Source organism: Bacteroidota bacterium (assembly GCA_016213405.1).
Classification (GTDB): Bacteria; Bacteroidota; Bacteroidia; order Palsa-948; family Palsa-948; genus Palsa-948.
The window spans coordinates 1-57,671 of the sequence record JACRAM010000036.1; the positions used below are offsets into that span (position 1 = coordinate 1).

The 57,671-nt window shown below is 40.6% G+C and carries 61 protein-coding genes (1 of these 61 running past the window's edge); 13 read left to right on the forward strand and 48 right to left on the reverse strand.

Going from position 1 to position 57,671, the window contains the following annotated elements:
- Window positions 1-206: 206 nt before the first annotated feature.
- The 5 genes from HY841_03755 to HY841_03775 form a co-directional block, all read right to left on the reverse strand.
- A complete protein-coding gene (locus HY841_03755) occupies window positions 207-2,459 on the reverse strand; it encodes a tail fiber domain-containing protein (GenBank protein ID MBI4929852.1) in 2,253 nt (750 codons plus the stop codon).
- A 12-nt stretch (window positions 2,460-2,471) separates the two neighbouring features.
- Window positions 2,472-3,368: a T9SS type A sorting domain-containing protein gene (locus tag HY841_03760; protein ID MBI4929853.1), complete on the reverse strand. Its 897-nt coding sequence runs from the start codon at window positions 3,366-3,368 to the stop codon at window positions 2,472-2,474.
- A gap of 76 nt (window positions 3,369-3,444) precedes the next feature.
- On the reverse strand, window positions 3,445-4,347 hold the full coding sequence (locus HY841_03765; protein MBI4929854.1) for a T9SS type A sorting domain-containing protein: 903 nt from the start codon (window positions 4,345-4,347) through the stop codon (window positions 3,445-3,447).
- A 500-nt stretch (window positions 4,348-4,847) separates the two neighbouring features.
- Window positions 4,848-5,693: an acetyl-CoA carboxylase carboxyltransferase subunit beta gene (locus HY841_03770; GenBank protein MBI4929855.1), complete on the reverse strand. Its 846-nt coding sequence runs from the start codon at window positions 5,691-5,693 to the stop codon at window positions 4,848-4,850.
- 226 nt (window positions 5,694-5,919) lie between these two features.
- Window positions 5,920-6,990: a class I fructose-bisphosphate aldolase gene (locus tag HY841_03775; protein ID MBI4929856.1), complete on the reverse strand. Its 1,071-nt coding sequence runs from the start codon at window positions 6,988-6,990 to the stop codon at window positions 5,920-5,922.
- 126 nt (window positions 6,991-7,116) lie between these two features.
- On the opposite strand from HY841_03775, the gene HY841_03780 reads away from it, so the two are divergent.
- Window positions 7,117-7,632 carry a C40 family peptidase gene (locus tag HY841_03780; GenBank protein ID MBI4929857.1) on the forward strand — a complete coding sequence of 172 codons (516 nt, stop codon included), beginning with the start codon at window positions 7,117-7,119 and terminating at the stop codon, window positions 7,630-7,632.
- Between the two features lie 223 nt (window positions 7,633-7,855).
- On the opposite strand, the gene HY841_03785 is transcribed toward HY841_03780, so the two are convergent.
- The 4 genes from HY841_03785 to HY841_03800 form a co-directional block, all read right to left on the reverse strand.
- The gene (locus HY841_03785) at window positions 7,856-9,073 is read right to left on the reverse strand and encodes a T9SS type A sorting domain-containing protein (protein ID MBI4929858.1); all 1,218 of its coding nucleotides are present in this window, start codon (window positions 9,071-9,073) and stop codon (window positions 7,856-7,858) included.
- A 182-nt stretch (window positions 9,074-9,255) separates the two neighbouring features.
- Entirely contained in the window at window positions 9,256-10,335 is a 1,080-nt protein-coding gene (locus tag HY841_03790) for a T9SS type A sorting domain-containing protein (GenBank protein MBI4929859.1), read from the reverse strand.
- A gap of 57 nt (window positions 10,336-10,392) precedes the next feature.
- Window positions 10,393-12,717, reverse strand: a complete 2,325-nt coding sequence (locus tag HY841_03795; protein ID MBI4929860.1) for a choice-of-anchor L domain-containing protein — start codon at window positions 12,715-12,717, stop codon at window positions 10,393-10,395.
- A 333-nt stretch (window positions 12,718-13,050) separates the two neighbouring features.
- A complete protein-coding gene (locus tag HY841_03800; protein ID MBI4929861.1) occupies window positions 13,051-15,699 on the reverse strand; it encodes a gliding motility-associated C-terminal domain-containing protein in 2,649 nt (882 codons plus the stop codon).
- A gap of 459 nt (window positions 15,700-16,158) precedes the next feature.
- Between HY841_03800 and HY841_03805 the strand changes: the two genes are divergently transcribed.
- From HY841_03805 to HY841_03815, 3 genes are read left to right on the forward strand one after another with little or no spacing between them, the layout of a single operon-like run.
- Window positions 16,159-18,306, forward strand: coding sequence for a S9 family peptidase (locus HY841_03805; GenBank protein ID MBI4929862.1), 2,148 nt, complete (start codon window positions 16,159-16,161; stop codon window positions 18,304-18,306).
- A gap of 33 nt (window positions 18,307-18,339) precedes the next feature.
- The gene (locus tag HY841_03810; GenBank protein MBI4929863.1) at window positions 18,340-18,756 is read left to right on the forward strand and encodes a four helix bundle protein; all 417 of its coding nucleotides are present in this window, start codon (window positions 18,340-18,342) and stop codon (window positions 18,754-18,756) included.
- 43 nt (window positions 18,757-18,799) lie between these two features.
- On the forward strand, window positions 18,800-20,347 hold the full coding sequence (locus HY841_03815) for an O-antigen ligase family protein (protein MBI4929864.1): 1,548 nt from the start codon (window positions 18,800-18,802) through the stop codon (window positions 20,345-20,347).
- Here the strand turns inward: HY841_03815 and HY841_03820 are convergent.
- The 9 genes from HY841_03820 to HY841_03860 all read right to left on the reverse strand — a co-directional run bounded on the left by HY841_03820 (window position 20,337) and on the right by HY841_03860 (window position 28,504).
- On the reverse strand, window positions 20,337-21,782 hold the full coding sequence (locus HY841_03820; protein MBI4929865.1) for a T9SS type A sorting domain-containing protein: 1,446 nt from the start codon (window positions 21,780-21,782) through the stop codon (window positions 20,337-20,339). The two genes, HY841_03815 and HY841_03820, sit on opposite strands and share 11 nt — an antisense overlap.
- A gap of 454 nt (window positions 21,783-22,236) precedes the next feature.
- Window positions 22,237-22,962 carry a hypothetical protein gene (locus HY841_03825; protein ID MBI4929866.1) on the reverse strand — a complete coding sequence of 242 codons (726 nt, stop codon included), beginning with the start codon at window positions 22,960-22,962 and terminating at the stop codon, window positions 22,237-22,239.
- 106 nt (window positions 22,963-23,068) lie between these two features.
- Entirely contained in the window at window positions 23,069-23,848 is a 780-nt protein-coding gene (locus HY841_03830) for a Fic family protein (GenBank protein MBI4929867.1), read from the reverse strand.
- A 351-nt stretch (window positions 23,849-24,199) separates the two neighbouring features.
- A complete protein-coding gene (locus HY841_03835) occupies window positions 24,200-25,261 on the reverse strand; it encodes a nucleotidyl transferase AbiEii/AbiGii toxin family protein (protein ID MBI4929868.1) in 1,062 nt (353 codons plus the stop codon).
- Window positions 25,262-25,279: 18 nt separating this feature from the next.
- Window positions 25,280-26,023, reverse strand: coding sequence for a type IV toxin-antitoxin system AbiEi family antitoxin domain-containing protein (locus tag HY841_03840; GenBank protein ID MBI4929869.1), 744 nt, complete (start codon window positions 26,021-26,023; stop codon window positions 25,280-25,282).
- Between the two features lie 358 nt (window positions 26,024-26,381).
- Entirely contained in the window at window positions 26,382-26,885 is a 504-nt protein-coding gene (locus HY841_03845; protein MBI4929870.1) for a hypothetical protein, read from the reverse strand.
- Between the two features lie 24 nt (window positions 26,886-26,909).
- The gene (locus HY841_03850; protein ID MBI4929871.1) at window positions 26,910-27,968 is read right to left on the reverse strand and encodes a DUF1186 domain-containing protein; all 1,059 of its coding nucleotides are present in this window, start codon (window positions 27,966-27,968) and stop codon (window positions 26,910-26,912) included.
- 14 nt (window positions 27,969-27,982) lie between these two features.
- Entirely contained in the window at window positions 27,983-28,288 is a 306-nt protein-coding gene (locus HY841_03855) for a hypothetical protein (GenBank protein ID MBI4929872.1), read from the reverse strand.
- A 27-nt stretch (window positions 28,289-28,315) separates the two neighbouring features.
- Window positions 28,316-28,504 carry a hypothetical protein gene (locus HY841_03860; protein MBI4929873.1) on the reverse strand — a complete coding sequence of 63 codons (189 nt, stop codon included), beginning with the start codon at window positions 28,502-28,504 and terminating at the stop codon, window positions 28,316-28,318.
- Between the two features lie 341 nt (window positions 28,505-28,845).
- Between HY841_03860 and HY841_03865 the strand changes: the two genes are divergently transcribed.
- Window positions 28,846-29,793, forward strand: a complete 948-nt coding sequence (locus HY841_03865; protein MBI4929874.1) for an IS21 family transposase — start codon at window positions 28,846-28,848, stop codon at window positions 29,791-29,793.
- Here the strand turns inward: HY841_03865 and tnpA are convergent.
- The gene (gene tnpA / locus HY841_03870) at window positions 29,780-30,220 is read right to left on the reverse strand and encodes an IS200/IS605 family transposase (GenBank protein MBI4929875.1); all 441 of its coding nucleotides are present in this window, start codon (window positions 30,218-30,220) and stop codon (window positions 29,780-29,782) included. The two genes, HY841_03865 and tnpA, sit on opposite strands and share 14 nt — an antisense overlap.
- Window positions 30,221-30,311: 91 nt before the next feature.
- Here tnpA and HY841_03875 point away from each other — a divergent pair, with 91 nt between their 5' ends.
- Both HY841_03875 and HY841_03880 read left to right on the forward strand, forming a co-directional pair.
- Window positions 30,312-30,965 carry a hypothetical protein gene (locus HY841_03875; GenBank protein MBI4929876.1) on the forward strand — a complete coding sequence of 218 codons (654 nt, stop codon included), beginning with the start codon at window positions 30,312-30,314 and terminating at the stop codon, window positions 30,963-30,965.
- A 31-nt stretch (window positions 30,966-30,996) separates the two neighbouring features.
- Entirely contained in the window at window positions 30,997-31,743 is a 747-nt protein-coding gene (locus HY841_03880) for an ATP-binding protein (protein MBI4929877.1), read from the forward strand.
- 59 nt (window positions 31,744-31,802) lie between these two features.
- Here HY841_03880 and HY841_03885 read toward each other — a convergent pair whose 3' ends face one another.
- From HY841_03885 to HY841_04025, 29 genes are all read right to left on the reverse strand, one after another.
- On the reverse strand, window positions 31,803-32,027 hold the full coding sequence (locus HY841_03885) for a SprB repeat-containing protein (protein MBI4929878.1): 225 nt from the start codon (window positions 32,025-32,027) through the stop codon (window positions 31,803-31,805).
- 50 nt (window positions 32,028-32,077) lie between these two features.
- Window positions 32,078-33,616 carry a T9SS type A sorting domain-containing protein gene (locus HY841_03890; GenBank protein ID MBI4929879.1) on the reverse strand — a complete coding sequence of 513 codons (1,539 nt, stop codon included), beginning with the start codon at window positions 33,614-33,616 and terminating at the stop codon, window positions 32,078-32,080.
- A gap of 169 nt (window positions 33,617-33,785) precedes the next feature.
- The gene (locus HY841_03895) at window positions 33,786-35,012 is read right to left on the reverse strand and encodes a gliding motility-associated C-terminal domain-containing protein (GenBank protein MBI4929880.1); all 1,227 of its coding nucleotides are present in this window, start codon (window positions 35,010-35,012) and stop codon (window positions 33,786-33,788) included.
- Window positions 35,013-35,077: 65 nt separating this feature from the next.
- Window positions 35,078-37,831: a DNA adenine methylase gene (locus HY841_03900; protein ID MBI4929881.1), complete on the reverse strand. Its 2,754-nt coding sequence runs from the start codon at window positions 37,829-37,831 to the stop codon at window positions 35,078-35,080.
- A 39-nt stretch (window positions 37,832-37,870) separates the two neighbouring features.
- Window positions 37,871-39,478 (reverse strand): hypothetical protein, encoded by a 1,608-nt coding sequence (locus HY841_03905; GenBank protein ID MBI4929882.1) that lies wholly within the window; start codon window positions 39,476-39,478, stop codon window positions 37,871-37,873.
- Entirely contained in the window at window positions 39,438-39,641 is a 204-nt protein-coding gene (locus HY841_03910) for a hypothetical protein (protein MBI4929883.1), read from the reverse strand. The genes HY841_03905 and HY841_03910 overlap by 41 nt, the downstream gene beginning before the upstream one ends.
- Window positions 39,642-39,644: 3 nt before the next feature.
- The gene (locus HY841_03915) at window positions 39,645-40,295 is read right to left on the reverse strand and encodes a hypothetical protein (GenBank protein MBI4929884.1); all 651 of its coding nucleotides are present in this window, start codon (window positions 40,293-40,295) and stop codon (window positions 39,645-39,647) included.
- Window positions 40,292-40,564, reverse strand: a complete 273-nt coding sequence (locus tag HY841_03920; GenBank protein ID MBI4929885.1) for a hypothetical protein — start codon at window positions 40,562-40,564, stop codon at window positions 40,292-40,294. Before HY841_03920 ends, HY841_03915 begins: the two co-directional genes overlap by 4 nt.
- A gap of 15 nt (window positions 40,565-40,579) precedes the next feature.
- Window positions 40,580-40,780 (reverse strand): hypothetical protein, encoded by a 201-nt coding sequence (locus tag HY841_03925; GenBank protein MBI4929886.1) that lies wholly within the window; start codon window positions 40,778-40,780, stop codon window positions 40,580-40,582.
- A gap of 24 nt (window positions 40,781-40,804) precedes the next feature.
- Window positions 40,805-41,467, reverse strand: a complete 663-nt coding sequence (locus HY841_03930; GenBank protein ID MBI4929887.1) for a hypothetical protein — start codon at window positions 41,465-41,467, stop codon at window positions 40,805-40,807.
- Entirely contained in the window at window positions 41,467-41,940 is a 474-nt protein-coding gene (locus tag HY841_03935) for an N-acetylmuramoyl-L-alanine amidase (GenBank protein ID MBI4929888.1), read from the reverse strand. Before HY841_03935 ends, HY841_03930 begins: the two co-directional genes overlap by 1 nt.
- Complete coding sequence (locus HY841_03940; protein MBI4929889.1) at window positions 41,937-42,830, reverse strand: hypothetical protein; 894 nt, start codon at window positions 42,828-42,830, stop codon at window positions 41,937-41,939. Before HY841_03940 ends, HY841_03935 begins: the two co-directional genes overlap by 4 nt.
- A 2-nt stretch (window positions 42,831-42,832) precedes the next feature.
- Window positions 42,833-43,552 (reverse strand): hypothetical protein, encoded by a 720-nt coding sequence (locus HY841_03945; protein MBI4929890.1) that lies wholly within the window; start codon window positions 43,550-43,552, stop codon window positions 42,833-42,835.
- 65 nt (window positions 43,553-43,617) lie between these two features.
- Window positions 43,618-43,797 carry a hypothetical protein gene (locus HY841_03950; GenBank protein MBI4929891.1) on the reverse strand — a complete coding sequence of 60 codons (180 nt, stop codon included), beginning with the start codon at window positions 43,795-43,797 and terminating at the stop codon, window positions 43,618-43,620.
- 37 nt (window positions 43,798-43,834) lie between these two features.
- On the reverse strand, window positions 43,835-44,140 hold the full coding sequence (locus HY841_03955; GenBank protein ID MBI4929892.1) for a hypothetical protein: 306 nt from the start codon (window positions 44,138-44,140) through the stop codon (window positions 43,835-43,837).
- Window positions 44,141-44,142: 2 nt separating this feature from the next.
- A complete protein-coding gene (locus HY841_03960) occupies window positions 44,143-44,955 on the reverse strand; it encodes a hypothetical protein (protein MBI4929893.1) in 813 nt (270 codons plus the stop codon).
- Window positions 44,956-44,964: 9 nt separating this feature from the next.
- Window positions 44,965-45,282: a hypothetical protein gene (locus HY841_03965; GenBank protein ID MBI4929894.1), complete on the reverse strand. Its 318-nt coding sequence runs from the start codon at window positions 45,280-45,282 to the stop codon at window positions 44,965-44,967.
- Between the two features lie 48 nt (window positions 45,283-45,330).
- Window positions 45,331-45,900 carry a hypothetical protein gene (locus tag HY841_03970; GenBank protein ID MBI4929895.1) on the reverse strand — a complete coding sequence of 190 codons (570 nt, stop codon included), beginning with the start codon at window positions 45,898-45,900 and terminating at the stop codon, window positions 45,331-45,333.
- A gap of 11 nt (window positions 45,901-45,911) precedes the next feature.
- Window positions 45,912-46,295, reverse strand: coding sequence for a hypothetical protein (locus tag HY841_03975; GenBank protein MBI4929896.1), 384 nt, complete (start codon window positions 46,293-46,295; stop codon window positions 45,912-45,914).
- A 107-nt stretch (window positions 46,296-46,402) separates the two neighbouring features.
- Window positions 46,403-47,134: a hypothetical protein gene (locus tag HY841_03980; GenBank protein MBI4929897.1), complete on the reverse strand. Its 732-nt coding sequence runs from the start codon at window positions 47,132-47,134 to the stop codon at window positions 46,403-46,405.
- A gap of 136 nt (window positions 47,135-47,270) precedes the next feature.
- Window positions 47,271-47,930 carry a hypothetical protein gene (locus HY841_03985; protein MBI4929898.1) on the reverse strand — a complete coding sequence of 220 codons (660 nt, stop codon included), beginning with the start codon at window positions 47,928-47,930 and terminating at the stop codon, window positions 47,271-47,273.
- 82 nt (window positions 47,931-48,012) lie between these two features.
- On the reverse strand, window positions 48,013-49,620 hold the full coding sequence (locus HY841_03990) for a hypothetical protein (protein MBI4929899.1): 1,608 nt from the start codon (window positions 49,618-49,620) through the stop codon (window positions 48,013-48,015).
- Window positions 49,610-50,155, reverse strand: coding sequence for a hypothetical protein (locus HY841_03995; protein ID MBI4929900.1), 546 nt, complete (start codon window positions 50,153-50,155; stop codon window positions 49,610-49,612). The genes HY841_03990 and HY841_03995 overlap by 11 nt, the downstream gene beginning before the upstream one ends.
- 76 nt (window positions 50,156-50,231) lie before the next feature.
- Window positions 50,232-50,492, reverse strand: a complete 261-nt coding sequence (locus HY841_04000) for a hypothetical protein (GenBank protein MBI4929901.1) — start codon at window positions 50,490-50,492, stop codon at window positions 50,232-50,234.
- A 70-nt stretch (window positions 50,493-50,562) separates the two neighbouring features.
- Entirely contained in the window at window positions 50,563-50,793 is a 231-nt protein-coding gene (locus HY841_04005; GenBank protein ID MBI4929902.1) for a hypothetical protein, read from the reverse strand.
- 2 nt (window positions 50,794-50,795) lie between these two features.
- Window positions 50,796-51,353 carry a hypothetical protein gene (locus HY841_04010; GenBank protein MBI4929903.1) on the reverse strand — a complete coding sequence of 186 codons (558 nt, stop codon included), beginning with the start codon at window positions 51,351-51,353 and terminating at the stop codon, window positions 50,796-50,798.
- 293 nt (window positions 51,354-51,646) lie between these two features.
- Complete coding sequence (locus tag HY841_04015) at window positions 51,647-52,039, reverse strand: hypothetical protein (protein MBI4929904.1); 393 nt, start codon at window positions 52,037-52,039, stop codon at window positions 51,647-51,649.
- Window positions 52,036-52,275, reverse strand: coding sequence for a hypothetical protein (locus tag HY841_04020; GenBank protein ID MBI4929905.1), 240 nt, complete (start codon window positions 52,273-52,275; stop codon window positions 52,036-52,038). The genes HY841_04015 and HY841_04020 overlap by 4 nt, the downstream gene beginning before the upstream one ends.
- Before the next feature lie 35 nt (window positions 52,276-52,310).
- A complete protein-coding gene (locus tag HY841_04025) occupies window positions 52,311-53,387 on the reverse strand; it encodes an XRE family transcriptional regulator (protein ID MBI4929906.1) in 1,077 nt (358 codons plus the stop codon).
- A gap of 207 nt (window positions 53,388-53,594) precedes the next feature.
- On the opposite strand from HY841_04025, the gene HY841_04030 reads away from it, so the two are divergent.
- The 6 genes from HY841_04030 to HY841_04055 form a co-directional block, all read left to right on the forward strand.
- Window positions 53,595-54,134: a hypothetical protein gene (locus tag HY841_04030; GenBank protein MBI4929907.1), complete on the forward strand. Its 540-nt coding sequence runs from the start codon at window positions 53,595-53,597 to the stop codon at window positions 54,132-54,134.
- A gap of 10 nt (window positions 54,135-54,144) precedes the next feature.
- Complete coding sequence (locus HY841_04035; GenBank protein MBI4929908.1) at window positions 54,145-54,570, forward strand: helix-turn-helix domain-containing protein; 426 nt, start codon at window positions 54,145-54,147, stop codon at window positions 54,568-54,570.
- A complete protein-coding gene (locus HY841_04040; protein MBI4929909.1) occupies window positions 54,539-55,000 on the forward strand; it encodes a hypothetical protein in 462 nt (153 codons plus the stop codon). The genes HY841_04035 and HY841_04040 overlap by 32 nt, the downstream gene beginning before the upstream one ends.
- Window positions 55,001-55,031: 31 nt before the next feature.
- A complete protein-coding gene (locus HY841_04045; protein ID MBI4929910.1) occupies window positions 55,032-55,709 on the forward strand; it encodes a VWA domain-containing protein in 678 nt (225 codons plus the stop codon).
- Window positions 55,710-55,770: 61 nt separating this feature from the next.
- Complete coding sequence (locus HY841_04050) at window positions 55,771-56,997, forward strand: protein phosphatase 2C domain-containing protein (GenBank protein ID MBI4929911.1); 1,227 nt, start codon at window positions 55,771-55,773, stop codon at window positions 56,995-56,997.
- Window position 56,998: 1 nt separating this feature from the next.
- On the forward strand, window positions 56,999-57,671 hold the 5' portion of the coding sequence (locus HY841_04055; protein MBI4929912.1) for a hypothetical protein. It continues 281 nt past the right edge of the window; the window shows 673 of its 954 coding nt (coding positions 1-673); its start codon is at window positions 56,999-57,001; the stop codon falls past the right edge of the window.

The window sequence follows — 57,671 nt, forward strand, 5'->3', positions numbered from 1 at the left end:
CTGACTTTAAAGAGTTTTAAAAAGAGTGAGGATTCTCTGTCTACGAACATACCTCAAGGGTTGTTTTGTAACGCATATTGCTCTCACTCTTTTTTTCTTTTAGTTGCACTAGTTTATTTAATTTCGCAAACATACGAGTAAACAATAAAATTAAAAAGGCGTTCTGGATTTTCGGAATGCCTTTTTGTTTTGATGTCCGCTTGCCTTTATTTTGTTTTTATCATTGTTTTTGTGTCGAGAGTTTTTCCGTTCAGAATCATAGAATAGGTATATGTTCCGCTTGGTAAATCTTGAGTGTCAATGCCAATTATTCCATAGCCGGTTTGAAGAATTTTTTCCTGCATGGTTCTGCCGAGCATGTCTATGAAAATAATTTTTGCAGCGCTGACATTTTCAGGAAGGTAGTATGGAATCTCGGCATAGCCGGAGTTGGGATTTGGGCGGGCATCGCCTAAAACCGGAGCATCGGGAAGGGTGAGTTTTATTTTTTCGATTTCTGTTTGAGCGTTTTCGTTGGTTTTTGTGTTTGTGCTGCAGCAATTATTTAGGGTTGACTGCATAGAAGCTAATTGCTGTTTCAAAGAATCATTGCTTGCAGATAATTGTTTGATGGCATTGATTGTTACATATAATAATGGACCGGAACTAAAACTATAAAGCTGTGTTTCTGTTAGGTCAGAAGTATCAAGCTTAGCCATAAAAGTATCTACTGTATAAGGAGCAAACGGTTGTATTTGCTGTGCAATTATTCCAATATGTTTTCTTCCTGTTTCAGTGTTGGCTTTCCCGTTATATTCATAGAAAACCGGATGAACATTTTTAATAACATTCAATCCATCAATAAATGCACTTGTGTCTTTTTTTAATCGTATATCTGAAAATTGCTGCCACGAACCGCTTATATTGTATGTTGTGCCATCATTTCCAACTTCTACCAAATCTGTACCAATGCTGTTATCAATGCGAAATGCAGTGGTTGAACTTGTTGAACCAGCTCCTTTCACATATAGTTTAGCACCGGTTGATCCCGCGCCTATTCCTACTCCCCCGCCTGTACCCTGGCATAAAACAACATTGGTCCATTCATCTGTAGCAATTGCAGCCAGACCTGACGAATTTATTGCATATAAAAGGGGTGTACTTGTATTGGTTCCTGCGCCTTTTATCAGCAGCTTTGCAAAGGGAGCAGTAGTGCCTATTCCCACATTTCCTGTGCCTGAAAAAGTCATATTAAAACCGCTGGCAAGGGCAACATCTGTATTTTGGACAAGTGTTCCTCCAAGTTGCACATTGCTTGCTGTGGGAGCAACTGTTAAACCGTTATTGGCAGTAACAATGCCGCCACCCGCACCACCGCCATCATTTACCAAGATTACATTGCCTGTTCCGTCAACGCTCAAATATTTAGTTGCAGTAGTAACCGGAGTAAAAGCAGATGTAAGTTGTGTAAACTTTAATCCGCTGGCATTCGCGCTGACGGCATTAATTTCAAGTGAAGCAGTTGGAGCAGTGGTGCCGATGCCCACTTTAGTATCGGCTGTTGCGCCATTTATTCCATTAATGCTGCCCAGCACTAAAGAGTTATCCTGCGTTACGTAGGCATTGGAACCTATGGCAGCGGCATTATTAATAACATAGGTGGAATTAGCATTTGCTCCAATAATAACATTATCGTTTCCGCGGGTGGTATAGGCGGCATTAAAGCCAATATAAATATTTCTATCATCCGGAGCGAATACACCGCTGTTATATCCTGCGCTGCCACCCCCGAGAATAACATTATCATTCCCGAATTTATTATTTACTCCGGCATTATAGCCACAAAAAGTGTTATACGTTCCTGTTGACGGAGGGACATTGTTTGCACCGGCACCGGGTCCGACAAAAATATTTGTAGGAATTCCGTAATTAGCAAGTACAATAGCGGTATCAATATGATAACCCGACACAGCGGGCAGGGCAACATTTTTTACATTCACCGAGCCGTTCACATCTAATTGAACTAATGGGTTGGCGGTGGCAATGCCTACATTGCCGTTGGCGAGTATAGTTGCCTGCTGGGTGTTGCTGGTGAAAAAATTCATATTGCCGTTTTGCACAACATTAAGCGATACATCATTTGTTGTGCCTACATTGCTGATACTAAATTTTTGTGTTCCTACTCCTGTGCCTGAAAACATACGCCATGCTTGCGTAGTGCTTGTTGGGGATTGTGTTCGAAAAACTTCACCTGTCTGAAAGCCGACTGGAAATAAATTAGTGTTGACGTGCAGAGCAGATAATGGTACATTTGGAAGTGTGAAATTTCCAATGCCAATTCCCCTTACAATACCAGTAAGTGCAGTACGACCATAAGTACCTCCTGTTCCTATTTCATAATTAAATTGAGCGGAAGAGAAATTGCTGTTGCATAGCATCACTATCGTGATGCCGATTGCTAGTTTGATTGTGTTTTTCATAGTTGTACGATTTTAATTTATAATGATTATCTTTTGAGTAAAAACTTTATCATCGATTTCAATCTTCAAAAAATAAACTCCTGCCAATAAATCTTCTCTATTTATTATTATTTTGCGACTTACGAATAAATATTTTTTTTCTTCATGCCCCCACATGTTAATAATACTTACAAAAGAATTATTCAACCCGCAATCGCAGTTAATTTCAATGTTTGAGGACTCATAAAATGGATTAGGATAAGTAAGAATACTGCCTTGTATATCTTGCTCTGCAATTCCGCCTGTAATAGAATCAGTGGATAAATATATATCGTCTATGTAATAATAAGCAGATCTGTCAGAAATAGTATCTTGCATTTGAATAATAGTGGTTTGAACATCGTCAAAAAATCTGCCAATGATGACATATTTATAAACAGAATCAGCAATAAAAGAACCCGAAATAGTTGTCCAATTCATTGTATCGGTAATCACATCAGTAGAATTAAGATGAGCAAAATTATTTATAGTAACCGGATTGGAAGGACCGTATTGAATGGTTGAAAATAACATCCCAATATTATTAGTGGCTTGATTGAAAGTATGATTTGTATCAAGTGCTAAATTTGTCTTAAAGGAAAAATAATATTTAGTGCCGATAGCAAGAGGAGAAAGTAATTGCGCACCAATATACTCTCCGAAATTTTGAGCAGGACTTTCATAAGTATAAATACCCGCATAAGCATTACCTGATGCTGCTTGCTGATACCCTCCCCAATTATATGGTACAGAAAACCAAGGTTGAGTAGAGCAAGAATTAAAATAATCTGGAGAACCAATATAATTGTAATTACTCCATCCTGTTGCAAAGTGTATTTGATTTTGGTCATAAGGGCAAGTATCAAACTGCTCAAAGGAGGGATTAGGCACAAGGTTTTGGGAAAAGCAAACGGCAGTAGGCAGTAAGCAAAAAGAAGAAAAAGAATATGTAAGAGAGTTTTTTCATTTAAAGTTTTATGAATTTATTATTCCATATACCATTGACATTAATAAAATAAATTCCTTTTTCAAGAAAAGGAATATCAATGAGTAAACTTTTGCCTTCACTTTTTCTTTCAATAATTTTTCTGCCGTAAAAATCATAGATAGTTACCTCTGTCATATTTTTATCAGAGTTAATTTCAATAAAATCAGTTGCAGGATTCGGAAATACAAGAAAATTGAACTCATCTTCAATTTCTTTTATTCCTACATTGTTACTACATGTTAATGAATCTGTGGACACACAAACATTGTCTATATAGTAATAACTATGGCAATCGGAAACACTAACACTATCTAAGTTTACAGTTGAAGTATCTGTATTTGCGTCATCAAAAAAGTTTCCTACCATAATATAGTTATAAGTAGAGTCGGCAATGAATGAGCCCGAAATCGTTACCCAATTAGCAGTATCCTTAATAATAGAATCTGCATAAACATGAGCGAAATTATTTATTAGTGCCGGATTAGGAGGGGAATACACATCAGGAACAATATATGAAAAGGTAGAAAATTTAGCACCTATTTTGTTGGCAGCAATACATACATCCGGATTTTTGTTTATAGTAAAACTGACTTGAAAAGAAACATAATATTTTTGCCCTATCATAAGAGGAGAAATTAATTGCGTTCCCATAAATTCTCTTACATTGGGAGGTATGCCAGAGTAAGTAATTAATCCTGCATAGGCAACTCCATTTGCTGGATATTGGTGCCCCGTAAAATTATCTGGAACAGACACCCAAAAAGTATCACAAGCATTGAAATAATCAGGGCTGTTACCACACGTGAACCATCCTTGGGCTCTTTGAATTTGAGCAACATCATCAGGACAAGTATCAAACTGCTCAAAGGAGGGATTAGGCACAAGGTTGATTTGTGCAAACAGCGAAAAGCGAAACAATACGAAAAATACGAAAAAGAAAAAAGAAGAAAGAAGTAAAGAAAAACGAGAGCGGAAATATTTAAGAGTAAAGTTATTCATTCATAAAAGAGCGGTTGAGCAGATGATACAACAAAGTAACGCAAATTACTTTACTTGCGCAAGTTATACGGTGAGTTTATTTTCATCAGAGTCCTCAGACAAAGTCAGAGAGAACTATGAAACACCAAAAATTAGTTTTTAAAGTAACGTGAGTTCGGGTTCAAAATCAAAATCATCCGAAGAAAAAAAGAATAATCAATGTTCAATGTTCAATATTCGACTTTCAATGAAAACAACAGCTTAGAGAATTGAACATTGATTATTGATTGTTGAATATTTGTATTGTTATTTGTTCCCGAACTCATGTTAAAGTACGTAAGCAGCTGCGAAAGTTTTGCAGCCCCCTCCTAAATCCTCCCTCATTTGGGGAGGACTTGCTATTTTCAATTCTTAAAGAAGGTAAGCAGCTGTGATAATTTTGTTTTTAATTCCTTTCTGTTCACAATCATATCCAGAAATCCGTGCTCGAGAAGAAATTCTGAAGTTTGAAATCCTTTGGGTAGGTCTTTCTTGATGGTTTCTTTTATCACGCGCGGACCTGCAAAACCGATGAGCGCACCGGGTTCTGCAATATGCAAATCGCCCAGCATGGCGAAAGAAGCGGTGATGCCGCCTGTGGTCGGGTCGGTGAGCAAAGAGATGTAAGGAAGTTTCGCATCAGATAGCAACGTGAGTTTGGCGGCTGTCTTTGCCAGTTGCATCAGGGAGAAAGCCGCTTCCATCATTCTTGCTCCTCCTGATTTTGAAATTATCACCAGTGGCACTTTATTCTCTATGCAAAAATCTATGGCGAGGGAAATTTTTTCTCCCACTACCGAGCCCATGCTGCCGCCAATGAACGTAAAATCCATGCAGCAAATCACGAGTTCATTTCCATCCACTTTTCCGGCAGCGGTGGCGAGCGCGTCTTTCAATCCTGTTTTCTCCTGCGAATCTGCCAAACGGTCGGTATATTTTTTTGTATCGGAAAAATTGAGCGGGTCTGCCGAAGTAAGTTCAGCGTTGAGTTCCAGATATTCGTTATTGTCAAAAATAATTTCAAAATATTCTTTGGAGCCGATGCGTTCGTGGTAGCCGCATTCCTGACACACATACAGGTTCTTGGAATGCTCATCAGCAGGCCGTATCTTTTTGCATTGAGAACATTTATGCCAGAGACCTTCTTTGGTTTCTTTCTTTTCCCTTGTGCGGGTGGTGATTCCTTTTGCTATTCGTTTGTACCAACTCATAATTCAATTTGAAAATTATTCAATTAGGACTTACGCAAAATGTACAATTCTTGTATTTCTCTGCGGTTCTCAGCGTCATTTTTCTCTGTGAACTCTGCGGTTAAAATTTTTACCGCAGAGAACGCTGAGATTTTCGCAGAGAGCCGCAGAGTTTGCGTAAGTCCTATCAATTTGAAAATTTGAAGATGGGTTCGGGATTTCATTTTCAAATTTTCAAATTACCAAATTAAGCAATCGTTATTTCTTTCGAAAGATATACATCCTGAATCGCATTCAGCAATTGAATTCCTTCTTTCATCGGCTTTTGAAATGCTTTGCGCCCTGAAATTAATCCGTGACCGCCTGCGCGCTTGTTAATCACAGCGGTGGTGACTGCTTCTGATAAATCACTTGCTCCTTTTGATTCTCCTCCTGAATTTATCAAACCGATTCTTCCCATATAACAATTCGCCACCTGATAGCGGCAAAGGTCAATCGGATTGTCGGATGTAAGTTCGGAATAAACTTTTGCGTGCGTCTTTCCGTAGTTGAGCGCGGTGTATCCGCCATTGTTTGTCGGGAGTTTTTGTTTGATGATGTCTGCCTGAATGGTTACTCCCAGATGATTTGCCTGCGCGGTTAAATCGGCTGAGTTGTGATAATCCACTCCGTCTTTTTTGAAAGCGGAATTTCTCAGGTAGCACCATAGCACCGTTGCCATTCCGAGTTCGTGGGCTTTTTCAAACGCCATTGCCACTTCGGTGATTTGACGTGATGATTCGGCAGAACCGAAATAAATGGTTGCTCCCACAGCCGCAGCGCCCATGTTGAATGCGCTTTCAACCGTTCCGAAGAGAATCTGGTCAAACTTATTCGGATAGGTGAGAAACTCGTTATGATTTATTTTTACGATGAAGGGGATTTTACTTGCGTACTTTTTTGAAATAATGCCCAGCACTCCAAACGTAGAAGCCACCGCATTGCAACCGCCTTCAACGGCTAACCTGACAATATTTTCCGGATCAAAGCAAGCGGGATTGGGAGCGAACGATGCGCCTGCAGAATGTTCAATTCCCTGATCAACGGGAAGAATGGAAAGGTAACCTGTGCCGGAAAGCCGGCCGTGATAATAAATCTTTTTCAGGTTGTCCATCACCTTCACGCTTCGGTTGCTGGAAGAAAAAATTCTGTTTACAAAATCTCCACCGGGAAGGTGCAACTGCTCTTTGGTGATTCCCTTGCAGGTGTGATTCAGAAGTTTATCGGCATTGGCGCCAAGGAGTTCGGTGAGTTTTGACGGGGCTACTGCGGTTGACATGGTTATATATTTTTTGTTAAAGGGAGGCAAATTTAAGAAATATTGGCAAGTGATTATCAACATTCTTCGCTTGAAAACAGAAAACACTTTGCTTTTTTTGAAAATCAGTTGAAGTTACTTTTACCTATGAGGTTTTCCAGAAATTATTCTTTGCTGATTCTTGCGCTGATTTTTTGTTCCTGCGGAACGAGGAAAAGCACCACAAACGGTTCGTATAAAACCATTGAAGAAAAATACACTCAGCTTCTCGGAGTAAGCAAGGAAAACATTTCCAACAAAAAACTTTACTCGTTCATTGATGAATGGTATGGGGTGAAATATAAATACGGTGGCAAATCAAAAAGCGGTGTGGATTGCTCCGGGTTCGCCACCATTCTTTTCAAAGAAATTTTCGGAAAAAATATAATGGGTTCATCGGCTTCCCTCTACCATCAATGCACCGCCATTTCAAAAAAGGATTTACAGGAAGGAGATTTGGTATTCTTCAGGATTGAATCGAAAGAAATCTCTCATGTCGGAATTTATCTTCAGAACAATAAATTTGTTCACGCCACTACCAAAGCGGGAGTGATGATTGATGATTTGAATGAAGAATATTACAAGAAATATTTTGAGGGAGGCGGAAGAATTAAGCAACCATAAATTACTGAATCACTGATGTTACGCAGAAAAGCAATTAACCCCGTAGGATAGTATTTCCTGATTTGTACCAAATTCCAGAATTGATTATCCAACGGGGTTAACCGCAGAGAACACAGAGAAAACAACACGCGGAGAGCCGCAGAGAAAATGCAATCTTGTATTCTCAGCGGTTCTCTGCGTAAAACCTCAGCGAACTCTGCGGTAAAAATGTATTTGCGTAACATCAGTGATTCAGCAATTTTCCCCGTGAAAGAATTTTTCCATCTGATTCAATAGAGTAAAAATAAAGTCCGTTTGAAAGATTACCACGCTCAATTAGTAATCGGTTGTCGGTAATCGGTAACCGGTAAATTTCTCTTCCATAAACATCATACATTATAAACGCTCCACCGATAACCGATGACTGATTGCCGATGACCTCAAGTGCAGTTGATTCTGAAAACGGATTGGGATAAACAATTATTGCAGACTCTTGTGATGATTCAGAAACTGATACGGTTGAAATGCAGGAAACGCAATTGGTATCCTGATAATACAATCCTGCAACCAGTAAATTATAGCAGTCGGATCCTAATCCATCGGCAGAAATAAAACTGGTGGTTTGTCCCGGCATTACAGCCGTATTAATGAAATCAAAATTCCAGAAGTCGTTAGAAAAATTAGTTGTTGTAACCCCATTCAGTGTAGAAGTATGAAATCCTCCGTTTATATTTGCCTGCATATCTGAAACAATTAAAAACGCATTGGCAAAAGAAGAACTGTCGCAAGCAATAAAATCAGCCAATGTATCACTCAGCGGGTTAAGATAGCCGTTGAATGATCCGCAGCCCATGTTGCCATCGTCAATCACTAACGTTCCGGAATACGCTGCGCTTGAATCTCGGTAAATAATTAACAGAGTGGCGCCATCAACTTCCCAGTTGGGGTTGGTAAACCCCGTTATGTCAAAACTATATAAGCCGTTGCCGGAAATAGTGGTTGTTACATCCGCCCGGTAAACCGCAGAACCGACTTCCGCCCAGCAAACATCTCCGCTGATACCCACCGGAGAAAGATTGTTGTAAATAGTGTTTCCGCCTGAAGGATTGGTTATGTTTACGGTGGTGACAGGAGCGGTTGCAGATTGATACGAAGCGCAATACCACAAAAAAGCTTTGTCAATACTAACTGATGAAACAGGAAGACCAGAAATCGTAATGGCAGAAGGCAGTCCGGTGCCGTTTGCATTAAAACCATATCCCTGCGTTCTTGTTTCAATCAAAACAGAACCCTGCACATAGTTCAAGCCGCAACCGAAATCGTTGTATGCTTTCCCGAGGAAATTATTTCCTCCAAGAGGCGACAGGCTGGTGGGGTTTTTATTTTCAGGAGAAGGAAGTCCGTTCTGGGAAAATCCAACAGTCACAAACAGGCAAGCCGACAGGAGAAAAACAATTTTCATTTTCTTTATTAGAGTTTATTCCGATTAAGGATTGTATAATGAAATGGGTACAGATAACGGATTGTTACAGATGTACAGAAATACAAATCCATACAGATTCGCATCAATTTGTATTTCTGTAAATCTGTATGGTTTCGTTATCTGTACCATAATTTTCTACTGTTTCTTATTCGGAATATTATCTATTCTATTATTAATTTCCCCGAAGAAATAATCTGCGTGTCATTTTCAAGTCTGTAAAAATAAATTCCTGCATGAAGCCCGTTGCGGTAAAAAGTAAATTCATCAGCGTTCATCTCAATAGTTGCTTTTCTTACTTCCCTGCCAAACATATCTACGAGAGAAAGTGAAAAAGGTTTGCTTTGTTCCTTCAGGTTGTTTATTGAAAAAACTGCCGATGCAGTAAACGGGTTGGGAGAAATATTCACTTGATGGAATTGTTCTGAAACAGCATTGACCGAATTGGGGATGCAGGCAAAAGAGTTCAAAGAAAAAAACACGCCTGAGTCATAAATCTGATCTCCGGCATCGGCAATGGCGTATTTATAGTGGTAGGATTGAGAAGGAATAACCGGAAGCGATTTGAAAATCAGTTGCGTGAAGCCATCGTATTCTACAGTGGAATTTGAATCTATGGTGCAGTTGTCAATGTAATAAGAGCAATTCGTGCAGGGACCAGATGTGGGGCACAGCGTTCCGTTATTCACATTGTTGATTGAAACGGGTGTGGTCGTTGATGGAATCATCGTCATATTATATCCACTGTATGCCGGACCGGAAGGATTAGGACCCGTTACAAAAATTCCATACGCATCATTAAAACCTGAACCCACAAATTCAGGATATTCATCTGAACCAAAAACAAATTTAATAAACATAGTATCGCAATCGGCTATAGCATCAAACTCAAGAATGCACACATCGTTGGTTGCCAGCGGCTCTATCGTCATTAAATCGGGGTCATTAAATGTAATGCCATTTGCTGTGGAGATACTGCTCTGAAGATTGGGACCCACCGCGTTGATTACACTTCCTGTTGTGAGTAAAACTCCTGAACCTATACCGATGTTTGAATTAGAACCGTTAAATGTTCCGCTGGCGCCAGCAGGACAATTAATAATTGCATTGGATACACTGATACCGTTGCCAGCTAATTTAGCAGCAAGAGTGTCTGCATTGCTTTCAACCATCACCTGCAACTGAGAAAATAAATTGCCGGCAAACAACAAAGAGGAAAACAGAAAGGTGAAAAAATGTTTCATTTGATTAAGATTAATCCCGCGAAGATAGTTTGTTACAGCGATGGAAGGAAAACAAATTTACTTTACCATGGTCACATTTCCGATATACTTATGTTGCCGGTCGTAAATATCAGTAATAGTTACTTTCCAGACATACACATCTTCCTGTACCAGAGTGCCCGATCGGTTTTTCACTTTGCCGTTCCATCCGGTGTTGATGTCATTGGATTCAAAAACTTTATTTCCCCATCGGTCAAAAATCATGATGTTGAATGTTTTAATGTTGGTGCCTTCTCCCTTAAACAGTTCATTGAAGGCATCATTATTCGGAGTAAAGGCGCTGGGAATATAAAAGGTGTAGGGCGCTTCCACTTTCAGGCATTTAACAAGCGTGTCTGCGCATATTCCGGTGGGGTCAGAAACAATCTGGGTGATGCAGTAAATGCCCGGGTCGGTATATATGTGCGATGGATTCTGTATCACAGAACTATTGTTCGCGCCTGAAGAGGTATCGCCAAAATTCCAATTCCAGAGGGCAGGGTTTCCGGTGGAGCCATCCAGAAACAATACAAACGGGTCGAGCGTTGAAATCACTTCAGAAGGAAAATAAAAACCTGCCACAGGAGGCAATCCTCCCGCAACCAGAACAGATTGCTGCTGGGTGCATCCGTTGGCATCTATTACAATAACATTGTAAGTTCCTCCACCCAGATTAATGGCGGTGGGCAATGTTTGAGCAGGAGATGTATTCCACATATAAGTGTATGGAAGCACTCCTCCAGAGGAGGTTACGGTAGCAGTGCCGTTCTGCACTCCGCAGTCGGACGGGGTTGAACTTGTTGTTACTGCCATTTGGGTAGGTTGTGTAATGGTTGCCGTCTGCGTAAGGGTGCATCCGTTGGCATCGGTAATCGTTACAATATAATTTCCGGCAGAAAGATTATTTGCTGTTGCGCCTGCCTGTGCGGGTGTTGTGTTCCATGAATAATTGATCGTTCCCGTTCCTCCGCTTCCGCTGGCGGTGGCTGAGCCATTGTTTCCCCCATTGCAGCTTACATTGGTGGTGGCGGTAACGCTTCCGGTAATGGCTGGCGGCTGAGTTACAGTAAGCGTGGCAGTTTGCACGCAGCCCGCTGCATCGGTAATCGTGCAGGTGTAATTGCCAGAAGGTATATTTGAAATAGCGGGAGTGGTTTGAACCGGATTGACGCTCCATGCATAGGTATAAGGCGCTGTGCCGCCTGTTGGATTAGTGATAGAAGCGCTGCCGTTATTATTTCCAAAGCAAGTAGCATTTACAGGAGTTGCTGTTACGCTGAAACTTACTCCGCCACCCAGTATAGTAACTGTTTGTGTTCCGGTCAAACATCCGTTAGCATCAATGGCTGTAACGGTGTATGTTCCGGGTGAAAGACCGGTTGCGGTTTGCGTGCTCTGTGCCGGAGTGGTGCTCCACACATAAGCATATGGCGCGGCTCCTCCTGTAACACTTGTCACCGTTCCGGTTCCGTTATTTCCCACACAGGTTGCATTTTGTGATGAGGCGGTTACTGTAAGAGAAGTGGCGCAGACCAACGATTGCATGGCAAAAAATACGCCTGTATCATAAATATGGTCCAGCGCATCGGCAACAGCAAGTTTGAAATGATAAGAACTACAAGGGACTACATTGAGCGTAACAGTAATGGGCGAAGTGAAGCCATCGTATTCAACCGTTGTTCCCGAACAGTTATCTATATAGTAAGCGCAATTGGTACAAGGTCCGGTGGGCGGACCGGGACAGGCATAATTTCCGTTATTCACATTATTGATTGAAACGGGTACCAAAGAAACAGGTATGCGCGCCATATTATATCCTGTGTAATTAGGACCGGAAGGATTGGTTCCGGTAACAAAAATTCCGAAAGCATCATTGAATGAGTTGACAAATTCAGGGTATTCATCCGAGCCAAATGCAAACGTAAATGCAAGAGTGCTGCAGGTGGGCACCGCATCAAACTCCACAATGCAAACATCATTTATTGCATTCGGATCAATAAGCATCAGATCCGGGTCGTTAAAGGTAAACTGATTATCTACACCTGAACTGCCACCAATATTAGGACCCACCGCATACATAATATCTCCGCTTGTAAGAAGTATTCCTCCCGGAATGCCTATGTTGCTGGATGTGCCGACAAATGTTCCGGTGGGATTATTAGCAGGACTGGCTAAACTCGGGCAATTCATTGTTGCGCCTGAAACTGTAACGCCTGCTCCCGCCAGTGTTTGAGCAAGCTGTGTTGGGTTATTATTGGCAGTAACCTGAAGCTGGGCAAAAAGCAGCCCCTGCCCTAAAGGGAAAAGAAAGGGCAAGAAGAGAAAAGAAACTATGAAAGCAGATATGGAAAATGGAGTTTTCATTTATTCTATAGTTTGTATGCGTGCCTTTTCTTTAACTTTTTTTATGTCATCGGGCATTTATGAGTGCTTGTTAGGTGTTTTTAGCCATGATATTTGAATTTTTGTGTTAATTTCATCACTTCTGGTACCGTAGGGACATCCCTTTGTATTGAAGGGAACACCCTTTGTATTGAAGGGAACACCCTTTGTATTGAAGGGAACACCCTTTGTATTGAAGGGACATCCCTTTGTATTGAAGGGACATCCCTTTGTATTGAAGGGAACACCCTACAGGTTGTATTTGCTTCCCTGCGGGTTGTATTTTTCACTATTCGGTTTATAGTCATTAGTTCTTTACTTTACCATACTCACATGCCCGATGTATTTATGCTGTTTTCCATTGGTATCAACAATTTCCACTTTCCATACATACACATCTTCCTCAACAATATCGCCTCTGCGTTTCACTTTTCCATCCCAATTGCAATTGGGTGCAAGCTGGGGCTCGCCATTGGTCTGGCATTTCCATATCAGGTTTCCCCATCGGTCAAAAATCCATATCTTATATTCTTTGATATAGGTTCCCATGCCGGTGAACATTTCGTTGATGCCGTCACTGTTTGGAGTGAATGCGTTGGGAATGTAAAAAGTAAACGGGGCTTCCACTTTTATGCAGTGAATGGTGGTGTCTCTGCAAACGCCTCCGGCATCGGCAATAATCAGGGTGATGCAGTAGATTCCGGTATCGGAATAGGTGTGAATGGGATTTTGCTGAATGCTGGTAGTGGGGTCGTTTGAATCTCCGAAATTCCAGAACCAGGTATAGGCATTTGTGGAAATATCAAGAAAGTAAATGGAAGCATCGAGCAAGCTAACCGTGTCGGGGTTGTTTAAGAAATTGGCAACAGGTGGTCCGGTGCTCGGAACGGTTACAGACATTTGCATGTTGCACCCGTTGGCATCGGTTACCACCGCATTGTAAGTTCCGGCAGGAACATTCGTTAATGTTTGAGAGGTTTGAGCCGGATTAACTCCAAGCCATAAATAAGTATAGGGCGCTGTTCCGCCTGCGGCAGTTGCGGTTGCGCTGCCATCTGAAATTCCGCAGGAAGCAATGGTAGTGGTATTTGATAGGGTGATGATTGCCGGCTGAGTAATGTTCACTGTTTGAGGATTGGTGCATCCGTTGGCATCGGTTACAATAACATTGTACGTTCCTGCAGAAAGTCCGGTTGCCGTTTGTGTGTTTTGCCCTGTTGGAGTCCAGCCGTAAGTATAGGGTGCAGTGCCTCCTGCGCCACCGGCAATTGCACTTCCATCAGTGCTATTAAAACACAAAGCGTTATTCACTACCGATGCAGTGGCTGTTAAAGCGGTGGGTTGAGTGATAGTGACAGAAGCGGTTTGTGTGCATCCATTGGAATCGGTGATGGTTACACTGTAGGTTTGAGCGATGAGATTGGAGATGGCAGAAGTAACGCTGCCGTTGCTCCATGCATACGTATAAGGCGCAGTGCCTCCTGATGGAGTTGCGCTGGCAGAGCCATTACTGCTGCCAAAGCACAGGTCATTTATTTGTGCCGGAGTTACAGAAACCGTGTTCATGGTAAGCGGCACCGTGGTGGTATAGGTGTTGCTGCAGCCCGATGCATCGCTCACGGCAACCGAGTAGGTGCCCGATGCCAAGCCGGTTACAGTGGTGGTGGTGTTGGCAGGAGTTATCCATGCATAGGTATAGGGCGCTGCTCCTCCCGAAGCCGTTAACGTGGCGCTTCCGTTGCTGGCAGTGCAAATGGATGGAGTAGTTGTAAAGCTTACGTTGGGTCCAACAGAAGTGGAAATGGAAAATGTTTGAACGGTGGAACATCCAACAGCATTGGTAACGGTGGCGGTATAACTTCCGGCAGCCAGATTGCTTATGGATGTGGTGGTGGCTCCTGTGCTCCACAAATAAGTGAAAGGCGGTGAAGTGCCCGATGCCACAGCCACAGCCGAGCCATTGGGATTTCCGCAAGTGGAATTGGTAGGAGTAACGGTTAGAGAAATGGCAGAAGGCGTGCAGGTGGTGCAGGTGGTGGTTTGGTAGTAAAGTCCTATCACGCCAAAAATATAACAATCAAAACCCAATCCGTCTTCCGTAAACTGCGCAGTGGTTTGCCCTGCAGTAACGGATGTATTGGTCTGATCAAAGCACCAGAAATTATTCGGGTAATTGGCAGTTGCTCCGTTCAAAGTAGCAGGATGCTGACCTCCGTTAATATTTCCCTGCATATCTGCCGCAATTGCAAATGCAGATGCGTTATTTGATGCGGCACACACATTAAAACCGCTCATGGTCTGGCTTTGAGGATTGGCATAGCCATTAAAAGAGCCGCAAGCCATGTCGCCATCATTTATAATAATCGAACCTTGATAGGTTGCACTGAGATCGCGGTAAATAATAAAAAGGGTAGCTCCATCAACTTCCCAGTTGGGATTTGAAAAGCCGGTAAGGTTAATTGTGTACACACCGTTTCCGGAAATATTGGTTGTAACATCTGCACGGTAAACGGCAGTGCCGGTTTCCGCCCAGCAAACATCTCCGCTCGTCCCTGCCGGTGTAACGTTATTATAAACATTGTTCCCGCCAATCGGATTGGTAATATTCACTGACGTGGTTGGTGCCGAGGCAGATTGATACGAGGCAAAATACCAAAGATATGCCTGCACAATAGTATTACAGGCAGGAAGACCTGTAATGGTAATAGTAGTTGGCAATCCCGTACCATTGGTATTGAATCCATATCCCTGTGTGCGTGTTTCAATCAATTGGTCTCCGTGAACATAATTTAATCCGCAGGCAGAGTTGTTGTAGATTTGACCAAGCGAACCATTTCCGTTCAGCGGATTGACAGACTTTTTGTTAAATGGATTTCCGCAAGCGCCAGGACCAGGCACATTACTTTGAGCAAACAAATTGGCACTGATGGATAAATAAAAAACCAGGAAAAAAAGTTGTCTCATAATGTTTAGTATATAAAAGATATTTTGTTTTGGTGTGATAAACAGAGCATCTTTTATTTATACAGGCAGGTCGTGTTTTAAAGACTCATTTACTTTAGATTCCTAACTTACACAAAAATATAAAATAATATTGGTTCACATAGCGCAATCAAACCCTATTTATTCACAAAAAATCAATAAAATTTATTCTCTACTCAGGAAAGACGCAGATAGGGTGAAAAGGTTGCTTCTAATCTGGTAAAAAGTTCCAAGTCCCAAGTCCCAAATTCAAAGTTTCAAGGAACAGTCAAAGAAAATGCAATGGCTGGTATCTTGGGACTTTGTGCTTGATACTTGGTTCTTGAGACTTCAGTCATTTTTCTAACTCAGCTCGCGCATGTATTAGGCAGACGAGCTTCCGAAGGAAAGGAATTTCTTTCTCCTATAATTTTATACATTTGCCACCCCAAAAAAATCCCGATGAAAAAGATTTTCTTCTGGCTTCTGGCTTCTGGCTTCTGGCTGTTTGTTGCCTGCACATCAACCATTAACCATCAGCCATCAACCATTGCTCATCTCCCCTATCCTCAGACAAAAAAAGTGGATACTACGGATGATTATTTCGGAACAAAGATTGCTGACCCGTATCGCTGGCTGGAGGATGATAATTCTGAAGAAACAAAAAAATGGGTGGAAGAAGAAAATAAAGTCACGGCTGATTACTTAGGAAAAATTCCGTTCCGCCAACAGATGAAAGACCGTCTCACACAAGTCTGGAACTTTGAAAAAATGACTGCACCTTTCAAGCGCGGAAAATATTATTTCTTCTATAAGAATGATGGCTTGCAAAATCAAAGTGTGCTGTATGTTCAGGAAGGTTTAAGCGGAACTCCAAAAATTTTGATTGATCCCAACACGCTTTCTGCCGATGGAACAACTGCTCTTGCGGGTGTGAGCGTTCGCCAGGATGGAAAATATATTGCATACAATCTTGCCAAGTCGGGATCTGACTGGAATGATATTGTAACGATGGAAATTGAAAGCGGAAAGGTGTTTTCCGATACGGTTCATTGGGTAAAGTTCTCTAATGCGGCATGGCAAGGAGAAGGGTTTTACTATAGTACATATCCTGCGCCAACTTCTCACACCTATTCGGAGAAGAATGAAAACAACAAAGCGTTCTTTCACAAACTCGGAACAAAACAAAGCGAAGACAAAATTGTTTACGAAGACAGCAAACGCCCGGATGTTGGCTGGTCAATGAATGTAACTGATGACGGAAAATATATGGGACTCTGGGGAGCGAAAGGCACGAGCGGAAATTGTTTTGCGGTGAAAGAAACCAATGCACCGAACTGGAACTGGGTAGATACCGCTTTCAAAAATGAATTCAATCTCATAGATAATATCGGGAATATGCTATTGGTTCTCACGAACTACGAAGCGTCTAACTGGAAAGTAGTTTTGGTTGATCCCAAAAATCCTCAGCCCGCAAACTGGAAAACAATTATTCCCGAAGGAAAAGATTTTCTGCAGGGAATTTCTCTCTGCAACGGAAAAATTGTTGCAACCTATCTTCACGATGTAGCCAGCAAACTTTTAGTTTTTGACATGGATGGAAAAATGGAAAAAGAAGTGGCGGTTCCTCCGCTCGGAGTGGTTGGTTTCAGCAGTGAGAATAAAGAGAGCGTTGCATTTTATTCTTTCACCAATTACATCACGCCTGCTTCCATTTACAAATACAATATCAGCTCAAATACTTCCGAAGAATTTTTCAAACCGAAAGTTGATTTCATTTCTTCCGATTATGAAAGCACGCAGGTATTTTATCCGAGTAAGGATGGAACAAAAATTCCCATGATCATCACGCACAAGAAAGGAATTCCGATGGATGGAAATAATCCTTGCTTCCTTTATGGATATGGCGGATTTAATATCAGCGTAACTCCATCGTTCGTAACTAACTCTGTTGCGTTTCTTGAAAATGGTGGTGTGTATGCAGTGGCAAACATGCGTGGTGGAAATGAATACGGTGAAGACTGGCACCAAGGAGGAATCATCTGCAACAAGCAAAATGTGTTTGATGATTTCATCGCAGGCGCGGAATATTTAATCAAAGAAAAATATACTTGCTCGCAAAAACTGGCGGTGCATGGTCGTTCCAATGGCGGATTGCTTGTTGGCGCAGTGATGACTCAGCGTCCTGATTTAATGAAGGTAGCTTTGCCCGGAGTTGGTGTGTTGGACATGCTTCGCTATCACAAATTCACCATCGGATATTACTGGGCGTCTGATTATGGAAGAAGCGATGACAAAACACAATTTGAGTGCCTCGTAAAATATTCTCCGCTTCACAATGTGAAAGAAGTAGAATATCCCGCTACGATGATCACCACTGCCGACCACGATGACAGAGTTGTTCCAGCACACTCATTCAAGTTTGGCGCAACCATTCAGGAAAAAAATAAAAGTTCAAATCCGATTCTGCTTCGCATTGATTCAAAAGCAGGACATGGTGCAGGCAAACCTACTTCAAAACAAATTGAAGAGTGGGCGGATATATGGAGCTTTGTGTTTTATAATCTGGGGATGGAATTAGGGAGCAGAAAAAATGGAATAGTGGAATAATGGAAGTTTGGAATGTTGGAAAATACAAATACAATGATTGCGGAAAGAAAAAACATCAATCGCGGTTATAAGAAACTGGAAGTTTGGCAGGATGCAATTGAACTTTACGTTGTTGTTTGCAAAATATTCAGCAAACTTCCTTATGATTTGATGAAAGTTAAATCAAACAGCATTGACGCTTCTCACAGCATTTCAAGAAACATCAGCGAAGGATATTGCCGAAAAGGACTAACTGAATATTTAAATTTCTTGAATTACTCTCTTGGTTCGTGTGGCGAATTACACACCTGTTATTACGCTTGTTATAAAGCAACTCAAATTTCAGAAATTGAATTTGAAGAATTAGATATGCTTCATTATAAAGTAGAAAATAAACTAATCAGATTAATAGAATCATTACAGAAAAAAAAGAAAGACGGAGATTGGGATGATAGTTTTGCAGGCAATTAGCCAGCATTCCATTATTCCAACATTCCAACATTCCGATTTCCTCATGACCGACCAATTAAAACTCCGATGGGTAATGATATTCAGCACGCTGTTTATCCTGCTGAATACTTTTTTCATTGCGAAAGAGATGTATTGGTTCATGATTCTTCCTGTTGTGCTTCTTGCCGTGCTCACTGCTTTTATCGCACTGGATATGCTGATGCTGGTAATTGTTTTTCTCACACCTCTCTCCGTCATCCTTCAGCAATCCGATTTTGGCGTGGCGATTTCTGTTCCAACAGAACCATTGCTTTTCGGGGTTATGGTAATCTACATTATCCGGTTATTTTACGAAGGACAAGTGGAAAAGAAAATTTTCTTTCATCCGGTTACCATCGCCATCCTTATCAACCTCACATGGATTTTTTTTACCTCGATTACCAGTTCATTGCCTTCCGTGTCGTGGAAGTTCGTTCTGTCTCGCTTGTGGCTTGTCGTACCTTTTTATTTTGTCGCGCTTCATTTGTTCAAGGAAAAGAAAAATATGCGAAGGCATATCTGGCTTTACTTGATTTCATTTGCCATCGTTATCATATACACGCTCATTAATCACGCTATGGATAATTTTTCAGAAGCTGCCGCACATATTGCCATGAATCCTTTTTATAACGATCATACTTCTTATGGCGCCATGCTTGCCATGTATTTGCCTCCGCTGATATTTTTTGTGTTTGAAGCCCCTTCCCTAAAGGGAGAAAGTGGGACGGGGAGAAAGCGAGAAAGTGAGAACTCTGACACTCGCACACTTTCACACTCTCACACTTTCACTTATTCTCCCTTTAGGGATTTAGGGCATGGCGGGGGGCGAGGTATCAGGTATTTTGCTTTCTTACTTCTCTTAGTTTTCATCACCGGTTTAATTTTTTCTTATACACGCGCGGCATGGCTGAGTCTGATTGGCGCTTCGGGTGTGCTGGTAATTTATCTTCTGAGAATCCGCCTGATTCCAATTCTTATAATGATAGGAGGATTAGTTGTACTGTTTTTTATTTACCAGCAGGAAATAATGATAAATCTTGAATCGGGCAAATATAAAAACACCCGTAACAGAGATATTGAACAGCGGCTTCAATCTATTGCTAACGTTACTACTGATGCTTCCAACACCGAGCGTTTCAACCGTTGGTCTTCGGCAATGCGGATGTTCCGTGAAAAACCATTTTTCGGCTGGGGACCCGGAACCTATCAGTTCCAGTATGCGCCTTTCCAAATTTCTTCTGAGAAAACACAAATCTCCACCAACTTCGGAGAGAAAGGAAACTCGCACAGTGAATACATTGGTCCGCTCGCTGAATCAGGTGTAATCGGAATGCTTTCTGTTCTTGGAATTATTATCACCGCTCTTCTCACTGCCGGAAAATTAATTTATCATTCACCGGATAAAAAGACGCGCGTCTTCGCCATGGCGATTGTTCTCGGACTGATAACTTACTTTATTCACGGCACGCTGAATAACTTTTTGGATACCGATAAAGCGGCCGCCCCGTTCTGGGGATTTATTGCCATGCTGGTGGCGATGGATGTTTCGGAAAAACCAATGGTTAATGACTAATGACTAATTTCTTTATTGCAACTCCTGCGTTTGTTTTTACCCCGTTGGATAAATATCCTACGGGGTGAAGTTGAAGAAAATAAATTCCATTCGGAACAGCAAGATTAAGGATTAAGGATTTAGGGTTAAGGATTTTTTCGGAATACATTTTCTCTCCCATTACATTGTAAACTTCAATGTTGTTCATCTGCACATTTTCAAATCCGCTCATCTGCACATTGAAAACTCCGTTGCTGGGATTAGGATAAATGAGAATATTACCATTTGCCGATGAGCTTTCATCAATCGCTGAGTACAAAGTATAATTGCTGTAGTCAATTCTCCAGTAATTTCTTACAGCCATCAGCCATTGCACCCAATCTTGTATTATATCCTGTGTAATATTATTATTGGCATCATAAGCAAAGATGTTTTTGTATTCATAGTCGGTAACCCATGCGCTGGTTTGCCATACTTCAGATAAGTAGTCAGTATTGTTTGCCTGCGCATCGTAGGTGTAGGTGTCGCGATAATCATTATCCCAGGAAGCGCCATTCCATATCTGTGCAGTATAACTTTGGATGAGTGAAGTGTTTAAATCGCCTGTCCATTGATACCAAACAATGTTTATGTATTGAGTGTCAATATCCCAAGTGGTGACATTCCATGAATAATCAATAGCAGAAATTATTACTCCGCTGCTGTAAGTTAAGTCCTCTTTCCATGAATTATCCCAACTGCTGGTGGTAGTATTCCAATTCTGACCGATATACTGTATCAACTGATTATTTACATTATACGTGTCGTTCTCTTTCCATGAATTATCCCAACTGCTGGTGGTAGTATTCCAATTCTGACCGATATATTGAATCGGATTGTTGTTTATATCGTAAGCAGAAAGTTGCTGGTAAAAATTATCCCAACTGCTGAGCGAGGTGTTCCAGTTTTGTATTGTTTCCTGAATCAGGTTATTGTTTGCATCGTAAGAATAATTAGTTCTCGACATATTATCCCAAGCGCTGCCATTCCAGTATTGCCCAAGTAGCTGAGTCAGTTTTGCATTTGCATTGTAAGTATAAATGGTTTGCCAGAAAAGTCCCGAAGAGGAATAGGTCTCTTCGAGTGTAACATCTCCGTTGATGTTGTAGGATGAAAGAACGCTGTCGTTAAACATCCATGAACTGCTGATGGTATCCCATCTTGATTCAATTCTTTTGCCCGGCTGCCAGATGGAGTTGGGAGTGGGAAGAGAAGTTGCCCCTGCCCTAAAGGGAGAAAGTGAACTGGTGAGAGAGTGGGAAAGTGAGAGAGTGCGCACCTGCACACTTTCTCCTTGTCTCACTTTCTCACTTTTGCTTTGAATTTTCTCAAAGAAAGGAGAATGTTTTTTTTGCTGTGCGAAAACTAATTGAGAGAATAAAAAAACTGCAAGCGGAAGAAGGAAGAATTTTTTCATGCTAGTTGAGTTAAGATGAAACAAAGGTAAAAAGTTTTAAGGTTCTTTACTTTTCCCTCTGATTATTTTTGTAATCTTTTCCGAAACATTTATTTGAAACCAATGCTCTGATCCTTCAATATCTTTTATTTTTATTTGTGGTCATTGCGGTTACAGCCAGATATAATTATAAATAAAACCGCACTCCATTTCCCCACTCCGCCCACTTTTTGAACAACATGAGAAACCAAAACCTAAAAACAAAAGCGCCAGTTTCTACTATGAAACTAGCGCCTTTATTTTACCTGTGGCATCTACTGGAGTTGAACCAGTGACACACGGATTTTCAGCCTGTCATTGGTCAGCAAATGCCGATTATTTTTAAATATCTCGCTGCAAATATACACATCCCACTCCATATACATGCATTTTCCCCACTCAATTCCCCACTCCGTTCCCCACTTCCTTTTGAGTTTTATTTTGGTCGGAATATTGGGCTTATTTGTTTCACTAAAAGACGACCTTCTCCCTCTATTGGCTTGGCAAATGTTTCTTTCAGGCATTCTATAATCTTATATTTCTGCAAACGCTTTAAAAGATTAATGTCTGCAAATTCGTACCAAGGTTCTGTAGTACTGTATTCTTCTCCGTTATGTTTCACCTTTACATTTCTGGGCTTAAAAAGCTTCTTTGGTGGCAAAACATCTTTGTTATCGCTGATCAGAAAAAGTTGAAGATGTAATTTTTCCTTTTCATCTTTGATAATACGGGACTTCAAAATAGATTGCTTAATATACTTATTTAAATCTGCACCTTTAATATTGAAATACGAAGCAAGTTCATGTTTTGAATACCAACTTTGCTCGTTTTTTGCAACTGACCCAGGTATTACTTTTGCGTTAATTGCTTTTTGGCAAGTCATACATTTTAATCCATATTTATCAAACCATGAATTCCCTTCTGGAGCAGAGCCGCCACATATTTGACAAGAATAACCTTTGCGATCAAAAGAGAAACCTTTGGGATTTTCCTTAAGTAATTCTTGTCTTCTCTGTTCTTCCATTCCTACCTCGACCATAATGTGCGCTAATCGCTCAATATCCCACATGGCATTTTTCGCTTCCTCCCACGTAAATTCCCGACCATGATCTTTTTCGAGAATATTTTTTATGTTTTTAATCTTTTCTTCTGAAAATTCCATACTAATTTATTTTATTGGAGTTAGAAAAAATAATGCGCCATTATATAAAATAAAGTATTCTCTTGTCAAAAAAATATGGATATTATGGTGTTCCATTCGGTTCATTCTATTTGCCAGCTAATAAACTTGCGATAAGTTGTATCATCAACTCTTTTTCATTTGGATTGCTTTGCGCCACGAGCAATGCTACTGCTACTAAAGCATTATCATTTATTTTTAACTCGCCATTGGATTTAAAACGATATTTGTTTTTTTCAAGGAACCAAATAAATAAAAATGCTCCGATTCGTTTATTTCCATCAGAGAATGGGTGGTTTTTAATAATGAAATATAAAAGGTGCGCTGCTTGTTCTTCGATAGAGCGATATAAATATTCTCCGTTAAAACTTTGTACGATATTTCCTAAAATCCCTTTGAAACTATCGTCCTTTTGATTAGCAAATAAAGATGAGGTTTCCTTTTTTGTAAAGAGATATTTTTTCAATTCTGCAATGGCAGTAACAGCATCATTGTAATTTATTTCATATGTGACATTGCCGTTGGTTTCTGCCTGTAAATTATTGCTGTCATATCGCTGAAGTAAATTAAAGCTTTTAGCATAATCAGAAATAACATCGTACAATTCTTTGTCTTCACTTGATGGTCTTTGCTGAATGGATTCAAAATATTCTTTATCCCCATCATCGCCTGAAAGCCACCATTCAAGATTTTTCGCTCGCTGAGCAAGAACTCGCAATTCCTTTTGTAAAGAAGTTATTTCATTAACTACTATTTTTCTCTGCTGCTCGGTAAGGTCGTTATTATTAAATTCTATTTTCTTTGCTTCTATTTCTTCAGCAAGCCATTCTAATTTTTGATATCCGTATTCTAAACTTCCCCCGCTCATATTTTATTTTTTTTAATCATGTTCCTGCTAAGAGCTTTTCTGATGATTTTTCTAATGAGCGTAAAAGTATTGAATTTTTATGACTGCTTTTTATTTCTAAATCTCGCCATTTTGGCGAGATAATGGCGAGATAAAGATTGATAGGTTCTCAGCTTATTACTTATTACTGTTTTTTCTATCCCGACACTTATCGCGACACAATGTCGCGATTAAAAGTTTCGGTTTCGTGACAACATTATTATCACGAAGTTATTTTCCGCATAGACACAATGTCCATGCAGATGTCCATGCACCGTTCTCAAGTATGTAATCATCATGGACATTTTGTCCATGAGAATGTCCATGAAGTAGTTAGGGTTTAAGCAATGAAGTAGCATGATACCAGTAAAAGAAAGCCTCCGGGTTGGATTTTTTGAGCTTGTTTAGTTTCGTATTAAATGGGGATGCAATTATAATTTCAGTAATATCTGCTGGCGAACCGTAACGTTTGATCTCTGCTATATCCTTCTTGATTAGAACCGACAGGTATGCTGCTTTTGATGCATGGGTTATCGCCTTTTCAATATGAAAGTTTTCCGAAATAATAAAGTTCACTATGTTTTGAATTCCCGTTTGCAGTTCGGAAAAATTTCCTTGCCCATCCTGCCCGCGCAGACTCAGGCATAAGGAGGTTTGATAAATATCTTCAAGAATGGATTCGTGTGTAAGTTCAGTAAGCTCACGATAGGCAAGTTCTGTTTTCCCGATTTGATTAAAAATACTTTTTACACTTGCCATATTGTTTATCTGATCAAACAAATTGCCTATGTCATACAACTGCTTTATGATTTCAATTTCTTTTTCTGAATTATATCTTACCCCGGTTGTATTAGGAGCATAAGCCGTCAACTTGTCTCCAAGAATCGCTTCTTCAGCAGGGATTCTTGTGGTTAATTTTTTGCCATCGGTTTTAATGAATGGCGATTTTATTTCTGTTTCCTTGAGCAATTTGCCATAAGGATTTTTTTCAAATAGAATATCAAGAAGTACATACTCTTCCTTTGCGCGGGTATTTGTCACCGGAGAATAGAAGAATTTGTAATGCGCTTTGCTGATTTTTGATTTGGTTTTTCTTTCCTGCTCTTTGAATCCGGTAAATTCTTTTTCCTTAATAAGTTTCTCAAATAATTTTTCAAGGTTTTCCGGCTTCTTATCCATGATAATATCAATGTCAATCGATAATCTTTTTATCTCAGGAAGCAATAACATTAATGCAGTACCTCCTTTGAAAATAAAATCAAGCCCGGATTCTTTTAATCCTTCCAATAATGTTAACGCGCGAATTACTTTCTCTACAAGAATTTCGTCAGCATTATTATGCGCTTTTGCGACTTTTTTAATCCAATTGGACGTATGGCTTTCTTTATGTATCATTCTTATATTCGAAAAGGTTTAGTGAATCACCCCTAATTTCAGGTGTTGAATATAGGCATCTATTTCTTCTTGCTTCCCTCGCCTGAATGCGTAACGATGGAGTGTGCTGAGGTTTACGGTATATTTCTCAAATGCATTCTCGAAAATATTTTGCATTTCCTTCCCTTGAAAAGTTGAATATATCACCTTATCACAATAAATATCTACCAGTATTTTTTCGATAGCCGGGCTCATTACCTCATAAATATCCTGTATGGGAGATTCCGAGATAAGATTTTTTACAATTATTGATTCCCTTTTCCCCGCTATATAATTATGAAATATTTCTGCTCCGGGATTCAGATAAACATTTTTGTATTTTTCTTTTATGAAATAGAAAACGGATTCCGATGCATCTTTATCAACCTCCACTATCAGATTAAATATCCCCGGCTGATGAACCATAAACTCGTTAAGAGTTGAAGTATGCCAAATGCATGTACTGGCATAAGGAAATTTTTCATGTATAGTAGTGTAAATCTTTTTTGTCAGAGGAGTGATGGTGGGAATAAAAATAGTTTCCTGACCTAAACGGTACATGCCTTGCCCAATTCTATGCAACACTCCCATTTTTACAAGGCGGTAAACTCTCGAACGGAGTGTTTCATCAGGAACATGAAGTTCGTAATGCACATAAAACCTCCTTACCTCTGCCGCAGTAAAATGATTAGCTCCGGTAAACGCCTGTTTTAATAGTGTTATTTTAAGCGGATCCTGTGTCATGGTACTAATTTTTAGTAAATACAAAGATATAAAACAATCGGCAATAAACAATAATATTGCCGATTGTTTTATATTATGAAATTGATATATTTTATAATACATTGATATTTAATGTATTATAAACAAATTAAACATTCGGCAATATATGTATAAATTGCCGAATATTTCATTCATTATAAATGCAATGTGTCATAACGCACGCACGATACCTGTATGTGTCGAAAAAATATGCGGGCATATAGCCGCTCCTGCTTCCTTCTCTCCCACCGGGAAGCACAAACATCTTCACGGCAATGAAAGAGGGATTTGAAAAGAGTAAGATTTTGAGTTGAAGACATTCAAAGATTGAATAACTCCGCTACTTTTCAAAAAACATATAATAATATTCTGATAAATCATCGTGAAATCCCCATCCGATGCCGCTTGTGTCGTCCATTATTTCTTTGCATCGCTGTTTAAAATGATTTTGAAGTCCACTTTTCTGAATAAATGCACCTGCATCGTGAAACATTCCTGATACGCTGTTGTAAAACGGCTCGTTTATATCTCCATAATTATTTGTGTATTCAACGCCACATTCCACATACCGTAGCATCACATCAGCCAATCTTTCTTCAGGAGGTGATAATTTTTTAAAACCGTTCACTTCGCTGCGCGCTTCTCTTAGCCGCGGGTCCTGCCCGAATGGCGGATTGAACAACTTGTGTATTTTTTTCTTCACTTTATCCGCTTGAGCGTTGCTTTGCGGGTTTAAAGTAAATTCATAATAGGTTTTTACTTCGGGATATTTTTTATTCAGTTCCAGTATTTGCTCAATGAGTTGTTCTTTACTGAACTGCTGAAGGTATTTTTTTAATGACATGGCTAAAATTTAAGGCGTATAATGTCATTTCCCGTGACACTTTTTGTATTTTATTCCGCTGCCGCAAAAACAACGGTCGTTTCTTCCAAGTTTCTGTTCGCTTCTTTGAATAGGAACTGGCTGAGTTATTTCCTCGTAGTCGTCATATTCATTTTCATCGTTGTATGATTCATCGCTGTCATTATCACGATTATCTTTCTCAATTCTTTTCAATATATCTCCGTATGCCTGTTCAATAGTTTCAATTTCTCTTTTAGCATGGCTGCGGGTACGATTTATTTCCTTTTGCACCTCTTCATAGTCACCCGCATAATTTTTATTGGCTATATTGTCATCCAGCATTTGCTTAATCAACGGTAGTAATTCTGTTGCCTGCAAATCGAGGCAGACACCAATCAGTGAGCCGTTCATATCAGAATCAATCAGATTTTCTATTTGGCGATTGTCAATATAGAATTGGATCAACTTACGCACCCAATCAACCGCATCCTGTTTCGGAATCATTTCATGCAGCGCAAGTTGGTTTACCGCTTCATGCACGGCAGTTCTTGCCCATGTATAGCGTCCTGTTTCTTTCATAAAAGAGTTGAGGCGTTCCAGATTATTGCTTCCGCATAAAGCAACTACCGACCAGATATCTTCGGTTAACATATCGCCTAACCAGTATTCCAGAAACTCCTCGCTTTGGCTGAGAAAATCCAATACCACCTCCAACGATTCGTTTGCTTTCAGTTCGCGCAGGAGGAACAAAGTGTGAAGGGCAAACCAGTTGTGTTTATCTTCCCAGTCGCTTTTGCTGAAAAGATGATAGCGGGCAATACCGTCATACACCACCGCATTCAAATCTTTTAAAAGCGTTTCGCGGGGCAATGCTTTTATTTCTTCTATGTATTGCAAGGGGATTTCATATCCGTATTCGTATAGATATTTTATTTGCGGATGAATGAAAACAGGCGGCTCTGTGGTTTCTTCAACAACTTTTTTTGGCGTAACCGTTACACTTATGCGATTTCTGTTTTCTTCTGCCCAACGCTCCGTGAAGTTCATCATGTTGCGCTGCATTTGGTCTAATGTAAGATTCATGCGGATAATTATTTTTAGTTCTCTCTTGTTAATAATTGCGGGGATACATTCCAGTATCCTTCATTTCCGGTTTTAACAGAAGCAGTTTTATGATTGAGGCGCGTAATGATTCCTGTTCGCTTCATTCCGTCTTTTCCCTGCCATGCAACACGATCTCCCACATTGAATTTTGACATGGATACAAGCGCACCTGCTTTCTGAATGGTACGTATTCTGTCAACCACCATTTTATTTAAAATGGTAAGTTCATGAAAAGACAAGCCGTTCAGTACCGGCTCAAATTTTCGGATGATGACGTTTGTATTATCCAATTCAGACATGGTTGATTATTTTTAAGTTGCGTTATTTTATTTGCTTATCCAATGATTCCAAATCGTGAACGCATCAATAGTTCCCTGTGAAGCTTTTATGCTGCTCAATTTTGAATAGGCAATTATACTGATATGCTCTCCGGCTTCAATTTCAAGATCAAAATCATTCTTCATAAATCCTTCTTCATCGCTTGCAAGCCCTACAATTTTGATTTCTTTTAGCACCTTTTAAGATAAAGGAAATTTGTATATTTGTTTAAGCGGAGAGAGGAAAAACAAGCATTACCCAACTTTAGTAGGTTTCCAAAACCTACTATAAGCCACTTGTTTTTCTGCGATTCAGCTTCCAAAACTGAATTTCTTTCCGCTTTTTTATTTGATAAATACATTTTATTGGATATTACGGACTAATTGACCCCCTCGTTTCATTTTAAAGTGACCCCCTTGTTTCGCTCCAAACTGACCCCCTTGTTTCGGAGCAAATTGACCCCCTGATTTTATTCATGCAGATGAGTGGTTAAACCCATGATTCATTTTTTATGCTGCACATTGCACATAAAAAAAACATGGCAAACAAACTCATCGCAATGAACAAAATTAAACAAATCATCCGGCTCTACACCCAGAGCAAAGGAGCAAAATTTATCAGCAGGCACACAGGCGTTTCACGCAACACTGTGAAGAAATACATCCACAGGTTCCGCGAAACACGCCTGACGTGTCAGGACATAAACGAAATGAGCGACCAGCAGATAAGCGAGATCTTCGGGAAACCACCGCTTATAAAAGAACCATCAAAACGGTATCAAGACCTGCGGGAGTTTTTTCCTCATATAGATAAAACACTTCGTAGAAAAGGTTTTACAAGAGAAAAACTCTGGAAAGAATATTTAGAAAAACATCCCGATGGATACCGTTACACGATGTTTTGCATGTCTTATTCTGCATGGCGCAAGAAAGTAAATCCGGTGATGCACATGGTGCATAAGGCGGGAGACAAGATGTATATTGATTTTACCGGAGCAAAATTACAGATAGTGGATCCACATACCGGGGAGATACAGGATGTGGAAGTGTTTGTTGCAATACTTGGCTCCAGCCAGCTCACGTATGTAGAAGCCACTTACAGTCAGAAGAAGGAAGATTTTATATCTGCCTGCGAAAATGCACTGCATTATTTTGGAGGCGTGCCGCAGGCTATCGTACCGGACAATTTAAAATCAGCCGTAACAAAAAGCAGCAAGTACGAACCAACCCTCAATGAAGCGTTTGAGGATTTTGCAGATCATTACCAGACAACATTGCTTCCCGCTCGTCCCCTCCGTCCCAAGGATAAATCATTAGTGGAAGGCATTGTGAAAATAACGTACAATAAAATATATACCAATCTCTCTACAGACCTCCGTACTTCTCTTGCCGATTTAAATGCAGACATACGCCCCCTGCTGGAAGTATTAAACTACCACCTGCGAAGCAGGTGGATTTATTTTAAAACCAACTCTAAAAGAGTTTAAACTCATGATTATCCTTTTCGTGTTTCTTTTCTTCCTCTTCCTGATACTTCACGTACCTCTTTATCATTTCCTCATTGATTCCAATCGTGTTTACAAAATAACCTCTCGTCCAGAAATGATTGCCCCAATATGGTTTTTTCTTCAGTGCGGGATAGCTCTTGAACAATTTTATCGCCAACTTTCCTTTCAAAACCCCCATATACTCCGAAACAGAAATTTTGGGTGGAATCGAAACTACCAAATGAATATGATTGATTTGCACATTCATTTCTTCCACAATTACATCCTTCCATTCACTCAACATCTTTATGTCATGCTCCAACAAAGTTTTTATCACTCCAGTCAAAATGCGAAATCGATACTTCGGAACAAAGACTATATGATAATCACATTTATAAACTACATGAGACAGTTTTCTGTATTTCATGTAACTAATCTACAAACTTTACGGCATAGCCAAACTCACATTACCACCGTCAAAGACGGTGGATTTCTAAGTCAAATTAAATAACGGGCAGATGCAGGGCCGGATATACAGCAGAAGAGAGCAATTTGAAGAAATAGAAAAGAAAACATTGCAGGCATTGCCGATGCACCGCTACGAATTTAAACGGCAAGCAGTAGTAACGGTAACGAAATACGGGCATGTGTGCCTGAGCGAAGACAAACACTATTACAGTGTACACTTCACGTACATAGGAAAGAAAGTGACGCTCATTTACACAAAGACATCCGTTGAGATTTACCATAAGTACGAACGCATTGCCCTGCATCAGCGCATTAAGGGTGAGTTCAATTATACCACGGTTGCGGACCACATGGCTTCTACACACCGCTTTGTAAGCGAATGGTCAGCCGAAAAATTTACCAGCTGGGCAGCATCCATCCATCCTGATGTAAAGATTTTTATTGAACGTATCCTTGAAAAGAAACACCATCCCGAGCAGGCATATAAATCCTGCATTGGTGTCTTAAGTTTTGTAAAGAAGGTAGGTAAGGAAAGATTAATCAATGCCTGCCAACGTGCGCTTGATTATGAATATTACAACTACAAGATCATTCAAACCATTTTGGAAAAGGGTCTGGATAATGACAATGAAACATCCTCTGCAAGCTCGCAGTTAGAAATGCCCCTGCATGATAACATACGGGGAGAAAATTATTACGAATAAAAATAAACAGTAACCAATAAAACACAATCACATGAACGAAAAAACCTTAGAGAAAATGAAACACCTGAAATTCTTCGGAATGCACAGGGCGCTGCGCACAACCATCGAGGCTGGACAAATGAACCGGTACACACCCGATGAAATGGTCGGCTTCCTGGTAGAATCCGAATGGGACGACAGGCAAAACCGGAAAGTTGAACGTGGACTGAAAAACGCAAAGTTCCGCTACAAAGCCGGCATTGAGAGCATTATTTACAACAGCAAGCGGAACATTGAAAAGAATGATGTACATCGCTTAGCTGACTGTACTTTTATAGAGAACAAACAAAATATTATCGTCACAGGAAGCACGGGTGTCGGCAAGAGCTATCTTGCATCTGCGCTCGGACATCAGGCTTGTATGAACGGCTACAAGGTCGTCTATGCAAATACAGCCAAACTTATAGGAAAACTTAAAATGGCAAAAGCCGATGGCTCCTACGTTCGTGAACTGCTCAAAATAGAAAAACAGGATTTACTGATCCTTGACGATTTTGGAATACAGCCCTTAGATGCACAAGGAAGATCCTCTCTGATGGAAATCATCGAGGACCGTCACGGAAAAACGTCAACCATCATCACCTCACAGGTTCCGGTAAAGCAGTGGCATGAAATTATTGGAGAAAAAACTATTGCCGATGCAATTCTTGACCGCATTGTTCACGATGCACAGCGCATCGAACTTAAAGGCGAATCCATGCGTAAAAGAAAAACAGATTTGGAAACAAATGAAGAATAAATACCTTTGTATAAATATTTAAACTAACAATCACTCTCTGCCAGTAATGAAATCAGCGGTTAACTCATGGGGGTCAATTTACTCTGAAACAGAGGGGTCAATATGTCTGAAATATCCAAATAGGTGTAAGGAAGAGTTCCGCCAAAAGGCGTTGCTGTCATAGTGCCATCGCAGTTTCCATTGCAGAGTGCATTTGTTGTCGATAAAGTTACGGAGCATTGGCTAAATGAATTGAACGCCCAACCCATGCACATGGCTGTCGTGAAGAGTAGATATTTTTTCATTGTTGTTTGTTTTATTGTTAAGATGCAAAGTAACTGTCAAAGGTTGCGTGTCAGTTATCCGCGATAATCAATTTATCCGTTGCTAAAGTTTTATCACCTTCAGTCAAGCGAATGAAATACAATCCGCTTGGTAAATTGTCTCGTTGCAATTTTATTTCCTGACCTGAAATATTTTTTATTTGTTTTACTTGTTGTCCGTAGGAGTTGTAAACCGTGAGAGTTGTGTTTCTGAAAAGAATGTCTGATTGCAAAGTTGTCGAGGAAGAAAAGGGGTTGGGTGAAATGGTTACTATATTATTTATAGAAGTAATTGTTTCTATTGCAACAATAGAAGCACAAAGAACACTGTCATAGGATGGAGCATAAGTTGTTATTGAATAAGTATTCATTGCTCCTAGTGTTCCAGTAATTTGCGGAATGTTTGAAGATGTAACTGTAATAATATTAACATTTACAGGCGCATTGTTTTCGTTGCATCCGCTAACACCTAATGAATCGGTTTTTATTAAATAACCATCTGCGGGGTCTCCAGGGAAAACATAGGCATCAATATCTCCAAGAATCAAATATCCACCGTCCCTTGTTTGGATAGCATCACGACCATAATCACCATATTGTTTGCCATATATCCTTGATAATATTAAGTTGCCAATGCTGTCTACTTTTAAAAGCAAAGTGCTACCACCAGAGCCAAAACTAGATTCACCAGCACAAATGTAACCTCCATCATTTGTTTTGTTTATTGAATAAATATTTTCATAAGAAATTCCATATGCTTTTGACCAGAGAACATTACCATTAATATCAATTTCCATTAAACTGGCTGGACCAAATCCAGCACTTGCTTGACAAGCTAGTAAAAAATTACCATTAGTTGTCTGTATAATGGAATATGCGTTGCCTGCTCCATAATCCTTGTGCCATAAAATATTTCCAATAGAATCCATTCTTACGAGCATTTTACCATTAGAGAAGTCTCTTCCTGTAAGTAAAAACCCACCGTTACTCGTTTGAATAATATCATAGGGAGACTCATTCGCTCCAGTTTGTCCAAAATATTTTGTCCACAATAGATTACCTGAAGAATCTGTCTTTACAATATACGCATCAGGATTACCATTCCCAATTTTTATACTGCCTGCAAGTATATATCCACCATCATTAGTTTGGGAAATACTGCCAAACGCTTCCGATGATGAAGTATCACCATACACTTTTGTCCAAAGTAAATTCCCATTACTATCGGTTTTGATTAAACAGCCGTCATTATTGTTTGAAGGCAATGATATGCCTCCAGCAATAATAAATCCACCATCCGAGGTTTGTAAACAATCAGCAGGTTTCACATACTGCCCCGTTCCATAAGTTTTTGTCCATAACCAAACATTATTTGTGTCGTACTTGGACAGATACGCACCAAAAATTTCATATGTAAAAGATATATATTCATAGGGAGGATATTTGCTTTGAAGAACTTTTCCAAAAGCATTTGGTGGCTGTAAAATTCTCTGAAAAGTAACTTGTGCCTGTGCTTGCTCAACTGTCAAAGTGAGAGAAACTGCCGAGAAAATGAGTAGATATTTTTTCATTCTGGAAGTTATTAAGGTCGCGTTTATGTGTAAAGATGCCTATCTGTCTGGAAAGGTTGCATTTCCTTTGCTAAAATTACCAAAAACCAAGATAAAATAATAAGTATGTAACACACATTTCTCATCTTGTAAAAGAAAAACAGGAAAACAATTTTTAAATGCTTTCCGCTTATCTTATCAACGAAATATTCCCCTTCTGAAAAATTTCTTTCCCATCATTCATTATTGCCTTGAGGTAGTAAACATAAACTGCGGTTGGTGCATTTTTTCCATCCCATCCCATGTTTTGCTCACTACTTTCAAATACTTTCTCTCCCCAGCGATTGTAAATTTCTAAATGCATTTCTTTTATTGAACCCTTGACATACAGCATATCATTTTGTCCATCTCCATTCGGTGAAAAGGCGTTTGGAAAAAAAAGTGTTGTTTCAGGAGATACTGGCGTGGGAGTTACAAACACAGTAACAGAATCTGTATCATTACCGCAGGCAAAAGAATCGCTCACGACAACATAATAAGTTGTTGTCGTATTGGGTGATGTAACCGGAGTGGAACAAGTTGTACAATTTAATCCTGTAGAGGGATACCAATTATAAATACCACCACCGCTTGCGTTGAGTGTGGTATTTTGCCCCTGTACAATTGAAACATCTGTCCCTGCATTTGCTGTTACTGATGGAGTTACGGTAACATCATCAATATAATAATAATTCGCATAAGCATTTCCAGTTGGATGAAAATTTACAATTGTTGTACTATCATTTAGATAGAAATTTCCTATGGTCATAAACTGCTCCCCACCGTTGGCAATAAAATCATCTGTAATCAATATCCAATTCAAAGTATCAGAAATAACATTTCCCTTAGAATTATTAATCTGGGGAATAAATGGGAGGTTAGAATAATTAGGGTCACTTTGTAATATACTGTTATTTGAAAAATATGCCCCAATCATATCAATTGCAAAAACCGCTTGATCGCCAAATGACACATAAAAACTAACACAATATTTTTTCCCCGCTGTTAAAGTATCGACCAACTGCACTTCAAGGTATTCTCTTCCTTCAGTTAGCGGAGGCCAGCCACCGGGATTAAATCCTGAAAATCCAGCATAACTGACACCAGTTCTTGCATATTGATAGCCGACAACATTTTGAGGAGCACTAACAAAAGGATTTGTAGAACATGGATTATAATAATCCGTGCTGCTTGAATTTGTTGTATTACCTCCTCCATTATTTGGTTGAAACCACGGAACGGCATAATATATTTGACTGACATTATTGGGGCAAGTATCATACTGCTCAAAACTATAATTAGGAACTAAGTTTTGAGAATAGAGATTATTAAAGCCACTAAGAAAATAATACAGTAAGATGTAAAGCGCATTTTTCATCCTGTAAAAAAATAAAACAGGAAAACAATTTACAACTGTCTTCCTGTTTCTTTTACTTTATTGATTTATTTCGTTACTGCGAGTTTGTTCGTCACTTCAAGTTGCCCGTTAATAATTATTTTATATAAATATATTCCCGAATATATGTCGGTTGTTGAAACAGAAACTTTATTTTCTCCCGGCACAAGCACATAACTGCTTATTTTATTTCCTATCACATCGTAAATTTCCAATGCGCCCGTTTCATTTTCTTCAAGCTCTGTTTCATATACCGCGCCATCTGATGTGGGATTAGGATACATTATGCCCACATTATCAATAGTTACAGGCATTTCCACCTCTTCTGAAAATCTTGCACTCAGAGGAGCGAAATCATTTACATCAATTCCAAGCATTACACGCGCATCGTAAACCCCAATGCCACCGGACAAAGGATTTTGCAACGCGATATTCTGCAAAGCCGCAGAATCAGCCGGGCTAAACGCATCAATATCATTCGCCCAACTGCGCAGAAATACATCATGAACTGTTTTATGATTCTGTTCTATCAGGTTATCAGCAGATATGCTGTTATTGACAATCGCTGCATTGGAGAAATCATTCCTGGATATAAACTCCCGGGTTTTTTGTATCTTGCCCATGTTGGTATTCATCATGCTGTCATGAAAATTCTGAAGCACCGTATCCTCCGGTGTGCCAAGCAAATGCAGCAGTATAGTATCTTTTCTTATTTCTGACAGCGCAGTTTGCTTTGCCATAAACTGCATCTCAAAAGATGCCTGATTTAAGGGGGGAGTATTTTTTGCAATTTGCCCCAAAAGCTGATAGTTACATAATTGTGGAGGGAGGAAACAAGGATTACTGCAAGCATTAGTAGAAGGTACAGGTGGTGGTATAAGAATTGTATTGAATGGACTAATGATTTGGGGTTTATAAGGCAAACTGGAACTTTGAACATACCATGTCCTTTGTGTGTTAAAAATCCCCTTTACATCTGCATCTCTTCCAGCGAAAACATTCCATTGATTATCTGACGCAGAGGATGTAGTTCCCTGGTTTCCAATATCAGTATTTTCAAGGGTAACTCCTCGTTGGTTTAAATTAAGAATATTGCATTGAACAGTACTAGAAGGAAGATGATTGCCAAAGCAGCGAATGCCTGTTCCTGTTCTGTCAATTTGATTATTGGTTATCTGTGAAGTAGGACTGATGTCGGCAGATATTCCAAAAAGTTGAGTAGTGTAACTAGGTGTAGGATTATTATTGCCGTTGCGCTGTACAAGATTTTGGTTGATTGTAGCCCCTGTGGTGTTTTCTAAATGTATGCCGTATGAAATGAAAGAAGGAATCGAAGGAAGATAATATATTTTGTTCAAACTGCCGATATTGGCAGAAGGAATATTGGTGCCCCAGATTCCATTTTGAATGTTCTTAATATTGTTATTATGAACATAGGTGGAACCAGGAGATATGATTGCATTTTGCATTCTTATTCCTGTCTGTTTGTTTGCATTGCCTCCATTAATCGCATTAAATCCAATATCAATGGTACAGTTGTTTGTTTGTAACGTTTGAATTGCATTACCACCAAAAGTTGATGCACCAAAATTTGTTATGGTATTATTGGAAATTGTTGCTGTGGTGTTGTTACTGGATGAAAAGAAAATACCATTTCTGACATTGGTCAGTTTGTTTCCCTTTATCAATACAGTTTTTCCATTAGTAGTTGTAACCCTGATAGAATTGGAAGGAATAATAGAGGAAGAATTAATATTAGTTAAAATATTATTTTGCACATCCACATTAATATTCTGCTGGGCAAATATTGCATTCGAACAAACCTGTATGGTACATTTTTGCGTTGCAACAATACCGCCAACAGTCAGTGTGCGGTTTGGATTTCCTGTAGGATTTCCTGTAGCATGAATGGCAAATCCCACCGGAGGTGGATTACATTGACTGCCAGAGCAAGTTCCCAAAGCGCAGCAAATGGGTATTGCGACAATAGAAGTTTGTTGAATGTTATTAAATAAGTCATTAATGACGTTGACATTACTATTGGTGCTATGAATGCCTATATCCATATTATCAAATAAATTTTTATTTGAAGCTCCTGTTATTCCTATGGTGATTGCATTTACATCTGTAATTTCAAATCCGCGAATAGTTCTGATTCCACTATGAGGACTTATGAGTAATCCGCTACAAGTAAAGTTCGAACCTTGAATAGTGGCAGGTGTAAGTGCAGAAGTAGATGTTTGAACGACTACATGCTGATAATTTCTATCAAGTGTGGAATTTTCTATATGGAAAACCCCTCCGTTTGTAGAGAACACAGCATTTTGTGCATCTTGAACACGCGATCCAGCCTGTAATCGCTTTGCATATTCTTTGGAAAAGTTTTTTCTTTTTCTTGCGAGCGATACTTCCTTAGAGTTGTCTTTACCAAATCCCCATGAGGTTACCATCCCGGCAAATCCCTGATTCGTTAAAGTCCAAAACGCCCATCCGCGTTTCACATCGGAGAACATATCAGGATGCTCATACACCACTCTCGCGTTTTTAAATAACTCACGGCTGTGAAGCGTAGACCGGATTTCTTTTTCCAATGCAGGGAATTTTGTCTGCACCACTTTGTAAAAATTTATCACTTCTCCGTTTTTGTCATTAATCACCTCCGTTTCTGATTTCGGTTTGGCAAAGAATAATGCTCCTCCTCCGAAGAATGGCTCACAATACAATGTATGCGGAGGAATAAGCGACAATAGAATTTTCACCATTGTCTGCTTTCCCCCGTAGTATGTGATCGGTGTTTTCATACAGCCCCTCCCGACCTCCCCGAAGGGGAGGAGAATGGATTACGCAGCTTTATTAAAGTTTAATTGTTTCAGTTCCTTTATTAATGAATCTATCTCCCTTCCCTTCAGGAAGGGTTGGGGATGGGCTCTTTCAATATTTTTCTCAGCAATTTTGCAGTAAGATTTTTTTCCTTCTATGCCGATGAACTTTCTTCCAAGTTCTATGGCTCTTACGCCTGTCGTGCCTGTTCCGCAAAAGGGATCCAGCACGATTCCATTTCTCGGGCATCCGGCAAGAATGGGCTTTGTAATCAGTTCTCCGTTAAAGGCTGCGTAATGTTTCTCATGATTCGGCTTGGTGGAAATGCTCCAATAGTCCGTCACGTCTCCCGGATTCTTACCGAGCGGGTTCAGCTTTATCTTTTTTCTTTTTCCTCCTCCCTTGATTCCTTTTCCAAAAGGTCCCTTTGGATTTTTTGGATCTCCTCCGTAAGCCGTCATGTCGTAATTGACTCGCTCGATGGAAGATGCTTTGTAAGGAGCGCGCACGGCATCCAAATCGAAATAATAATCTTTCCTTTTTACTAGCAGAAAAATATGTTCGTGCTTTTTTGAAAAACGGTCTCGCACGCTTTCGGGAAGGGAATTGGGTTTTGCCCAGATGATGTCGTTGCGTACAATCCATCCCCGCTTGGCGCACCCGATGGCGAAGCGATGGGGAATTAACGTAAGTGATTTATGCAAAAGTTTATTTTTCTTGTGATTGTTGGCAATCTTGGGAGCAGCTTCCGCTTTTCTCATTTTATTTTTCTTCGCTTCTTTCAAATCCTGCCCGCTTCCGTTTCCGCTTCCGAAAAAACTATCGCCAAGATTCACCCATACTGTTCCTCTCGGTTTTAGCACACGCTTGATTTCATCCATGAGCAGGTAGAGATTGTCGAGGTATTCCATATAGGTGGGCTCCAGCCCCCATTGTCCTTTCCATCCATAATCCCTGAGCTGCCAGTAGGGAGGTGAAGTAATCACGCAGTCGATGCTTTCGTCAGGAAGGTCTTTCATTACCCCCAGCACATCTCCGCAGAGAATGGAATTTGCGATAAGTTTTTTATGAATACCGTCCAACCCGTACATCATTCCCTGATCAGCGAATGAAAAATATTCTGTCGGAGTAACAATGATATGGTCAAGTAAATCAACTTCGAGCAGTTTTCCAGCTTGTTTTAGCCTGTTGGTAATCTCCCTGTCCGCTACACTTGGTGAAATATTTCCGCTGGGATGATTGTGCGCTACAATGATGGCGCTTGAAAGAGATTTTACGGCAATTGAAAAAATAAGTTTGGGATCTATGACTGTTCCGCTTACTCCTCCCGTGCTGAGATGATAATACCCGATGATGCGGTTCATGCGGTTGAGATAAAGCACTACGGCATGCTCTCGGACATTAATTTCATCCTTGCCGATGACTCTCCGGACAAATTCAGCCACTTCACCGGGCTGGGTGACTTTACCATGGAACTTTTTTTCCGAAGGGTTAAAAATAATTTTCACTTCGGGAATATTTTTCTCGAGAACAGAACCAAGTCCGGCATCTTTCCTATACAATGCTCCGTGCATGATTTTAACCTGTTTAAGTTGTGTTAAGGTCAGGCGAGTTGTTATTGTCGTCATCGTCCTTTTCAAATGCTTTGGCAATGGCTTCCCCGATGACCGCACCGAAAAAACCACCGATCATTACGAACGGCACGGCATCTTTCTCGGCATGCTTCGCATAGAGGTAGCTTGCCAGCGATGCGACAAGAGTGGCGGTGGATACAATTAATTTTTCCTTCATGGTTTATCTTTTTCCTGTAAGCATATCATGAACTAAAAATCCTGTCAAGACCATCGCTCCACATACAAGCAGGCGGGACCGGAAGGTTTTTTTTCGGAGTTGTTTGCTTGCTTCGTTCAGATTATCTGCAAGGGTTTTCTGCTGCTGAAGTGAATTATCCAGCAGATTTTTCATTTCAGAATAACTCTTTTCGCAAATACTGAAAGAAGAATCCCTGTTTTGAACCTGTGCAGTTAGAAGGACAATCGTGCTGCCGCATAAACTGTCGCGTTCTGTAGATTGCACAAGCAGATTTGTCACTTCTGATTTTAGTGAATCACAGTATGCCAGTTTGGAAGCGGTGTCGGTTTCAATTTTTTGTTTTTCAATCGTAGCATTAATTTTATTCTGAAGCGCAAACACTTTTGATTTGGATTTCTTCAGTTTCTCCTTAGCATACTTCACAGCAAATTCCAAACTGTCGTTTTCCCGAAGAAGCAGATGCACAGTCTGCCGGTATTCGTTGTCAGTTTTCTCTTTTTGTTTCTGAATGATTGTTATTTTCTTTTTAGTGACATCCTGTTTTGCAGGCGGTGTCTGCTCAGGCGTAACAAGGTTGTAGGTGCTGAGGGTAATCAGTGTAAGAATCATTAATAAGCCGATAAGTTTTTTCATGGTTGTTTTTCGTTTTGATTGTTAAGGTTTGATTTTGCCTGCCCGTCCGGCAGTCGGGTTTTTCGTTCAATAGAGTAACCGAAGCATCCTGCTCCCACCAAACTCACAAAGGAGTAGAACATATATTCGGGAACTACAATTCCAAAAAACTGTTCTCCAATCCAGCTGATAATGGTGATCGCTACAAAGACCAGCGTGACCACTTCCCGCAGGTTGTAGCTTCCGTCCTTGTCTTTGAGAATTTCTTCCAGAAAGTTTTTCTCGTTCATCGGGTGAATTCTTTTTTACCAGATGAGCCCCATCAGCCATTTGAAAAACCCCTTTCGGTTGGGCTGAATCGCAACAACAATGTTGATGTTGGTGATGCTGATCACATCGCCCTGTGGTTTTGGAGAAGGAGCGGGTGTTTGGGCAATCGTGTGAAGAACGATTTTGAAAATATTCTCCATGAAATTGTTTTCTGTTTTTCTGTTTTTTGTTTCCATTGGTTTTTTGTTTTTTGGTTGTTATTAATTGTGATCGTATTCGTTGTATGCCCATATCCCGAGACCGAGCGTCAGCGTTCCGATGAGAATTCTTCTCAAACTTTCCCTGCGTATCGCCCTAAAGTCAATCAGCGTATAGGTGAAGTTGTTTCCGTACAGTTTCCGGTGCCTCTCGCAGAGTTCCATAAACTCGTAAAAGTTCTCTGCGTTTTCAAAGACCTGGCATCCTGCGGAAAATTTTTCGATGAATTTTGTTTTTCCCTGTGCGAGAGCACGGTGAATGTTGATCCCGAAAACTCCCGTCAGCTTCGTTCCGTTCAGAAAATCGAGATAAGCGTTGCGGTCGTAATCGCGGAGAATGGTTACAGGTTTTTTCTGAACAAGGGCTTTATACTTTCCTTTATGCAGCCCGATTTCATACGCATCTGCGTATTGCCCCTGTGCGAGTATGGCTGTGCCCTGCGGTTCGGTTGGGTTTTCCAGCCAGTAGGTGCCGGGGTCAGTAGTTGCTTTATATATATGATAGTTCCATTTACCATTTGTTGTTCTGTAGAACACATGTATCTCATCATCGAAACGATTCGCGAGAACGCTTTTTGAACGAAGCCCCACGATGTTGAGTTCGTAAGGGCGCGTGTGAAGCGTAAACTTTTTCCTTCGGAGTATGGATTTCATGCGCGAGAGCATCAGGCAGCGAGATTTTGTTCTTCTTCGCCCTCATCATTCTGCTTGGTCAGAACATCGGGAACATAATTCTTCAGCCATTCCCTAACATCGAAACTCGGACATGCTTTTTTCACTTCAGGAAAATCCCTGTGTCCGAGAATCTTTGCCTGCGGATATTTCTGTGATAACTGAAAAAGTTTTTGGAACATGGATTCCTTCTGTGCATCCGTGCGGTTGTCAATGGGGTTATTGTCTTTATCAACTCCCCCGATGTAAGCGATGTGGATGCATTCTGCATTATGCCCGTATGCACCGTAACTTTTTTGGGCTTCAGCAAGCAGCTTCACTATTTCTCCGCTTCGCTTGATGATGTAATGGTAGCCCGGTGTGTCTCCCCATCCGCGCTCTTCTTTCCAGAATTTTTTGATTGCCTCCAGCGTAGCCGAAGGCGGTGTGGCGGTGCAATGCACCACGATAAATTTTATGTTTCTCATAGATGTTTTATAGTTTTTGTTTCGACTAAAAAATTTTCTCCGTTGTTTTCAAAAGCGGTGTAGCCGTCCCGTTCGGTGATTTCTGTTCCGAGAATCATACCCGCAGGAACTTTTATTCCTTCGCGGGGACTTTTCCAAACCACTGTTTTTTGGTTGGTGATGATAGCGGGACCTTCAATGCCCGAAAGCGACCATTTGCTTCCGTCATACTTCAGTCCCATGCGCGAGAACTCCAGCCGTATCTGCTGTTTCTGCTTGTCATCTGAAAAACTGTCAAGCAGCCCATTCACTAAGGTTTGCCTTACTCCGCGAAGCGGATATTTTTTGAACTCTTCGCTCGCGGCAGAATAATCTTCTCTGCTTTTCATTCCCCGAAGCGTGAAGAGAACCTGTGCAAGATTTTTATTCACGGCATTTTTATAGAGCGTTTTGGCTACTTCGGAAGCGTTGATGGCATTTCCTTTAGTCAGCACGTTGAAGGTGCTGTCATCAATTTCTTCCGGCAGATTCAGTTTCTTCAGCGCATTCACTGTTTCGCTTCCGAAATCTCCGTCCGCACCGTACTTGGGCAAAATTCTTTTTCCGTACTTGGCGATGAGTGACTGCTGAAGCGTTTTCACTTTCGCTCCTTTGCTCCCTTTCTTTAGAGGAAAATCATCATTGCGGGGAGTAGTGTTAGAAGGAAGAAAAGAACTCTGCTGAGGAGGAGAAGGAATTTTGAACGATGAATCGTCTTCCTGTTCTTCTTCCTTTTTAGCACGCCTTGTTTTCCACCACTGCCATCCGAAATATCCCCCGATACCGGCAACCGCAGTTCCCAGCCCGAAGAGAATAATGCGTTTCTTCTTTTTCTTTTTATCCTCAGAACTAATTGTCTTTTCGTTTTTCATTTTCATGCTTTTGGTTTTGAAGCGATAATTTTTATATATGGGAGATATTCCCACGCTTCGAGTTCGCCTTTCAGATCATCCAGCATATTGCTGTTATAAAGTTTCCAGTAGGCTTTTGCTGTTTCAAGAAAAGCAGCCTGCGAAGGAATTTCTGTGAACACCGCTTTGACGGCATCTTCATCCGTACCGGGGAAGGGACCATACGTTTTATCAAAAGCAGACTTGAGCCGCTTCGCCCATTCTTCGTACTGCTTGCCGGAATCGACAGGTTTTCCTCCTTTCTTCTCCGGCTTGCTGGCGATGATGGAAAGCATTTCATTGTACTGGGTGCTTTGCAGTTCATCGCTCATGTCATTGAACAAATTAGAGTTGTACAATTTTTTATAGGACTTCGCCACTTTGTTCATTTCTTCTTTGCTCGGAATTTCCCTCAATGCCTTTCGGAGTTTTTCTGTGTCTGTTCCAGGCCATCCGTCATTTTCAAATGCCATTTTGACCTGCTTCGCCCATGTCGCGGGCGTATTTTCTTCCAACGTTTTATTTTCTTCTTTGTTAGCAATGCCTTTTCGCACGATATGCCTTCCGAGAAAAAAACTTCCTGTCAGCACAACTATGCTTCCCAATCCGTAGAGGATTTTTTCTTTGAGCGTAAATGATGCCCCACCCTCGCCCTCCCCATTGGGGAGGGAACTATTTTCTCTTATTTGTTTTGTCGCATTCATTTTTTTTTCTCCCTTCCCTTGGACAACCGTAGGTTGCGACCGCAGGTCAGTTGGGGATGGGCTTTTTATACTCCCAACTTTTGTTTTGCAATAGCCAGCTTGATGGGATTGCTCACCACCTCGGATAATTTTTGCAGTTCCTTTGCGCTGAGTTTGGAAGAAAGCACAGCAAGCGATTTCATTTTGGAATCGGCTTCCGATTCGGCAGACGCTTCGATGGTTAGGTCGTAGTTAAATTTTTTCATAAAATGATTTTTAATCGGTTGGATATTTGAAAAAGACTTATTCTTCTTTTGGTTTGTCATGCAGTCCAAGCAAATCCGCTATCGCATCTATGCTGTCAGCGTCCTGCGTCATGTGCTGAAGTATTTTTCCTACCGTTTCAATTTTTCGCGCAAAACACATAAGTTGTATTTCTTCTTTAGTTGAACTTCGTACATTTTGAAGTGGAAGTGGTTGATCCTTCAACCCGTTTGTTTTTAAATCTGCGATGCATTTGGGAAGAAGCTGTTCGAGAGAAAACACTTTCATCTCTGCCTCTTTCTCCGACTGTGCTTCAAAGGATAAATCGTAATAGAATTTTTTCATGATTATTTTTGTTGTTGGGATTCTTGTTTTAGGTTCAGCATAGAAGCAACCGTTTTGATGTTCTCTGTATTCTCCCCCAGCGCATTCACGATGTCGAGAACGGCTGCCATCTGTTCTTCATCGAACTGATCTTCCAGTGCGCGGATAAATTCGAGGTGGCGTTTGTCTTCTTCGGAAAGCGTATTATTTGTCTCAGCAGTTTTTTTCTGAAAGGTGGTTTCTCCTTTTTTCTCTTCTGAACCCGAGAGTGTTTTTCCGTCTGAAGATTTATTCCCGAGAAAGTGAGGAAGCACCTCTTTGATCAGGGTATTTCCCAAATCCTTCATATCATCGCCTTTCCCTTTTTCTTCCAGCTGCCTGGTGAGAATTTCTATATAGTTTTCCGCTTGCTGTAATTTTTGGTTCGCGGTTTCGAGTTCTTTTTTTACTAGTTCGGCATCCCATCGTTCTTTTGCCACGGTTACCTGCTCGGTGATTTGTGTTTTAATGTCCTCTGTTCCACTTAAGAGTTCCGCTTTCTTCGGCTCTTCTTTTTTTTCTTCTTCAAGCAAAAAAACATGGCGGCTCAACGGGCGGGGAGATTTTGCGGAAGTGGTGTATATCTGAACCACGACTTCCTTCACATCGTCATAGAGGTATTCTTCATAGGTGTCAAAATCATCGAGGCTGTTGGTCTTTTCCACCACTTTGAGATTGTCCACATGGATTTCATAGTAGCGCGGGCTTCCTTTGATGGCTTTGCCTTCGAGGAACTGTTTTATTTTTTCCAGTTTGATGGGATCGTACTTTTCTATTTTCTCGTATGGTTTTTCCATTTTTCTCAATTATTTTTTCGGTATCACCTGTATGAATCGCAGGTGATTGATCGTGGATGAATAGTTTTTAACGATGATTTCTCCCTGATGCTCGTACTGCATTTTGTTCGCGTTCTGAAAGCTAAGGTCAAATACACCTGTCTCGGAAGAAACGCTCACATCGTCTGCATCTTCACCGAGAAAGTAGAACTGGTTGTAGGCAGAAATGATTTTCGTTTCCAATGGCTGAAGAGCGAGGTGTTCTATTCGCGGCACATAGTTTTTTCCGATTCCCAGTTCTTCCATCCGCTGGGGGATGATGTATTCGAGTGCGATTTCGATTGTCATTTTCTTTTTTGTATTTTTTCTTTTTGCCTATTGCCAATTGCCTACTGCTTACTTTTCAATCGCGTACCATACATACACATTCACCCTGTAATTAAAATCATGTCCCCGCTCTTCTCCGAACCTATCGCGGTACGTTCCGCTCAGCACGTAGGAATTATCATCCACCAGAACGAGGTCTTCGAGGAATTTTTCTCCGTGCGTAAAAACCTGCGGTCTCCAAAAACCGGTTTGAGAGAAATCTCCGTAGCCTGCATTCGCATCCGTGAGTTTCACATCGGTGGAGTAGAATAAATTCGAGGGACCGTGGCTTTGCAGCCTCAGTTCCCCGGCAATCGGAGTGTGGCGGAAGAAAAGCCCTCCTGAAGGAGCTACTGCCGCGAAGGGTGGGTCTATTCCTGCAAAGGGTACTCCCGCTATCGCTATTGCCGAACCCGGCAGGGGAAAACCAGGCGTTACAACGGCTCTTCCGGCAGGCGCTCCTGCTAATCCTTCGATGCCTTTCACCGTAGACTCGATGCCGATAATTTTTTTTGCATCGGAAGGAAGTTTTATCTGAAAAGAATTTATTTCTCCTTTCTTCGTCACGGGCACCGTATGTATGATTACTTTTTCTTTCACCGCAGAGTTATTTATTGCATTTCTGTTTTTTCACAGAGGAAATAATACGACACGCGGTAGGGCCGGAAGAAGGTGAGTTCGTTGGGCACATCCTTGAAATCCACTTTGATGCTTTTGTTGCCAGAAGACACATCGCCCAAATCATAATACCTTGCATTCACATCCGAGTTGACTCCCGCCATCAGGCGTTTGCTCTCGTAGTTATCGGGAAAAAATTCCTCGCGGTTGATTTCAATACGCTGTTCGCCCCGTGCGTAAAGCAAATCATCGCGGCTGCTGGAAATTCCCACGCCTTTGACCGTGGTAATGTCTTTGTCTAATTCAAAAGTTTTGGAGAACGTTTTATTCTCCTGCGTGACATCGAGGTCAAATCGTTTATGTACAATCTTGCTCATAGTTTTTTCTTTCTTGGTTCTTGGTTTTGATTTTAAAAATTGGGAGCGGCAGAAGCAGTTGCAATTTTATTTTTTGCTTACTGCCTTCTGCCTGTCTGCCCATCTCCTTACGGAGTCGTCATCGTTCCGTGCAGTCCTGCCCACACATTTGTGTTTGCTGCGATTCCGTCCATCGTTCCGAGTTCGAGCGTAAGCTCCACCAGGATGTCATCGTGAATCAGGCGCGGGTTGGCGAGTTTGTAATACCCTGAAGTCACGCTGTGGAAGTTGCGGGTTTTGAAAACTTCATTGCTGGTTCCATCGGGGATCAATTGCTTTTTATTCGCCTTGAGTCCGAATTCCCCGTTGGCAATCGCTGGAAACATCTCGATGAGGTCATAAGGTGCAGCCATCATTTTGTCGGGGGTTGCATCCGCAGAAACTCCTGCCAGCAAAATGATTCCGCTCACCAGCATCGCTTGGTTCTTCGGGAGTTTCGCGTTGGAGATGTTCCTCAAGCCCGTTTGCTTGTCGTCCTGCGTTTCAAACATCTTGATGGTTTTGCTCGTCACGGGTTTGATGGAGTAGATCACCGTGTCCGCGAGGCGCAGTTCTCCTTTTCGCAGCCCTTCCTGAATGTGCTTTGGCAGTTCGGAAAAATGTTTTTCCATTTCAGCGCGTGAGCCGCGGCTCGCAGGAGGAAGTGCCGCGAGTTTGTTCACGGTGCGCTGCCGTTGCAGCGGGTTCATTTTGCGGAGTGCGCCAAGAACTTCACCGAGAAGTTCATCGTTGTCTCCGTCCAGTCCAATCAAGGCTCCCTGATTGGTGTACTGTTCAGTTGCTTCTAATTGTTCTAACATGGTTGTTGGTTTTTAGTTGTTATTGTTTTATTTTTTTCTTTTTAGTCAAGGCTTACGCTGAATTTGCCTTCGCAGATTAATTGTTTGCCGTATTTTCTTGGATTTCTTTTGCCTACTGCTTACTGCCTACTTCTTTTCAGTAGTTCCTTTCAGTTGGATCCAACGCTCCCATTTCTGAATCGGAATCAGGAGAACCTTTCATTTCCTGTTTTTGAATGAACTCCTCTCCGCTTTTCGCAACAAGTTTTTCGATAGTGTCCATTGCGCTCATGTCGGGTTCTTTTTCATCTGCTCCTTCGAGTACTTTTTTCTCTTCCGAGGGATGAATGAAATACTGCACTTCGCCCACACCGTTTGTGCCTTCTTTTTTCTCATCATTCTTTTCTTCCTTTTTCTTCCCCTTCAACACTTTATCCAGCCATAATTTTTGCTGAATGTTTTCTTTGAAGGAAAGCACGCGCTCTTTCGCGCCTTCGAGCAAATCCTGTTTATCCTCCGTGCCGTTCACGCCCGGTTTCTGATACGTGCCGGAAGCCATCATGCCGAGACCGAAGATGGAAGCGAGACGGCTTTTGGTATAATGACCTATGCCCGTGATCACCGCTCCGACTGCGAGGGATGCCCTGCCGAGCGCCGCTCCCACGACTCCACCACCGAGCGCACCGACCACAACATCTTTCACCGTTTCAATCGCGGTGTTTTTCAAATCACCTTTTGTCTCGAGGTCTTTGGTGATGCCTCCAAGCAGTTTTTTCTTCTTTGCTTCTTTTTCGTATGTGTTGGTTGATTTTTCCATGTCGCTTGGTTTTTAATTTTGATTTTAATTTTTTTATATTTTTATTTTTTTACTGTCTACTGTTTATTGTCTACTTCATTCCTCAAACGAGTTCCACATTTTTCTTTTTGTCCTTACTGTCATGTTTCTTTTTCTTTCCCTTCAATCCTGAAAGTGCGGGCTGCGGGGAAGTATTTTTTTTTGGTTTGGTCACGTAGCGGTACCCGGCATAGAGCAGGCTCAGACCGATGACTCCCCCGATTCCCCACAGCGTTGGCTTGAGCCATTTTTTATTGTTTGCCCAGAATCCTTTTGGTTTGCTTCCATCGCCCGAATCTTCTCCGCTCCCGTCTGTTTTTGCAACTTCTTTTTTGTTGGTTGAAGAATCAGTTCCATCTTCTTCGATAGTCAGAGCGGTATCATCTGATTTTGAAGCGGGAAGATGTTGCGCCTGTTCTGCTACAGCAGCATCTTCTTTTTCTGTGTTCTCAAAATCTTCCGAGCCTTTTTCTTTTTTCGGAAAAATATTTCCGATGCCTTTGAGAAGCCCCGCAATAGCAGCGAGCACTCCTGTGGCAGAAGCGATTGTAGCAGCCGTCACAGGTTCTCCGAGTTCACCGAAGCCCTCAAACCCTTCCATGCCTTCCACGTTTTCGGATGTATAGATGTCTTCTCCGATAAGCTGGGGAAGAGGAGTGCGTTCGTTCATCTCGAACACCGTCCCTTCCGGCATATATCCGAACAACCCCGCCACTTCTTTATTCTTGTTTCCTTTTCCTGTGAGGATTGCTTTCTTGAGGTTTTCCTGTTTTCCGCCTGCACCGTAGAAAATCTTTTCCAGTTTGTCTTTTATCGTTACGAGTTTTTTCCATTTACTGATGTCTCCGCCCTGTTTCTGCAGTTCCGCTTCGCTGGCATATGCCCACTTGATGCGCTGTGCGATTTTGAAAATGTTGAGTTTCATCGAAGCGAGTATCCCGTTGCGAAGCATGACGGTTGCGGGATTAAGTTTATTGGTGGCGTGAAGGACTTTTTTGAAAAATCCTTTTCCCTTCCCTTTTGCTTTCCCCTTTTTTCCGAGTCCGTCAAAGTCGTCCCCATCGTAGGGTTCTTGCAACTGGGTCTCGCTGAATCCGTCTAAGTAGTGTAAGTCCATTTTTGTGTCTTGTTTTTCTGTGTATGGTTCTTCGTAATCGAATTTGTCCACCACGCAGTCGAGCGTGATGTAGTTGAATCCTGTTCCGCTATCAGCGGGATTTTCTGTCCGCACCACCGGATAGATGTGCTGGAAGTAGTTGTTTTTGTACTTCGTTATCCGCAGTACAATGCTGCCGATATCCACATCGCAGTTGAGCAGCAATCCGCAGATGGTGACTGTGTAACAATCGCAATCCACCCCGCGAAATCGGTCATGCCATAACCGCGCGGGAGAACGGACCTGTTCCAGCCCGGCTTCGTTCTTGTGATAGCGGACGTGCGTGTAGATGAACTCCCATATATTCCGGCATGTTTCATAAACTGTTTCTCCTTTTAGTTGCTCTGCAATTTTTTCTGTCTGCCATTTTGTTTCCTGCACGACTTTCGGAATGAACTTCACCGTATCGTCAACAGTCGCTCCGCGCTTCACCGTTTTCTCGGTGAGGTTGGGCTTGGGAAACAGTTTGTCATATTCCTTTCCCTCGCATATGTATCTTTCTTTCTTAGCCTGCATGCGCTTGCTTTTTGAGAGTGACCGTTTCCTTTTTGCTGTAGGGAAACCATTTTTTAATCCACGGAATGATCCTTTTCCATATTCCCTGCTTGTTTACTTTCCAGTTGGGGTCAACGCTGGAGATGGTATTCACCTCCATCTTCACCGCATCCCCGCTTACAAGAGACTGAGCCAGTGCAGCACCGATGGAGAAAATTCCGAGCAGAGGAACTTGGATCATTATTTTCCCGATCCTTGCTTCTCCGTAAGGAGGGACATCGATGTCCCTGTTGACGACCTGCGAGGTGCCGATGACGGCATCCTGATAAATCAGTTTCACGAACGGATACTTGATCTTCAGCCCTGTGCCGGTGGGATTTTTCAGGGTGGAATCTACCCGCAGCGTCACGTTCTTAAGGTCGAGTTTGTGAACCATTACAGTGGTTACTGTTTCCAGTTCCTTGCCGGTTCTTCTCAATCGCAGTGCGTAAGACGCGCCCGCGATGAGCCCTCCACCGATGCTTGCTCCGACTAATATTTTTTTAAACAGTCCCATTATTTCATAAATACAGATTCAAACAGATTATTTTCGGGTTCAGACGGATTTATTGTGCGTTTAAATCTTTATTCATTTACTTTCTTTTTATTCTTCCGCTGATGAAATCGGTTGTGAGTTTAAAAACCATCCATATGATTCCACCGACTGCCGCTTTCATCGCATACTCCGCCAGCCCCGAGTAATCGAGGTTGGCGAAGAGGATGGCTCCGGTGAGAAAAATGCTGGAGCTGTCGGTATTGGTGGGATGATTTGTTTTCACTTCCATTTTTTGTTTGCGTCTAAAGCGGTTCTTGTCCTGATTCAAGCACAAAGGTCTGGCGATTTTAGTTCTCACTTTCCGGGTTCTCGGTGATGAGCAGGGTTGAAAAAATATTTCACGGGATTTTTTGGGTTTGGAAACTTTTTCAGACAGAGATTTTTTTGGGGATTCCAAACGTTTGGAAGATGAACTCCACTTCGTTCACGTTAAAAAGTTTCTTCCATTTGTTTTTGAAAAGCGTGTCGTAATCAAGCAGCCAGGTGCGGAGCGTTGCAGGAGAAATTTTATACAGTTCACAGAGTTCTTTCTTGGTGTAAGGACGAATCTCAATCGTTGGTCTTTTGTCGCTGCTGGGGTTTTCTGTAGTTTGTGTCATGATTAGAGTTGGTATTGATAGTTGAATAATGTGTTTGAAAAAATCTGCAAAAGGTCGAATTGTTTTTGTTCGATCAGGCGCATGCAGTACCTGCGGACCACGTAATTGTCTGCGGTGTCGAGGAATTTGAGCATCCCTTCCGCAAGCGTGGCGGTTCCTTTATTATAATGAGGAACCGTCCTGCGCTGCTCTTTTACTTCTTCCAGCCATTTGGCGGTTCCAGCAAATCCGTATTTGAAATGGATGTTCAGCCAGTCGCTTGGCTTGGGGACATACCTTCCGAATTTTCTGGAGATATACCGCTTGGCAAGGCAGATGCGTTCAATGATGTCTTTGAATTGCTGGCGGTAGTTCGGATTTCTCTCGAAGTGCGCGGAAATTAACCTTCGGAACTCTTGTTCTTCCTTTTCAGAGAATTGTTCGTTGTTCCAAAATGCGCTTTTGGCGGCCAGCCATGACATTTCGATCAGCATTTTCTTTTCTTTTACCTGGGCGTTGATGGGAATAATCTTCGCTGGTTTTTTTTCGTGTGGCATTGCCACGGTTGCATGTGTACTCATGATAAATTGTTTTTTATAATTGTTTTTTGATTTCACGATACAAAGGTGCGACAGCGGAGCGGCATGCTTTCCGAATTCAGTATCATCTCAAACTATCTTTGAGCATCTTAACTACAATCGCACTTTTCTAAAGGATGGGGAACTTTCAGGAAGTATTTACTCTAGGACAAAATCAGCCATGCCTCAAGCAATACCGAATGCGACAGTCATGCAACAGTGATGCAGCCAGCATGCAGCAGTGATGGCGCATGCATGGAGCAGCCATGCATGCAGGATGGAGCAGGGATGCAGATTTAATCTGTAATCTGCTTTACTCTCCAGTCAAAATAGTTAACAGAATTTCGCAGGTAACTATCTTTCAATTCCAACGCTTCGTTTTTTACCTTTTCAGCAATGAATCTCCAGTATTTTTTCTGCAAATTCTTTTCCGGAGTACTGAGCGTTTTATATTTTCTTTTGAGCGCATAACCGAACTGTGTCATATTTTCGACCAGATAATCGTAACGCGTGTTGTCTTTTCGTGTAAAATACGGAACAAACATGGTTTGCAGTTTTGCTTCCAATGATTGATTCCATTTGACGAAAGATGTGCGTTTATTCTCGCTCAGAGAAATTTTATCTGCAAACTCCGAAGAAATTTTCAGCAATTCTTCTGTAGTGAGTTTGGGTTTGATAATTGTACTCATGCTGCGGATTTTTCGGGTTTGTATTCGTCTTTAAGAAACACATTCGGATAGCCGAGTTTTTCAAAAATGATTTTTACCTGGTTCACATTGTAATACCAGCCGCGTTTTTTGCCGATCAGCGGTTCGAACGGTTCGATCATGGTGAAGAAACAGCGCGGGCTTACTTCATACAGGATGGCTAATTCTTTTTTGCTGTAGGGCTTGATCTCTGCCCTTGTTGTTTTTGATTGATTCATTGCATTTCATAGATTATATAGTTAGACATTATTTTTCATTCTCCATACCGACTCATGAAATCTTCTTCTCCAAGGTGCAGGGATGCTGCCATTTCCTTGACGGAGAATTTATGAGCGTTTTTATATTTTGTGATTAAGTCTCTCATAAGTTTTGGTTTCTCCTGCGGGAAATCCAGTTCAGGAGGTTCGCGCCTGCGAATCTGCATTTGATTGAACTGCTGAAGCAAATATCGTTTCTGGTTATCCGTAAGAAATCCCAAGTCCGCAGCCCTGAATAAAAGCGACTGCATGGACACTTTCCATTTGCGCTTTAGTTCCCCGAGAAGAGGGACAGTTATATCTTTTTCTCCGCCAGAGGACGGATCCCGACCTTGTCGGGAAAGGTCTTTTTTAATCTCGCTTTCAGGAAGCAGGAACCCGGCAGCGAACATATTCGCTTCGTGTGATATATCCCTGTCAAACGAGGGCATTGTGCCGGTATGCATTACCAAATGCCCAAGTTCATATGCTAAACTGAACCGCTGCCTGTCTGCAAGATGAAGTTTGTTCACGCAGATTACCGGAAGTTTGTCTTTTGTGAAAATCGTCCTGCTGTCCACACGTTCTGTGCCAAAATCGAATGAAATGACTATGATCCCGTTCTCCTCAAGCAATTCGGTCAGGTTTTCCACGGGACCCTTGGGCATCTTCCAAAACTTGCGGAGTTGTTTTGCGACTTGCTCGGTAGTTTCGTGCTTCTTTAAATCCAGAACAGGCACATTGACTTCTTTGAGTTTTAGTTTTTCAGATATGCTTTCGATATGCAAACGGTAAAGATTGATCTGCGCTTCGAGCGGAACAAGAACTTTTGCTGATACGTGGTCGCGCTTGCGGTAGTTCAAACTCATAGGAATGTATGCTTCGCCTTCCTGATAAAAGAAATCGGCAGGATATTTTAAGAGTTTGCTCATTTTGCCCAACGTTTCTTCGGATAAGGTTCTGCTGTCTGTTTCAACTTTGCAGATGAACGTAGGAGAGGTGCCGAGTTTTTCGGCAATATCTTTTTGAGAGATACCTCTTGATTCTCTTGCAAGGACAACCATCTTGGGGTTGATTTGTATTTCGGGCGGCATAGTGAGCGGTTCGTGTTTGTAAATGCAAAGGAAGTATTATTTGTAATACTGACAATATAAATGACAAAATTATTTTGATTGATAAAAACACTCACAAAAAATTAATCTTTAAGTTAATTATTGAATCAAAAAATTAATACATTTGTACAATTATGCTTAAAATTTGTTAAATTTTAATTTTAAATAATAATATAAGTTAATCTATAAATGAATATCTTTGCTATACTGGAGGGCTTTAAGGAATATGAGTATGTGAAGTATTATACTGTGCGGTTAATTAAAGATGAACAAAAAGATGAATCAAATGAAGCGGATAAATTTTATAAGATATATCGCGACCCGGCACATTCACATCATTCAGAATACAAAATTATTTTGAAAGTTATTGATGCAATAGGATATCATTACCGAGGTGCTGAACCATATTTGTTCAGGTTCGAAGATAAAGCAGATGCTCTGCCGCCTCCGAGAAAGAGTGCAAAAAATATTTTAGACATTGAAATAGTAATGCATTCGGAACTTCGGTTATACTGCATAAGGTTATCGAATGAAGTAGTTGTATTATTAAATGGTGGAGTAAAAACAAGAGACCAAGCTTTGAATTGCCCAAATGTTTCTGGGCATTTCAGGTTTGCTCAAACGATTGCAAAATTGATTGACGATTTAATTGCAAGAAAGGAAATTCGAATTGAAGGAAAAGAAATAATAAACGAAACAGGTGAAGAAGAAATAATTTTTTATAACTAAAAAGCAATTTATGCCAAGTAAATTTCATGATGAAGAAGTATCCCGCATCTCTCCCAAAGAAAGGGCATTGATGGTGAAATCTCTTGAGATAATTTCTCAGGTTCATTCCATCCTTGACCAGCGTGGGATTACTCAGAAGGCATTAGCGGATATGCTCAAAATTAGTCCTGCAGCAGTAAGCCAAATGCTTATTCCTGGAGGAAATTTAGAATTAAATACTGTTGTGCGATTGGAAAATATTTTATGTGAAACTATTTTGACAACACCCGATAAAGTTGCAGCATTATTAGAACAAAAAAAATCACCTGAATGGAATTGGGTACGGGAAAAACAAAAAGTTGAACCGTACTCTCCCCTGAGAGTATCCTACGTTTCTTCTGAACCCAAATCTTTCGATATAAATATTGAAATCAAAAATTTTAAAAAACATGGATAATATAAATATAGAAACAGACAAAATAGAATATCTCAACGTTCAGATTTTAAAAGCTGAAATAAATAATTCAACCAAAACCCCATTGCAGAGAGGAGATGATTTTAAATTAAATTTTTTATTTAAGGCAGTTGATTTATATAATCTTGAAAAACAATTTATTCGTGTTATTATAAATGCAAATATCATTGTAATGAAAAACGAACACGAATTAAATGCAGGAGCAAAATTTGAAATTGATAATTATTTTAGTTACCCTGATCTGCAAAAGTTTACTTCAAAAGAAACAGAAAAAGTTCTTGTTAAATCAGAATTTGCAGCGGTGGTTAAGGGACTTGCGTATTCAACAGCGCGCGGGATAATTTATTCAAAACTTGCAGGAACTTTTTTGGAAGGGACAATTCTTCCTGTTAAAATGTCTACGGAGGTATAAAAAATAAACTAAAAAAATAACACTATTCACTATGTCACTTCACGATTTTACAGCCGAATCACCCGATAACTATGAACAAAAATGTTGCTGCGCTCTTGTTCTTGATGTTTCGGGTTCTATGGAAGGAGCACCTATCAGAGAATTAAATGAAGGGCTTCGGGAATTTTATAAGGATATTCAAACAGATTCAACTACTGCTAACCGCCTTGAGGTAGCGGTAATAGAATTTAGCGATGAAGTTAAAACCTTAATTGAACCAAGCTTGGCTTCAAAATTCAGAATGCCTACGCTTACCACAAAGGGAACAACAAAATTGGTTGATGGCGTAAGAGAAGGAATTAAAGTAGTTCAAAGTCGTAAAAACTGGTATAAGAAAACCGGACAACCTTATTATAGACCTTGGGTGATTTTGATTTCGGATGCTGCACCGGATGAGGGACAGGATATTTCTGGTTTAACGCGGGAAATTAGAACCGGCATGAGCAATCGTGAATTTTTCTTTTTTGCTCTTGGTGTTCAGGGCGCTGATATGAATATGTTGAAAAATATTTCGGATCCTTCAATGCAAGCCGCAAAACTTCAAGGATTAAAATTCTCAGAATTTTTTAAATGGTTGAGTGCGTCAATGACTACAGTAACTCATTCTAAAGATGGAGACAAAGTAAATCTTCCTAATCCTGCGGAATGGATGATTGGCTTCTCAATTTAATTTATGAAAATATGCACAAGTGGTCATGGGAAAAAAATGGTTAAAGTCGGTTGTTCAATTTATGAAAAAGAAAAAGTTATTTATTCCGGTTATCAAAAATAAAAAACGAAATACTAAATCGGAAGAAATTTTATTTGAAGAAAAAACAGATGTAGCAAATGAAACGATTGAACCTTTCTCCATTGATTCGGAAAAATTATCCATAAAAAAAGTTGAGAAAAATCTAGCTCCAGTTACCGAAGAAAAGCAAGAAAAAAAACTTCCTGTAGAGCCGAATAAGCAAAAACCAGTAACAGATTCTGATAAGATAATTTCTCCTTCCGAAGAAATTTCTTCATCGCAAATAGAAGAGAAATCAATAGCTCCTGCAGTTAAAACGGAAGAAGTAATTGCGCCTGTAAAATCATTCTCAAATAATTTTACGTCTGCCGAAAAAAATTCTTGGTTCGTAGTTTCCGCTTCATCCATTGGAAAAACACATGTTAAAAGCAATATTCCTTGTCAGGACAACCACTACTGTGAAAGCATTGATAGTAATTGGGGCATTGCTATTTGCTCTGACGGAGCGGGAAGCGCGGAAAATTCGCAATTGGGTTCTAAGCATGTTTCAAACGAAATAGGAGTGGCTTTTTTTAAACAGTTAGTCATTAAAAACGGCTGGAATAAAAATAATATTTTGCCTTCGCAGGAAGAATGGAGCTCCGCAGCCCGCGAAGGATTTAAACAAATTTTTAATTCGCTTGAAAAATCGGCTGATGAAAAGAAAATTAAACTTAATTCTTTGGCGTGTACGATAAATGTCATTATATATTCTCCTATCGGTTTACTTGTGTCGCATATTGGCGATGGAAGAGCGGGCTATTGCAACGAAAAAGGAGAATGGAAATCTTTAATCAAACCTCACAAAGGGGAGGAAGCGAATCAAACAATATTTATTACTTCAGATAGATGGATGAGTGACTTGAACTTTACAATGTCAGGTGTTTCTGTTCCCGAAAGCAATGTTGTTGCTGAAAAACCAACAGCTTTTACCATGATGACAGATGGTTGTGAATTTTATGCATTCGAATGCAGTAATATGGATGCGACAACAAATAAATGGAATGATCCCAATTTGCCCTATCCCAAATTTTTTAATCCGCTTGCGGCTCATTTAAAATCTATGGTGCAAAATAATATTGCTGTTAGAGATGCTAATTTAAAATGGGAAAAATTTATTGAGGAGGGAATTGAGGGATTAAAAAATGAACCAGATGATAAAACCATGATTCTCGGAATACTGATATAATATGGAATATCTCTACACCTCTTCTTATAATCAAATTCAAATCGATTCTGCGCGTGTAGGAAATTCGGGAGGAGAGGGGTCTGTCCATAGAATCATTAATTCTTCAATTTATCCAAATCATTGCGTAAAAAAATTTTATCAGCAAAAAAGAACGGATTCAAAACGGAGAAAGATTGAATATATGATTCGGAATGTACCGGATAATTTGAAAAATGATTTTTTTATTCTTTGCTGGCCCCAAGATATAGTTCATGATGCAAATAGGAATTTTATCGGTTTTATTATGCCTCTTGCCTTTGGTGGAAGTGAGAAGTTGTATGAATTTACATTGACACCGTTCCCTTCGAAATATGGACATGCATGGATTAAGTTTGATCGTTCAAATCAAACAGGAAGAAAAAATCTCTACAAACTATGTTGTAATATTTGTTATGCGGTAGCAATGATTCACCATACAAATAAATATGTCTTTGTCGATTACAAACCCCAAAATATTCTTGTTACAGATGAAGGAAAAGTTTCGATAATCGATATGGATTCCTTTCAGGTTTCTTCTACAGGTGTACGATTATTTCCAGGAGATGTGGTCACACTTGAAAATGCTCCGCCCGAATCCAAAACATTAAACCCCTGCACGGAATGCATTTTACCGAATTGGGATAGATTTTCTATGG

Coding starts and splice junctions, on each gene's coding strand:
- HY841_03755 (MBI4929852.1), bottom strand. CDS start 2,459: ATGAAAAACACAATCAAACTAGCAATCGGCATCACGATAGTGATGCTA.
- HY841_03770 (MBI4929855.1), bottom strand. CDS start 5,693: ATGAGTTGGTACAAACGAATAGCAAAAGGAATCACCACCCGCACAAGG.
- HY841_03775 (MBI4929856.1), bottom strand. CDS start 6,990: ATGTCAACCGCAGTAGCCCCGTCAAAACTCACCGAACTCCTTGGCGCC.
- HY841_03780 (MBI4929857.1), top strand. CDS start 7,117: ATGAGGTTTTCCAGAAATTATTCTTTGCTGATTCTTGCGCTGATTTTT.
- HY841_03785 (MBI4929858.1), bottom strand. CDS start 9,073: ATGAAAATTGTTTTTCTCCTGTCGGCTTGCCTGTTTGTGACTGTTGGA.
- HY841_03790 (MBI4929859.1), bottom strand. CDS start 10,335: ATGAAACATTTTTTCACCTTTCTGTTTTCCTCTTTGTTGTTTGCCGGC.
- HY841_03795 (MBI4929860.1), bottom strand. CDS start 12,717: ATGAAAACTCCATTTTCCATATCTGCTTTCATAGTTTCTTTTCTCTTC.
- HY841_03800 (MBI4929861.1), bottom strand. CDS start 15,699: ATGAGACAACTTTTTTTCCTGGTTTTTTATTTATCCATCAGTGCCAAT.
- HY841_03805 (MBI4929862.1), top strand. CDS start 16,159: ATGAAAAAGATTTTCTTCTGGCTTCTGGCTTCTGGCTTCTGGCTGTTT.
- HY841_03810 (MBI4929863.1), top strand. CDS start 18,340: ATGATTGCGGAAAGAAAAAACATCAATCGCGGTTATAAGAAACTGGAA.
- HY841_03815 (MBI4929864.1), top strand. CDS start 18,800: ATGACCGACCAATTAAAACTCCGATGGGTAATGATATTCAGCACGCTG.
- HY841_03820 (MBI4929865.1), bottom strand. CDS start 21,782: ATGAAAAAATTCTTCCTTCTTCCGCTTGCAGTTTTTTTATTCTCTCAA.
- HY841_03825 (MBI4929866.1), bottom strand. CDS start 22,962: ATGGAATTTTCAGAAGAAAAGATTAAAAACATAAAAAATATTCTCGAA.
- HY841_03830 (MBI4929867.1), bottom strand. CDS start 23,848: ATGAGCGGGGGAAGTTTAGAATACGGATATCAAAAATTAGAATGGCTT.
- HY841_03835 (MBI4929868.1), bottom strand. CDS start 25,261: ATGATACATAAAGAAAGCCATACGTCCAATTGGATTAAAAAAGTCGCA.
- HY841_03840 (MBI4929869.1), bottom strand. CDS start 26,023: ATGACACAGGATCCGCTTAAAATAACACTATTAAAACAGGCGTTTACC.
- HY841_03845 (MBI4929870.1), bottom strand. CDS start 26,885: ATGTCATTAAAAAAATACCTTCAGCAGTTCAGTAAAGAACAACTCATT.
- HY841_03850 (MBI4929871.1), bottom strand. CDS start 27,968: ATGAATCTTACATTAGACCAAATGCAGCGCAACATGATGAACTTCACG.
- HY841_03855 (MBI4929872.1), bottom strand. CDS start 28,288: ATGTCTGAATTGGATAATACAAACGTCATCATCCGAAAATTTGAGCCG.
- HY841_03865 (MBI4929874.1), top strand. CDS start 28,846: ATGGCAAACAAACTCATCGCAATGAACAAAATTAAACAAATCATCCGG.
- tnpA (MBI4929875.1), bottom strand. CDS start 30,220: ATGAAATACAGAAAACTGTCTCATGTAGTTTATAAATGTGATTATCAT.
- HY841_03875 (MBI4929876.1), top strand. CDS start 30,312: ATGCAGGGCCGGATATACAGCAGAAGAGAGCAATTTGAAGAAATAGAA.
- HY841_03880 (MBI4929877.1), top strand. CDS start 30,997: ATGAACGAAAAAACCTTAGAGAAAATGAAACACCTGAAATTCTTCGGA.
- HY841_03885 (MBI4929878.1), bottom strand. CDS start 32,027: ATGAAAAAATATCTACTCTTCACGACAGCCATGTGCATGGGTTGGGCG.
- HY841_03890 (MBI4929879.1), bottom strand. CDS start 33,616: ATGAAAAAATATCTACTCATTTTCTCGGCAGTTTCTCTCACTTTGACA.
- HY841_03895 (MBI4929880.1), bottom strand. CDS start 35,012: ATGAAAAATGCGCTTTACATCTTACTGTATTATTTTCTTAGTGGCTTT.
- HY841_03900 (MBI4929881.1), bottom strand. CDS start 37,831: ATGAAAACACCGATCACATACTACGGGGGAAAGCAGACAATGGTGAAA.
- HY841_03905 (MBI4929882.1), bottom strand. CDS start 39,478: ATGACGACAATAACAACTCGCCTGACCTTAACACAACTTAAACAGGTT.
- HY841_03910 (MBI4929883.1), bottom strand. CDS start 39,641: ATGAAGGAAAAATTAATTGTATCCACCGCCACTCTTGTCGCATCGCTG.
- HY841_03915 (MBI4929884.1), bottom strand. CDS start 40,295: ATGAAAAAACTTATCGGCTTATTAATGATTCTTACACTGATTACCCTC.
- HY841_03920 (MBI4929885.1), bottom strand. CDS start 40,564: ATGAACGAGAAAAACTTTCTGGAAGAAATTCTCAAAGACAAGGACGGA.
- HY841_03925 (MBI4929886.1), bottom strand. CDS start 40,780: ATGGAAACAAAAAACAGAAAAACAGAAAACAATTTCATGGAGAATATT.
- HY841_03930 (MBI4929887.1), bottom strand. CDS start 41,467: ATGCTCTCGCGCATGAAATCCATACTCCGAAGGAAAAAGTTTACGCTT.
- HY841_03935 (MBI4929888.1), bottom strand. CDS start 41,940: ATGAGAAACATAAAATTTATCGTGGTGCATTGCACCGCCACACCGCCT.
- HY841_03940 (MBI4929889.1), bottom strand. CDS start 42,830: ATGAAAAACGAAAAGACAATTAGTTCTGAGGATAAAAAGAAAAAGAAG.
- HY841_03945 (MBI4929890.1), bottom strand. CDS start 43,552: ATGAATGCGACAAAACAAATAAGAGAAAATAGTTCCCTCCCCAATGGG.
- HY841_03950 (MBI4929891.1), bottom strand. CDS start 43,797: ATGAAAAAATTTAACTACGACCTAACCATCGAAGCGTCTGCCGAATCG.
- HY841_03955 (MBI4929892.1), bottom strand. CDS start 44,140: ATGAAAAAATTCTATTACGATTTATCCTTTGAAGCACAGTCGGAGAAA.
- HY841_03960 (MBI4929893.1), bottom strand. CDS start 44,955: ATGGAAAAACCATACGAGAAAATAGAAAAGTACGATCCCATCAAACTG.
- HY841_03965 (MBI4929894.1), bottom strand. CDS start 45,282: ATGACAATCGAAATCGCACTCGAATACATCATCCCCCAGCGGATGGAA.
- HY841_03975 (MBI4929896.1), bottom strand. CDS start 46,295: ATGAGCAAGATTGTACATAAACGATTTGACCTCGATGTCACGCAGGAG.
- HY841_03980 (MBI4929897.1), bottom strand. CDS start 47,134: ATGTTAGAACAATTAGAAGCAACTGAACAGTACACCAATCAGGGAGCC.
- HY841_03985 (MBI4929898.1), bottom strand. CDS start 47,930: ATGGAAAAATCAACCAACACATACGAAAAAGAAGCAAAGAAGAAAAAA.
- HY841_03990 (MBI4929899.1), bottom strand. CDS start 49,620: ATGCAGGCTAAGAAAGAAAGATACATATGCGAGGGAAAGGAATATGAC.
- HY841_03995 (MBI4929900.1), bottom strand. CDS start 50,155: ATGGGACTGTTTAAAAAAATATTAGTCGGAGCAAGCATCGGTGGAGGG.
- HY841_04005 (MBI4929902.1), bottom strand. CDS start 50,793: ATGACACAAACTACAGAAAACCCCAGCAGCGACAAAAGACCAACGATT.
- HY841_04010 (MBI4929903.1), bottom strand. CDS start 51,353: ATGAGTACACATGCAACCGTGGCAATGCCACACGAAAAAAAACCAGCG.
- HY841_04015 (MBI4929904.1), bottom strand. CDS start 52,039: ATGAGTACAATTATCAAACCCAAACTCACTACAGAAGAATTGCTGAAA.
- HY841_04020 (MBI4929905.1), bottom strand. CDS start 52,275: ATGAATCAATCAAAAACAACAAGGGCAGAGATCAAGCCCTACAGCAAA.
- HY841_04025 (MBI4929906.1), bottom strand. CDS start 53,387: ATGCCGCCCGAAATACAAATCAACCCCAAGATGGTTGTCCTTGCAAGA.
- HY841_04030 (MBI4929907.1), top strand. CDS start 53,595: ATGAATATCTTTGCTATACTGGAGGGCTTTAAGGAATATGAGTATGTG.
- HY841_04035 (MBI4929908.1), top strand. CDS start 54,145: ATGCCAAGTAAATTTCATGATGAAGAAGTATCCCGCATCTCTCCCAAA.
- HY841_04045 (MBI4929910.1), top strand. CDS start 55,032: ATGTCACTTCACGATTTTACAGCCGAATCACCCGATAACTATGAACAA.
- HY841_04050 (MBI4929911.1), top strand. CDS start 55,771: ATGAAAAAGAAAAAGTTATTTATTCCGGTTATCAAAAATAAAAAACGA.